Source organism: Streptomyces sp. NPDC002513 (assembly GCF_053595355.1).
Genome location: NZ_JBSFXK010000017.1, coordinates 46,837 through 103,547, shown reverse-complemented (window position 1 = coordinate 103,547; position 56,711 = coordinate 46,837). Strand labels below are relative to the sequence as shown.

50 protein-coding genes and 4 pseudogenes (1 of these 54 running past the window's edge) are annotated in these 56,711 nt (G+C 71.7%); 22 read left to right on the top strand and 32 right to left on the bottom strand.

Going from position 1 to position 56,711, the window contains the following annotated elements:
• The 5 genes and pseudogenes from ACWD5Q_RS14720 to ACWD5Q_RS14700 all read right to left on the bottom strand — a co-directional run.
• Positions 1-196: the start of a response regulator gene (locus tag ACWD5Q_RS14720; RefSeq protein ID WP_451427349.1), read on the bottom strand. Its footprint begins 473 nt before the window's first position; only the first 196 of its 669 coding nucleotides appear in the window; its start codon is at positions 194-196; its stop codon lies beyond the left edge, outside the window.
• Complete coding sequence (locus ACWD5Q_RS14715; RefSeq protein ID WP_451427367.1) at positions 193-1,476, bottom strand: sensor histidine kinase; 1,284 nt, start codon at positions 1,474-1,476, stop codon at positions 193-195. The genes ACWD5Q_RS14720 and ACWD5Q_RS14715 overlap by 4 nt, the downstream gene beginning before the upstream one ends.
• A gap of 34 nt (positions 1,477-1,510) precedes the next feature.
• A complete protein-coding gene (locus ACWD5Q_RS14710; protein WP_451427348.1) occupies positions 1,511-2,362 on the bottom strand; it encodes an ABC transporter permease in 852 nt (283 codons plus the stop codon).
• A complete protein-coding gene (locus tag ACWD5Q_RS14705; RefSeq protein ID WP_451427347.1) occupies positions 2,359-3,297 on the bottom strand; it encodes an ATP-binding cassette domain-containing protein in 939 nt (312 codons plus the stop codon). Before ACWD5Q_RS14705 ends, ACWD5Q_RS14710 begins: the two co-directional genes overlap by 4 nt.
• Positions 3,298-3,527: 230 nt before the next feature.
• Positions 3,528-3,647 (bottom strand): annotated as a pseudogene (locus ACWD5Q_RS14700) (VapC toxin family PIN domain ribonuclease); the annotation flags it as partial.
• Here ACWD5Q_RS14700 and ACWD5Q_RS14695 point away from each other — a divergent pair.
• Positions 3,648-3,975 (top strand): annotated as a pseudogene (locus tag ACWD5Q_RS14695) (AraC family transcriptional regulator); the annotation flags it as partial. It abuts the pseudogene before it with no gap.
• Between the two features lie 65 nt (positions 3,976-4,040).
• Here ACWD5Q_RS14695 and ACWD5Q_RS14690 read toward each other — a convergent pair.
• The 9 genes and pseudogenes from ACWD5Q_RS14690 to ACWD5Q_RS14650 form a co-directional block, all read right to left on the bottom strand.
• Positions 4,041-4,151, bottom strand: a pseudogene (locus ACWD5Q_RS14690) (IS6 family transposase); the annotation flags it as partial.
• A gap of 185 nt (positions 4,152-4,336) precedes the next feature.
• Positions 4,337-5,323 (bottom strand): carbohydrate kinase family protein, encoded by a 987-nt coding sequence (locus ACWD5Q_RS14685; RefSeq protein ID WP_451427346.1) that lies wholly within the window; start codon positions 5,321-5,323, stop codon positions 4,337-4,339.
• A complete protein-coding gene (locus ACWD5Q_RS14680) occupies positions 5,317-6,525 on the bottom strand; it encodes a BtpA/SgcQ family protein (RefSeq protein WP_451427345.1) in 1,209 nt (402 codons plus the stop codon). Before ACWD5Q_RS14680 ends, ACWD5Q_RS14685 begins: the two co-directional genes overlap by 7 nt.
• 101 nt (positions 6,526-6,626) lie before the next feature.
• Positions 6,627-7,364: a GntR family transcriptional regulator gene (locus ACWD5Q_RS14675; RefSeq protein WP_451427344.1), complete on the bottom strand. Its 738-nt coding sequence runs from the start codon at positions 7,362-7,364 to the stop codon at positions 6,627-6,629.
• Between the two features lie 28 nt (positions 7,365-7,392).
• Positions 7,393-8,346: an ABC transporter substrate-binding protein gene (locus ACWD5Q_RS14670; RefSeq protein ID WP_451427343.1), complete on the bottom strand. Its 954-nt coding sequence runs from the start codon at positions 8,344-8,346 to the stop codon at positions 7,393-7,395.
• A 37-nt stretch (positions 8,347-8,383) separates the two neighbouring features.
• Positions 8,384-9,163, bottom strand: a complete 780-nt coding sequence (locus ACWD5Q_RS14665) for an amino acid ABC transporter ATP-binding protein (RefSeq protein ID WP_451427342.1) — start codon at positions 9,161-9,163, stop codon at positions 8,384-8,386.
• Positions 9,160-10,032, bottom strand: coding sequence for an amino acid ABC transporter permease (locus ACWD5Q_RS14660; RefSeq protein WP_451427341.1), 873 nt, complete (start codon positions 10,030-10,032; stop codon positions 9,160-9,162). The genes ACWD5Q_RS14665 and ACWD5Q_RS14660 overlap by 4 nt, the downstream gene beginning before the upstream one ends.
• A gap of 802 nt (positions 10,033-10,834) precedes the next feature.
• Positions 10,835-11,431 carry an SMI1/KNR4 family protein gene (locus ACWD5Q_RS14655; RefSeq protein WP_451427340.1) on the bottom strand — a complete coding sequence of 199 codons (597 nt, stop codon included), beginning with the start codon at positions 11,429-11,431 and terminating at the stop codon, positions 10,835-10,837.
• Between the two features lie 83 nt (positions 11,432-11,514).
• Positions 11,515-12,204: a type 1 glutamine amidotransferase domain-containing protein gene (locus ACWD5Q_RS14650; RefSeq protein WP_451427339.1), complete on the bottom strand. Its 690-nt coding sequence runs from the start codon at positions 12,202-12,204 to the stop codon at positions 11,515-11,517.
• Between the two features lie 316 nt (positions 12,205-12,520).
• Here ACWD5Q_RS14650 and ACWD5Q_RS14645 point away from each other — a divergent pair, with 316 nt between their 5' ends.
• Together ACWD5Q_RS14645 and ACWD5Q_RS14640 are read left to right on the top strand one after the other, a co-directional pair.
• A complete protein-coding gene (locus ACWD5Q_RS14645) occupies positions 12,521-12,736 on the top strand; it encodes a type II toxin-antitoxin system VapB family antitoxin (RefSeq protein WP_359489255.1) in 216 nt (71 codons plus the stop codon).
• Complete coding sequence (locus ACWD5Q_RS14640) at positions 12,733-13,155, top strand: PIN domain-containing protein (protein WP_451427338.1); 423 nt, start codon at positions 12,733-12,735, stop codon at positions 13,153-13,155. The genes ACWD5Q_RS14645 and ACWD5Q_RS14640 overlap by 4 nt, the downstream gene beginning before the upstream one ends.
• Positions 13,156-13,390: 235 nt before the next feature.
• On the opposite strand, the gene ACWD5Q_RS14635 is transcribed toward ACWD5Q_RS14640, so the two are convergent.
• The 3 genes from ACWD5Q_RS14635 to ACWD5Q_RS14625 form a co-directional block, all read right to left on the bottom strand.
• Entirely contained in the window at positions 13,391-13,777 is a 387-nt protein-coding gene (locus ACWD5Q_RS14635) for a VOC family protein (protein ID WP_451427337.1), read from the bottom strand.
• A gap of 295 nt (positions 13,778-14,072) precedes the next feature.
• Entirely contained in the window at positions 14,073-15,197 is a 1,125-nt protein-coding gene (locus ACWD5Q_RS14630; protein ID WP_451427336.1) for a hypothetical protein, read from the bottom strand.
• Positions 15,191-15,643, bottom strand: coding sequence for a TolB family protein (locus ACWD5Q_RS14625; protein ID WP_451427335.1), 453 nt, complete (start codon positions 15,641-15,643; stop codon positions 15,191-15,193). The genes ACWD5Q_RS14630 and ACWD5Q_RS14625 overlap by 7 nt, the downstream gene beginning before the upstream one ends.
• Before the next feature lie 477 nt (positions 15,644-16,120).
• Here ACWD5Q_RS14625 and ACWD5Q_RS14620 point away from each other — a divergent pair, with 477 nt between their 5' ends.
• Positions 16,121-16,657, top strand: coding sequence for a hypothetical protein (locus ACWD5Q_RS14620; protein ID WP_451427334.1), 537 nt, complete (start codon positions 16,121-16,123; stop codon positions 16,655-16,657).
• Between the two features lie 605 nt (positions 16,658-17,262).
• Positions 17,263-17,745, top strand: a complete 483-nt coding sequence (locus tag ACWD5Q_RS14615; protein WP_451427333.1) for a hypothetical protein — start codon at positions 17,263-17,265, stop codon at positions 17,743-17,745.
• Positions 17,746-17,804: 59 nt separating this feature from the next.
• On the opposite strand, the gene ACWD5Q_RS14610 is transcribed toward ACWD5Q_RS14615, so the two are convergent.
• The 4 genes from ACWD5Q_RS14610 to ACWD5Q_RS14595 form a co-directional block, all read right to left on the bottom strand.
• Entirely contained in the window at positions 17,805-18,092 is a 288-nt protein-coding gene (locus ACWD5Q_RS14610) for a hypothetical protein (protein WP_451427332.1), read from the bottom strand.
• A gap of 256 nt (positions 18,093-18,348) precedes the next feature.
• A complete protein-coding gene (locus ACWD5Q_RS14605; RefSeq protein WP_451427331.1) occupies positions 18,349-21,447 on the bottom strand; it encodes a fibronectin type III domain-containing protein in 3,099 nt (1,032 codons plus the stop codon).
• A gap of 324 nt (positions 21,448-21,771) precedes the next feature.
• Entirely contained in the window at positions 21,772-22,284 is a 513-nt protein-coding gene (locus tag ACWD5Q_RS14600) for a hypothetical protein (protein WP_451427330.1), read from the bottom strand.
• 161 nt (positions 22,285-22,445) lie between these two features.
• Entirely contained in the window at positions 22,446-24,440 is a 1,995-nt protein-coding gene (locus tag ACWD5Q_RS14595) for an Ig-like domain repeat protein (RefSeq protein WP_451427329.1), read from the bottom strand.
• Between the two features lie 413 nt (positions 24,441-24,853).
• Here ACWD5Q_RS14595 and ACWD5Q_RS14590 point away from each other — a divergent pair, with 413 nt between their 5' ends.
• Complete coding sequence (locus tag ACWD5Q_RS14590; protein ID WP_451427328.1) at positions 24,854-25,732, top strand: SCO2400 family protein; 879 nt, start codon at positions 24,854-24,856, stop codon at positions 25,730-25,732.
• Positions 25,733-25,940: 208 nt separating this feature from the next.
• On the opposite strand, the gene ACWD5Q_RS14585 is transcribed toward ACWD5Q_RS14590, so the two are convergent.
• Positions 25,941-27,086, bottom strand: coding sequence for a sensor histidine kinase (locus ACWD5Q_RS14585; RefSeq protein ID WP_451427327.1), 1,146 nt, complete (start codon positions 27,084-27,086; stop codon positions 25,941-25,943).
• Between the two features lie 5 nt (positions 27,087-27,091).
• Complete coding sequence (locus ACWD5Q_RS14580) at positions 27,092-27,757, bottom strand: response regulator (RefSeq protein WP_451427326.1); 666 nt, start codon at positions 27,755-27,757, stop codon at positions 27,092-27,094.
• 271 nt (positions 27,758-28,028) lie between these two features.
• On the opposite strand from ACWD5Q_RS14580, the gene ACWD5Q_RS14575 reads away from it, so the two are divergent.
• From ACWD5Q_RS14575 to ACWD5Q_RS14560, 4 genes are all read left to right on the top strand, one after another.
• Positions 28,029-29,243, top strand: coding sequence for a DUF418 domain-containing protein (locus ACWD5Q_RS14575; protein ID WP_451427325.1), 1,215 nt, complete (start codon positions 28,029-28,031; stop codon positions 29,241-29,243).
• Positions 29,244-29,581: 338 nt separating this feature from the next.
• Positions 29,582-30,169, top strand: coding sequence for a hypothetical protein (locus tag ACWD5Q_RS14570; protein ID WP_451427324.1), 588 nt, complete (start codon positions 29,582-29,584; stop codon positions 30,167-30,169).
• Between the two features lie 377 nt (positions 30,170-30,546).
• Positions 30,547-31,230 (top strand): TNT domain-containing protein, encoded by a 684-nt coding sequence (locus ACWD5Q_RS14565; protein WP_451427323.1) that lies wholly within the window; start codon positions 30,547-30,549, stop codon positions 31,228-31,230.
• A gap of 80 nt (positions 31,231-31,310) precedes the next feature.
• Entirely contained in the window at positions 31,311-31,730 is a 420-nt protein-coding gene (locus tag ACWD5Q_RS14560) for a hypothetical protein (protein ID WP_451427322.1), read from the top strand.
• A gap of 23 nt (positions 31,731-31,753) precedes the next feature.
• On the opposite strand, the gene ACWD5Q_RS14555 is transcribed toward ACWD5Q_RS14560, so the two are convergent.
• The 3 genes from ACWD5Q_RS14555 to ACWD5Q_RS14545 form a co-directional block, all read right to left on the bottom strand.
• Positions 31,754-32,572: a class I SAM-dependent methyltransferase gene (locus tag ACWD5Q_RS14555; protein WP_451427321.1), complete on the bottom strand. Its 819-nt coding sequence runs from the start codon at positions 32,570-32,572 to the stop codon at positions 31,754-31,756.
• Between the two features lie 187 nt (positions 32,573-32,759).
• On the bottom strand, positions 32,760-32,960 hold the full coding sequence (locus ACWD5Q_RS14550; RefSeq protein WP_451427320.1) for a ferredoxin: 201 nt from the start codon (positions 32,958-32,960) through the stop codon (positions 32,760-32,762).
• A 60-nt stretch (positions 32,961-33,020) separates the two neighbouring features.
• Positions 33,021-34,250 carry a cytochrome P450 gene (locus tag ACWD5Q_RS14545; RefSeq protein WP_451427319.1) on the bottom strand — a complete coding sequence of 410 codons (1,230 nt, stop codon included), beginning with the start codon at positions 34,248-34,250 and terminating at the stop codon, positions 33,021-33,023.
• A 565-nt stretch (positions 34,251-34,815) separates the two neighbouring features.
• Here ACWD5Q_RS14545 and ACWD5Q_RS14540 point away from each other — a divergent pair.
• The 3 genes from ACWD5Q_RS14540 (at position 34,816) to ACWD5Q_RS14530 (ending at position 37,790) form a co-directional block, all read left to right on the top strand.
• On the top strand, positions 34,816-36,093 hold the full coding sequence (locus ACWD5Q_RS14540) for a protein kinase domain-containing protein (RefSeq protein ID WP_451427318.1): 1,278 nt from the start codon (positions 34,816-34,818) through the stop codon (positions 36,091-36,093).
• Between the two features lie 121 nt (positions 36,094-36,214).
• Positions 36,215-36,892, top strand: a complete 678-nt coding sequence (locus tag ACWD5Q_RS14535; protein WP_451427317.1) for a DUF6445 family protein — start codon at positions 36,215-36,217, stop codon at positions 36,890-36,892.
• A 136-nt stretch (positions 36,893-37,028) separates the two neighbouring features.
• Entirely contained in the window at positions 37,029-37,790 is a 762-nt protein-coding gene (locus ACWD5Q_RS14530) for a DUF4142 domain-containing protein (RefSeq protein WP_451427316.1), read from the top strand.
• Between the two features lie 7 nt (positions 37,791-37,797).
• On the opposite strand, the gene ACWD5Q_RS14525 is transcribed toward ACWD5Q_RS14530, so the two are convergent.
• Positions 37,798-38,907: a HoxN/HupN/NixA family nickel/cobalt transporter gene (locus tag ACWD5Q_RS14525; RefSeq protein ID WP_451427315.1), complete on the bottom strand. Its 1,110-nt coding sequence runs from the start codon at positions 38,905-38,907 to the stop codon at positions 37,798-37,800.
• Positions 38,908-39,219: 312 nt separating this feature from the next.
• On the opposite strand from ACWD5Q_RS14525, the gene ACWD5Q_RS14520 reads away from it, so the two are divergent.
• Entirely contained in the window at positions 39,220-40,278 is a 1,059-nt protein-coding gene (locus ACWD5Q_RS14520) for a sporulation protein (protein WP_451427314.1), read from the top strand.
• Positions 40,279-40,367: 89 nt separating this feature from the next.
• On the top strand, positions 40,368-42,212 hold the full coding sequence (locus ACWD5Q_RS14515; RefSeq protein WP_451427313.1) for an alkyl/aryl-sulfatase: 1,845 nt from the start codon (positions 40,368-40,370) through the stop codon (positions 42,210-42,212).
• Between the two features lie 75 nt (positions 42,213-42,287).
• Here ACWD5Q_RS14515 and ACWD5Q_RS14510 read toward each other — a convergent pair whose 3' ends face one another.
• Positions 42,288-43,631, bottom strand: a complete 1,344-nt coding sequence (locus ACWD5Q_RS14510) for a helix-turn-helix domain-containing protein (protein WP_451427312.1) — start codon at positions 43,629-43,631, stop codon at positions 42,288-42,290.
• A 151-nt stretch (positions 43,632-43,782) separates the two neighbouring features.
• Between ACWD5Q_RS14510 and ACWD5Q_RS14505 the strand changes: the two genes are divergently transcribed.
• Together ACWD5Q_RS14505 and ACWD5Q_RS14500 are read left to right on the top strand one after the other, a co-directional pair.
• Positions 43,783-43,989, top strand: a complete 207-nt coding sequence (locus ACWD5Q_RS14505; RefSeq protein WP_451427368.1) for a hypothetical protein — start codon at positions 43,783-43,785, stop codon at positions 43,987-43,989.
• Positions 43,990-44,026: 37 nt separating this feature from the next.
• Complete coding sequence (locus ACWD5Q_RS14500; RefSeq protein WP_451427311.1) at positions 44,027-45,268, top strand: amidohydrolase; 1,242 nt, start codon at positions 44,027-44,029, stop codon at positions 45,266-45,268.
• 78 nt (positions 45,269-45,346) lie between these two features.
• Here the strand turns inward: ACWD5Q_RS14500 and ACWD5Q_RS14495 are convergent, their stop codons facing one another.
• The 3 genes from ACWD5Q_RS14495 to ACWD5Q_RS14485 form a co-directional block, all read right to left on the bottom strand.
• Positions 45,347-46,975 carry a hypothetical protein gene (locus ACWD5Q_RS14495; protein WP_451427310.1) on the bottom strand — a complete coding sequence of 543 codons (1,629 nt, stop codon included), beginning with the start codon at positions 46,973-46,975 and terminating at the stop codon, positions 45,347-45,349.
• 123 nt (positions 46,976-47,098) lie between these two features.
• Positions 47,099-48,202, bottom strand: a complete 1,104-nt coding sequence (locus tag ACWD5Q_RS14490; protein WP_451427366.1) for a PP2C family protein-serine/threonine phosphatase — start codon at positions 48,200-48,202, stop codon at positions 47,099-47,101.
• Positions 48,203-48,421: 219 nt separating this feature from the next.
• Entirely contained in the window at positions 48,422-49,057 is a 636-nt protein-coding gene (locus ACWD5Q_RS14485) for an NAD(P)-dependent oxidoreductase (RefSeq protein ID WP_451427309.1), read from the bottom strand.
• Positions 49,058-49,164: 107 nt separating this feature from the next.
• Here ACWD5Q_RS14485 and ACWD5Q_RS14480 point away from each other — a divergent pair, with 107 nt between their 5' ends.
• The 4 genes from ACWD5Q_RS14480 (at position 49,165) to ACWD5Q_RS14465 (ending at position 53,823) form a co-directional block, all read left to right on the top strand.
• Positions 49,165-49,635 carry a hypothetical protein gene (locus ACWD5Q_RS14480; protein WP_451427308.1) on the top strand — a complete coding sequence of 157 codons (471 nt, stop codon included), beginning with the start codon at positions 49,165-49,167 and terminating at the stop codon, positions 49,633-49,635.
• A gap of 556 nt (positions 49,636-50,191) precedes the next feature.
• A complete protein-coding gene (locus ACWD5Q_RS14475) occupies positions 50,192-51,091 on the top strand; it encodes a hypothetical protein (protein ID WP_451427307.1) in 900 nt (299 codons plus the stop codon).
• 149 nt (positions 51,092-51,240) lie between these two features.
• Positions 51,241-51,693, top strand: a complete 453-nt coding sequence (locus tag ACWD5Q_RS14470) for a DUF7144 family membrane protein (protein ID WP_451427306.1) — start codon at positions 51,241-51,243, stop codon at positions 51,691-51,693.
• A 195-nt stretch (positions 51,694-51,888) separates the two neighbouring features.
• Complete coding sequence (locus ACWD5Q_RS14465) at positions 51,889-53,823, top strand: FUSC family protein (protein ID WP_451427305.1); 1,935 nt, start codon at positions 51,889-51,891, stop codon at positions 53,821-53,823.
• A gap of 105 nt (positions 53,824-53,928) precedes the next feature.
• Here ACWD5Q_RS14465 and ACWD5Q_RS14460 read toward each other — a convergent pair whose 3' ends face one another.
• Positions 53,929-56,007 (bottom strand): PhoX family protein, encoded by a 2,079-nt coding sequence (locus ACWD5Q_RS14460; protein ID WP_451427304.1) that lies wholly within the window; start codon positions 56,005-56,007, stop codon positions 53,929-53,931.
• A gap of 300 nt (positions 56,008-56,307) precedes the next feature.
• On the opposite strand from ACWD5Q_RS14460, the pseudogene ACWD5Q_RS14455 reads away from it, so the two are divergent.
• Positions 56,308-56,711 (top strand): annotated as a pseudogene (locus ACWD5Q_RS14455) (VWA domain-containing protein); the annotation flags it as partial.

The window sequence follows — 56,711 nt, the reverse complement described above, 5'->3', positions numbered from 1 at the left end:
TGGCCTCGATGCCGTCCATGCCCGGCATGCGTACGTCCATGAGGACGACATCCGGGCGGAGTTCAGCGGCCTTGCGCACGGCTTCGGCTCCGTGTGCCGCCTCCCCGACCACCTCCGTCTCGGGTACGGAGTCCAGAAGCATGCGAAAGCCGTACCGCTGAAGCGGCTGGTCGTCCACGACGAGCACGGTGGTCACCGGGCACCGCCCCGGGGAGCGAGGTCGAGAGCGGCGCGGACCGTCCATCCCGTGCCCGAGGGACCCGCGCTGACGTGTCCGCCGTAGAGAGCTGCTCGTTCTCGCATGCCCACCAGGCCATGTCCTTCCTCGTTCGCCGTACGGAGATGGTCGGCCGGTGCAGGGGGCCCGGAGTCCTGGACGGTGATGGTCAGCCGTGTGTCCTCCACGACGATCGCCAGGTTCGCACGGGCACCCGCGCCGGCGTGTTTGAGGGTGTTGGTCAGGGCCTCCTGCACGATGCGGTAGACCGTGAGCTGCACCCCGCTGTCGAGGGCGTCGACGTCACCGGCCGTACGGTAGACGACGTCCAGGCCTGCGGCGCCGACACCCTCGCACAGCGCGTCGATGTCCGCGAGACCGGGCTGCGGGCTCAGCTCGGGCTCGCCCCGCGGGCCGTCCGCCTCGCGCAGCACGCCGAGCACCCGGCGCAGTTCGCTCAGAGCCTGACGGCCGCTGTCGCCGATGAGGTGCAGGGCCTCCCTGCCCCGCTCCGGAGCGACGGCAGCGGCGTAGGCACCCGCGTCGGCGAGGGTGATGATGACGGACAGGTTGTGGCCGACGATGTCGTGCATCTCGCGAGCCACCCGCACCCGCTCGGCCGCGACGGCGAGCCTGCCCCGCTGGTCGCGTTCGATCTCCAGTCGGGCCGCGCGGTCCCGCAGCCCGGCCAGCTGGGCCCGCCGGATGCGGATCATCAGGCCGAGGGCGAGGGCCGCGGTAGCCGTGCTGAGCAGGAAGAAGAGCGCGTCCCAGACCGACACCGCCGCCGAGACGCGCGCCGCGACCAGGCCCAGCGCACCCGCCATGACGGCACAGGCCCACGGCAGCTGCCGTAGCCGCCCGTGCAGGGCCAGGCTGTACAGGGCGACGAAGAGGGCGACGTCCGCACGGAGTGCGGCGCCGAGGGACCACTGGACCATGAACACGGCCGTGATGGCGCCGAAGGCCATGGCGGGCGCCCGCCGCCGCCACAGCAGCGGCAGCACGAGCCCGGCCTGCAGGGCCAGCATCCCGACCATGGGCAGCCGGGTGAACACAAGGCGGAAGCGGCGCGGGCCGTCGCCGTCCCCATCGGCCCCGTGCAGCAGGTCCGGCAGGCAGAACATCAGGAAGACCAGCACCACCACCGCGGTGTCCAGCACCCACGGCCGGGCCTGGTCGGCGTGCCTGAGCCGCTGGCCGGCCCGGCCGAGCCGGGCGACCAGCGGCCCCATCCCGCTGAGATCATCAGTGGTCACTGCGTTCACAGGCCCATGATGCGGGTGCCGTTGCTCAGACGTCGCTGCGCAGCAGCCGGTACGCCGCCCCCGCGAGCGCCAGTGCCGTCCAGCCGAGGAAGACCAGGAGCCCGGCGGAGGGCGACAGGGTGGTGGAGTCATGCGTCAGCGCGAAGATCGACTCACCCGCGTGGCTGGGCAGGTAGGGGTCGATGTCGCCCTGCCACGAGGTGGGCAGCAGGGAGACCAGTCCCGGCACCAGCATGAGGGCGGCGACCAGGACCGAGATGCCGCCGGCGACGGACCGCAACAGCGCCCCGAGGGCGGTGCCGATCACGCCGACCAGGCCGAGGTAGAGCCCGGCACCCAGCAAGCTGCGTACGACGCCGGCGTGACCGAGGCCCATGGCAGCGGGCGTACCGGACACGATCTGGCTGCCGACGAGGAAGGCGATGAACGCGCCGACGGTCGCGATCACCAGGGCGACCAGTCCGTACACGGCTGCCTTCGACCACAGCACGGGCAGCCGGCGCGGTACGGCTGCGAGGGTGGAGCGGATCATGCCGGTGGAGTACTCGCCCGCCGTGACCAGGACACCGAGCACGCCGAGTGCGAGCTGGGCGAAGTTCGTACCGAAGAGGGACAGGCTCACCGCCGTCGCGGAGGCGAAGTCGCGGTCCATGTGCCGGCCGGAGTCGACATTGGACTTGTAGTGGCTCGCGGCGATGACACCGAAGGCCACGAGGAACAGCAGGCCCAGGCCGAGAGTGATCCAGGTGGAACGCAGGGACCAGAGCTTGGCCCACTCCGACGCCAGCACGCGCCGGCCGGTCACCTTGTACGCGGGGCGGGCCGGTGCGGCCGGGGCGGCCTCGGGAGTCTGAGGTGTGGCCGTGAGGGTGCTCATGCCGCGCTCCCGGAGGTGTCGGTGCCGGTCGTGGAACCGTGGTACTCCACGGCGTCCCTGGTCAGTTCCATGAATGCCTCCTCCAGCGACACCGCCTTCGAGGTCAGCTCGAACAGCGGGATCCCGTGCTCAGCCGCCTTCAGCCCGATCTCCCGGGCGGTCACCCCGGTGACCTGCAGTTCCTCGCTGCCGACCCGGCCGGTGATCTCCACACCCGGCCCGGCCAGCACGTCCCGCAGCCGTGCGGGATCCTGCGTGGCGACCTGCACGACGTCGCCACCCGCCTCACGGACCAGGTCCCCTACGGTCGTGTCGGCCAGCAACCGGCCCCGGCCGACGATGATCAGGTGGTCCGCCACCAGCGCCACCTCGCTCATCAGGTGCGAGGAGACGAACACCGTCCGTCCCTCGGCGGCGAGCGACGTCAGCAGATTGCGGATCCAGAGCACGCCCTCGGGGTCCAGTCCGTTCACGGGCTCGTCCAGCATCACCGTCTGCGGATCGCCCAGCAGCGCGGCCGCGATGCCGAGCCGCTGCCCCATGCCGAGAGAGAAGGCACCTGCCCGCTTCTTCGCGACACTGCCGAGACCGGCGAGCTCGATGACCTCGTCGACCCGGCGGCGCGGAATGCCGTGGGTCAGCGCGAGCGCACGGAGGTGGTTGTAGGCCGAGCGGCCCGGGTGTATCGACTTCGCCTCCAGGAGCGCCCCGACCTCCTGCAGCGGCGCCTGGTGACGGTCGTAGCGCCGGCCGTTCACCGTGACGGAGCCGCTCGTCGGCGCGTCGAGCCCGACGATCATGCGCATCGTTGTGGACTTGCCCGCTCCGTTGGGGCCGAGGAATCCCGTCACCGCACCCGGCTTCACGGTGAAGTCCAGACCGTCGACGGCCGTCTTCTCCCCGTACCTCTTGGTGAGCTGCTGTGCCTCGATCATTCGCGTTCTCTCTCTCGGACTCCGGCGCCCGGCACGCCCGACGCCTCCTCCGCCACGCTAAGACCGCGATCTCCCGGATCCGGTGGTACCAGGGACTGAACACTGCCGGGCGGGTGGTACCGGGGTACTACGGCTCCGGCGGCCTCGCCGGCCGGGGCGGCGGCGGCGGGGGCATGACCGGGCAAGCGGCAGGTCAACAGCGCTGGAAGCTCGGCAGCGGGAGGCTCGCATCAGAGCGGCAGGTCATCGGGCAGCACCCGGAACGCCTTGTGGCGGCCCAGCGGCCGTACGGCGCGGAAGTCGCGTCGGTCAAGGGTGAGGATCGCGTCGGTGTCATAGTCGGCGGCCAGATCGCCGATGACCGGCTGATCTCCAGGCTGCTGCTCGCCCGGCTGGGGTTGCTGGACGGCATACCGGCATGCACTGACAGGAAGAGCCGGCCCTTCGCCGAAGCCTGCGACGTCACCGTGCTGGACGCGCCGTTCCACGCCGAGGGGAACATCGCTACGGCGGGCGGTTGCCTCGTCCCAGTATCTCGCCACGTGGGTGATCACCCGCATGCTCGGGGAGAGTGCCGCGCGCGACGTCATCGATTACGTGGCTCCGGTCGGCGAAAACCGGGAGACCGTCGAGCGCGCACTGAGTGCCGTCCACGCGGGCGAGGTTGCGCTGCGCTGACGCCCCGCGATCAGCCGCGCCACGACGATTTTCAAGACCACCCTGGCCCGACGGCCCTGACGGCAGTCCGATACCTCGCGGAACGTCAGCGGGAAGCGGAAGCACAGCCACACGCAGTGGGAGATCACCTCGATCGGGTACCGATGCCCCTTGTGCGACGGCGACGCACTTTCCAGGGACGGCTTCCCCTCCAGCATGACCAATCCGAAGATCATCCTGCGCCATCAGTCAACGTGACAGCGTCCCCGTGCCGCGCTTCAGGGCCACGGGCGTATCCGGACCGGTACGCGACAGCGCTGCCCGCGTCGCGCCGGACCTGCGGTGGTCCGGCACGACGCGGGCAGGCGGCGTTCGGACGCCGCTACGGCGAGGTCGTACCCGCGCCGGCGGTGAAACAGGTGAACTCCGCGGGGGAGCCGAGCCGGTGCTCCACCATGAACGCCACCACCTCCTGCGCCGGTGCGACGCCCCCCTGAGGCCCCATGACGGTGACCGATCGCGTGGCCGCGGCGTTGGCGAACCGGGCGACCAGTTCCAGGTCCTCGGTGCAGCCGAGTCCGAAGACGAACGAGCTGCCGAAAGTGTCACCGGCCCCGGTGACGTCGACCGGATCCACGGCGACGCCGGGGATCCGCAGCGCCTGGGAAGCGGTGTGCACCGTGCATCCGTCCGCGCCGTGGGTCACCACGAGGATGCCGATGCCGAGCGCCAGGAACTCCGCGACGGCGTCGCTCTCGGTTCTCCCGCCTCGGTGTGCGGCGAAGCCGACGTCGTTGACGAAGACCACGTCGGCCAGGGCCAGGTATTCGCTGTCCGCCGGGTCGGTCCGGTTGACGTCCAGGTCGAAGGCGAGCCGGGTACCGTTCTGCTTCATCAGGCGGAGCACGTCGGCGGGGCCGGCCTCGCTGCCCGGCAGCCGCAGCCGCTTCACCTGGGAGACCGTGGAGTAGACGAACGAGGCCGCTTGGACATCGGCGAGCAGGCCGGGGCTGACCGCGATGGTGTACTCGCCCAGTTCGGGGATGAACACCGTGTGCTCACCGTCCACGAGGAAGATCAGAGTTCTGGAGTCCGCGAGGGAGTCGTCGGTGAGCAGGTGGGCGGTCCCGACGCCGGCCTGCTCCAGCCCGCGCCGGAGCGTGTCGCTGACCGCCCCGGAGTTGAGCACCGACACCATCTCGGCCGCCGCCCCGTAACGCGCGTACACGCACGCGGCATTGGCGATCATGCCACCGATCCGGGGCGGCAGCGCTTCGACGTCGAGCTTGTCCCGCAGCCCGGGCCATCGATCGGCCCGGAAGTACTCGTCGAGAGCGACATCACCGATGAAGACGGCACGGTTCAGCACGAGACCGCGACCGATCCGCCGGTGATCTCGACCCACGGGCTGGACACGCCGTCGATCGAGGTGGCCATCCAGTAGTAGTGCGCGGGTCCCTCCACTCCGTGGCAGGCGTCGTGCCAGGTGCCAGGTTTGAGCACCGCGACCTCGCCGGGCGACAGAATGACCGCACGCACGTCCTCGGCCGCGGGGGCGTCCGCCTCGGTGGGAGCCGCAACCGGCAGGACGACCGGCGAGGCCATGCAGAGGATCGCCTCCTCGGTGTACAGGTGCCGCTCCATGCGCCGGGTCACGAAGGGGGCGCCGGAACCGAGCGTCATGCCGAGGTGACCGGGGGCGCGCAGCAGCGGGCGCCGGGTCATCACGTCCTGCCAGCCGTCACCGCTGGACTCGACGGTGGAGGGGCCTTCGCCGGTCAGCCGGGTGATCTCGCCGTAGGGGGAGAAGTCGATCTCGGCGGCGGGAACCGCGCGGATCGCCACGAGGTCCCGTCCGGCACGGATCGCCTGGACGCTGTCCATGAGCCGGCGGATGTAAGCCGCCTCCATGACCGCGTCGTCGCGGTGGCCCTGCTTGAAGAAACTGCCCACGATGGCCCCGTCGGCGGATGCCAGCTGCGCGAACACATTGGTGTCGGTGATGCCCGCGCCGACGATCAGCGGGAAGTCCGGTCCAAGTAGTGCCCGGAACTCCTCGATCTTGTCCAGGCCGGTCTCCACTCCGGTGCCCGGGCCGGTGACGACGACCGCGTCGCAGCGGGTGACGGCGATGGCCAGATCCTCTGCCAGGGTGCGGCCGGAACGGTAGGGCTGGTACTTGAAGCGCACTCCGCCGAGCACGTGGACGCCGGTGCGCTCGCGCAGTTCCTGGAGCTCCGCGGCGAACGCCTCGTCCTCGTCCGGTGTCAGGTGGCCGGCGACCGAGTCGAGCTGCACGAACCGCGCCCCGTAGCGTCCCGCGAACTCGAAGGAGAGCCGGTGGTCGCGCAGCATGTTGACGCCGTACACCAGGTCCGGCCGCTCCGCGGCGAGGTATTTCAGCACCTCTTCCGCCACCTCGGTGGAGCCGAAGTAGTCCTCGACGACGAGTGCGTCCACGCCGCCGGCGACGAGCAGGTCGATCTCGGTGCGGGCGACCTCCAGCTTGTCCTGCGCGCTCTCGCCCCGCAGGTGGAGCATGCCCAGGACGGGCTTGCCGTCCGGGAACATGGAAAGAAATGACGAACTGCTGGTAACGCTCACAAAACCCTCTCAGTGTCCCGACCGGTCGTCGAGAAGCGTCCGGTCCGCCGCCGGCCCTGGCCAAGTGGTCAGGATTCCGGTGCGTCCTCCCGTGAATTGATACTCGCGACGATGCGCAGGGCCGCCCGGGGGGAATAGACGACGCTGGTCTGTTCGATCTTCGTTTCGCGCGAGTCGTAGATCAGTCCGTCGACCTTCATCAGGCAGTGGACGGAATCCTCGATGCCGAGAATCTCCCGGGTGGCCGCGTCAGGTGACAAGGTGCCGATCGTCATCTCACTGCGCCACGGCCAGACGTCGTACTCCTCACGCAGGATCCGGTACAGCGAGTCCGCGCCGAAGTCGTGGTTCTGCAGGCCTGGGAACATCCTGAGCGACAGCAGGGAGGTGTCCAAATGCAGACACGTCGCTGCGCCCTCACCTGCGATCCCGCGTGCCCGGACGAGCCGCAGCATCGGCTCCCCGTCCTGTTCGGTCTCCACCTGCTCCACGACGCGCGACACCGGGCGCTCGTGCCGGCTGCGCGCGTAGTCGGTGAAGCTGCCGAAGTTCCAGACGCTGTAATTCAACGGCGCGAAGCGCACGAATGTACCCTTTCCGCGCACCTGCTGCACCAAGCCGTCGTTGACCAGCAGCGCGATCGCGTTCCGCACCGTTCCCCGGGTGGTGCCGAAAATCTGCTGAAGTTCGGGCTCCGAGGGGATGGTTGCGCCGTTCTCGTACTCGCCCGCGAGAATCCTCGTTCTGAGCGACCGGTACATCTGAACGTACAGCGGCGTGGGATCATGCTTGTCGAGCGTGGCCATCGAGCGTCTCCGCGAACCTGATTGAGTGTCACTTACCCTGGTTGAGGGTGAAAGCCGGCACAGCCGAGCTCTCCAGACCATACTTCTTGAGAATGTTCACGTAAGTGCCGTCCTGCTGAAGGGCCTTCAGTGCTGCCAGCACCGCGTCCCGCAGCTGGCTCTGTCCCTTGGCGAAGCCGACGCCGTAGTACCCGGTGTTGTAGGGCTCCCCGACCTTGCCCCACTTGCCGGGCTGGGCGGCCTGGAGGTCTCCGACGCCCTCCATGCCGATCATCGACGCCTGGGCGCGGCCCTGCTGGATCTGGAGCAGTTCCTCGGACAGCGACGGCACAACGACCTGCGCGATCGGGGCCTTGCCGGCGCACTCGGCGGCGCTGACGTCCTTCACGGTCTGGATCCAGGCCGTCCCGGTCGCCACCGCCACGGTCTTTCCGCACAGGTCGGCAGGGGTCTTGATGGAGTCGGCCAGCGACTTCGGGACGAAGAACTGGTCGCCCGTCTTGAAGTAGTCGATGAAGTCGAGCGCGCTCTGGCGCTTGGTCAGGTCGCTGAAGGCGGTCCAGATCATGTTGGCGCGGTGCGTCGTGGTCGACGGCATGAGCTGCTCGAACTGCACGTTCTGGAACTCGGTCTTCACCCCGAGCTTCGCCCCGACCGCTTTGGCCAGGTCGATGTCCGCGCCCTTCAGCTCGGTCGAACCCGGGTCCGAGTACTCCATGGGCTTGTAGGCGAGACTGATCGCGACGTTCAGGGTGCCGGCCGACGCGATGTCCTTGGGGAGCATGGCGGCCAGTGCGGGGTCCTTGCTCTGGGCCGGCCCCGCATTGGCGGAGGACCCGGAGCCGCTGCCGACGGCGTCCTTGCTGCCGTCGCCGCTGCTGCCGCAGGCCGCCACGGCGGTCACGGCGAAGGCGACCAGCGCGGCCGAGGCCGCCTGGCGGCCTCGGCGTCCGGCCCACGACGGCATGGACGAGGTGCTCATTATTGCCTCCAGGGGTGGGTGATCCGGTGGGGGACCGTCAGTTCAGGACTCGGGAGAGGAAGGAGCGGACCCGCTCGTCCGCGGGATCGGTGAGGACCTCGTCAGGCCGCCCGGCCTCACGGACCTTGCCGTCGATCATGACGACGACGCGGTCGGCGACCTCCCGGGCGAAGCCGATCTCGTGCGTGACGACGACCATCGTCATGCCGTCCCGGGCCAGGTCCCGCATCACCGCCAGGACCTCGCCGACCAATTCGGGGTCGAGCGCCGACGTGGGCTCGTCGAAGAGCATCAGCCGGGGTTCCATCGCCAGTGCGCGGGCGATGGCCACCCGCTGCTGCTGCCCGCCGGACAGTTGGGCGGGGTAGGCGTCGCACTTGTCGGCCAGCCCGACCTGGGCGAGCAGCCGACGTCCGCGATCGGCCGCCCGGCTGCGCGGCTCCTTGTTGACCAGCACCGGCGCATGGATGACATTCCCCAGCACCGTCATGTGCGGGAACAGGTTGAAGTGCTGGAACACCATGCCGATCGAGCGACGCTGCCGCTGCACCTTGCCTGGCGCCAGCTCGTGGAGCCGATCGTCGGCAAGCCGGTAGCCGATGATGTCGCCGTCGACGCACACCAGGCCGTCGTCGATGCGCTCCAGGTGGTTGAGGCATCGCAGCAAGGTGCTCTTGCCGCTACCCGACGGGCCGAGCAGGCACACCACCTCGCCCTCGGCGACGTCGAGATCGACGCCGCGCAGGACCTGCTGCCCGCCGTAGGACTTGTGCACGTTGATCGCGCGTACCATCGGCGCGACGCCGGACCCTGTCATGAGGTCACCGCCTTCTTGCTGCGGAGGGCGCGGTCCAGAACGGCGGCGACCGCCCGTTCCGCGAGGGTGCGTGGCCGGCCGCGGCGGCCGCCGCGGCCGATCCGGGCCTCCAGGAAGTACTGGGCGGTGCTCAGCACCGAGGTCGCGATCATGTACCAGATCGCGCACACGATCAGCAGCTCCATGACACGGCCGTTGACGAAGTAGATCTGCTGGGCCGAGTTGAGGACCTCGGTGTAGGAGATGACTGTCGCCAGTGAGGAGGTCTTCAGCATGCCGATCGCCTCGTTGCCGATCGGCGGGACGATGAGCCGAAGGGCCTGCGGCATCACGACCGTCCGCAGCGTCTGCAGCCGGGAGAGGCCGAGCGCGGACGCCGCCTCGGTCTGCCCCTCGTCCACCGAGCGGATGCCGGCGCGCACCACCTCGGTGAGGTAGGCGCCCTCGTTCACCCCGAGACCGAGTAGCGCGGCGACGAACGGCGTCACCACATGGACGGTCTGGCCGTGGTAGATCCCGGGGATCGAGATGACCGGGAAGACCAGTGCGATGTTGAACCACATCAGCAACTGCAGGATTGCCGGCGTGCCGCGGAACAGCCACACGTACAGCCAGGCCACCGCGCTGGTGACCGGGTTGGACGACAGTCGCATCACCGCGAAGACCACGCTGATCGCCAGCCCCAGCAGCATCGCCAGCGCCGAGATGATCAAGGTATGGACGAAACCGCTCAGCACGACCTTGGCGGCGAAGAACTCCCCGACCACGTGCCAGTCGATCTGCGCGTGGGCGAAGGCCATCCCCAGCGCGGCCAGCCCTGCCATGACCAGGAACGCCGAGACCCAGCGCAACGGGTGACGCAGACGCACCACCCGATAGCTTCGCCGAGTCGCGAACGCAACCTCTGCTTGTGTCGTCACTCGCGACTCCAAGTTGTACACACGTCTGGACAGGCAGAGGTTATGGTGCGCCCGACGGGCCGGTCAAGGGGTGATCAGATCGACTTGCCCGGCCAGAATTATTCGAATGAAAAGCCCATAAATGGGTGTAGCGCCGGGAAGGCGGAAAGTCTCTACAGGGCTGACCTTGAGTCAGCAAGTCGGCTGCCGGCGGGTGGAGGGGCACCGTTCCCCACGCAGACACCCGCGCCCGCTTCCGCTTCCCCTCCGCCGCGCATCAGCGCCCCTACGATGCGCCGCTACCGCACGGACCAGCACAGCGTTCAGCGGGGCCGGCGGCGGGTTCGGGTTCGCGGCGCGGTGCACTGCGATGTAGCCGCTCGGGGCTACAGAACGGGGAAGGCGTTCAAATTCCGGGCTGAGATAGCCTCCTGACCTGCGTAAACGTGCTGGTCGAGGGCGTTTGCGGGCAGGCGCTCCGCTCTGGTCGTCCTCGATCGGCGAATGTCTGGTGGTGCATTCGCGATGCGCTTGTCACGCTGCGTGAATTGGCCGATTGTCCGTGCTATCCGGTTGCACAGGGGCATGGACAACCTGGAGCTCCGCGCCGAAGCCGATGCCGTCCTGATCCGGGGATCAGAAACACGCACTGAAGGCGACGGCAGCGAACGTCGGTGTAGGCAGCAGTATGTGACGGAGTGTCGACGTCGGCACCGACGCTACGAACACAAGGCCGAGCACTTCCTCGCGTTCGCCGGCAGTGCTGCGGCTCTCATCTGCTGCCGTCGCCTGGTTCATGGACCCAGGAGATCTCAGGTCGGACTGTCGGCAGTGCCCAGGGCTCCAGGACGCCGCTCACCAGATCAGCCAGGAACTGAACCGCCCCACCGGTGTAGTGCCACCACTCACCATTGCGCGAGGCGACGGTGACCGTCCACTCCTGCGGCCCGATGGGACTGGTGGTCCACAAGAAGTAGTCCCCCTGGTTGGAGCTGGACCAGGGAAGCAGGCCGCCCGGCGCGGGGTAAGGATGCATCGGGACGGCCAAGTCGGCGTCCTCGCACCACTCGGCGACGATGTCCAGCTCTTCGTGGGCGTCTTGGACCCAGCCCGCCTCGGCACCCGGCGCCGGGCCGCCGACCAGCATGAAGTCACTCAGCTCGAACGCCGGGTACAGCTCGCAGAGGAGCTTGTAGTCAGCGGGCAGAGCCGTCCCCAACTCGCTCTCCAGCCGTGGCCAGTCGACACCCGGCGGTGTCTGCAGACGGTGGGCCACCAGGCCGGGCAGCGCCCGCTCGAGTTCCGCCACCGACTCGGCGGGGTCGGTCAGACGACAGCCCGGCGCCTGCGTGCCAACGAGATCGTCCACGCGAGCAGACTGCCACAACGGCACACCACCATCACACGCGCCCCGGGACAGCCACCGAAGGAAACGACGTCTTGCTCGGAGCCTCAGAGAACCTTGAGCAGGCGTTCCGCCAAGACGGATGCCGAGGCGGGGTTCTGTCCGGTGAACAGGTTGCGGTCCACCACCGTGTAGGGCTTCCACATCTCGCCCTTGGTGAAGTCGACGCCCATGTCGATGAGTTCGGTCTCGACCGTCCACCTGGCCCTCTGGGCGAGTCCGACCGCTTCCTCTTCCTCGTTCGTGAACGCGGTGACCCGGTAGCCGGCGAACGGCGACGTGCCGTGGATCCTGGTCGCCAGCATCGCCGCCGGGGCATGGCAGACGATGGCGAGCGGCTTACCGGAGGCGAGGGCCGCCGTCAGCAGCCGGCCGGCATCGGCGTCGACGCACAGATCCTCCATGGGCCCGTGGCCACCCGGAAGGTAGACGGCGTCGTAGTCCTCCAGGCGGGCATCCGCCAGTTGGATCGGTCGCCGCAGCACTTCCGCGGAGCGGATGATCGCCTCCAGATCGAGGGCGATCTGGGCGTTGCCGGCCATCTCGGGGCGCAGGCTCATCATGTCCACCGTGGGTACGACCCCGCGGGGGGTGGCGACGACGATCTCGTGGCCGGCCTCGGTGAGGGCCTTGTACGGGGCCGCGAACTCCTCGGCCCAGTAGCCCGTCGCGTGCCTGGTGCCGTCCTTGAGCGTCCAGTACGCCGTTCCAGTCATCACGAACAGCAGCTTCGCCATGGGACCGTCGCCTTCCCGTCCGGATCGATCCGACATGGTTCACGCACATCCCCTAGTCACAGCATGGTGTGTGCATGAATGATCCGCGAGGTGTGCGGTGCCGCCGGATCCGAAGAATCGACCTGAGCTGTAGTTTCCTTGAAAGACGCGCCGACCCCGGACCTGGGCCTTGTTGTTTTTACGCAGCGATCAGTGGTCGCGTGCCAGGTTCGTGCCAGACCCCTGATTGTGTGAGTCGCCGGGCCGGACGCCTGCGGCTCGCATAGATGAGCGTATATAATCGATGGCGCAATATATATACATGGAGGTGTAGCCGATGAGTCGCACCGTGATCGACCTCGATGACCAGCTGGTGGCAGAGGTGGCCCAGGCGCTTGGTACGAGCACCAAGAAGGAGACGGTGAACACCGCCCTGCGTGAAGTGCTGGAGAACCGACGCCGAGCGCTGGCGCTCACCCGGCTGCGCGCCGCCGCCGCAGAGGGCGCCTTTGACCTGGACCTCTTCGAGGACAAAGGCAACTACCGCCGGTGAACGCCGCGCAATATCTGATCGATACCAGCGCGCTTGCCCGCATGCTGCGCGGCGATGCCGAGCAGTACGGATGGGACCAGGCGGCCGCAGCCGGGCTCGTCGCCACCTGCCCCATCACCGAGCTGGAGTTCTTCTACAGCGCGCGCTCCGCCACCGACCGTGCAGAGGGCATGGAGAACCTGCGCCTGGTCTTCGGCTGGATACCGGTCGACGACCGCGCCTACGATCGCGCCTGGCAGGTCCAGGGGATTCTCACCCAGCGCGGACAGCACCGCAGCGCCGGAGCCGTCGACCTCGTCGTGGCCGCCACGGCCGAATTGCAAGGCCTGACCTTGCTGCACCGCGACCGGGACTTCGAGTGCATCGCCGCTGTCACCGGCCAGGCGCTCCAGTGGTACGGCCCGGAAGCCGGCAAGTGAGACCAGGCTTCCGGGAAGTCGCGACTGCCAGCCTTGACGGGAGCACCGGCCTCTCCCGAAGGACTCTGCACGGGCGTTCGTACGCGCGTGCGGTCACGCGGGGCGCCGTGCCCGGCGAGATCGCCGCGCAGTGAGGCCGTAACTCGGGCCTGAGTTCGCGGAGTTGCGCTCCGAGCGATGTCCTGAACTCGTGGTCACCGAGGGCGCCTCCGGCTCCCGGCACCGCTCTGGGGTCTCAGTCCATTCCGCTGCCGTACGGCCTGGTCAGAATCTCCAGGTTGTGTCCGTTCGGGTCGTCGAAGTATGTCCCGCGGCCGCCGTCGTTGTGGTTGATCGCGCCGGGGCGATGGTGATGCGGGTCCGCCCAGTAGGTCAGGCCCGCCTCGCGGACACGGGCGAAGATCGCGTCGAAGTCGTCCTCGGAGACGAGGAACGCATAGTGCTGCGGGGCGATCGAATCGTCCGTTTCCATGTAGTCCAGCGTCACGCCGTTCGGCATCTGTACCGGGACGAACGGACCGTAATCCGGTGCCACCTCCAAGCCCAGCAGATCCGCGAGGAACCGTGCGGACGCCACCTTGTCGTGTGCGGCGATGATCGTGTGGTTGAGTTCGACTGCCATCGGTCGGCCTCCTTCCCCTGGGTGCCAGAACCACCTTCCACGCTAGCAAGCGCTCGGGCCGACGCCATCGGTCTGTGGTCCCGTCCTGCTCCGACCTGCGACCGGGACCGAAACCGGGACCGGGAACCAGGGGGCGAGGGCCCTTCCTGGACTCCTGTGTGATCACCGAGGTCGGCAGTGGCGGCCCGGCCGTGACACGGCCGCTGCGCCGAAGCCCGGTGGCCCACCGTGAGGCGGTGGGCCACCGGGCTTCCGTGTGTCGGTGAGCCGCAGTCCCGACCAGCTCCGTACGGAACTATCGGGCGCTGTGGCTGTCGGGTGCGGGCAGGTGCTGACCGGGCACCACCGTGGGGTCGGGCGTCGGTCGGCCGCTGCCGGCGAAGGCCAGGGCCGAGACCCGGGAGGACCGCGCTGTGGCAGCCGGCGCCGACACCGCACCGCCCGGTGCCCAGTCGGTGGACGTCCAGGCGCTGCTCGCGGCGATCGCCGAGCCGATGGCGGTGCGGTTGGCGGGCGGGTACGACGTGTTGCCGCCGAAGGTCTGCACCACCGAGATGCTCACGGCGCGCTGGCTCAGGTAGTACGAGACCGGTGCCGAGAGCGTGGACCGGCTGGACCAGAGCATCGGGCCGTACGTGGCGGTGACGGCCCCGCCCGCGACGGCGTTCTGCCAGGTCCAGGTGTCCTCGACGACGGCCTCCGTCGGCGCGGACCACCAGAACCGGGCCAGGTTGGCGGCGACGTCCTCATGGGTCTTGCCGCCGATGGCCCAGAAGTCCCAGTCCTTGTCGAGCGTCACGTGCTCCATCGCCTGGGTGGCGTTGTAGCCGACCGTCACCAGGTTCGTGGTCTTCGGGTTCAGGGCGTTCAGGTAGTTCGTGACCGAGGCGGGGACGGTCTTGCCGTTCGTCAGCAGGACCACACCCGTGCCGTGGTACCCGAGCGCGCCGGCGGCCGTGGAGGCGGCGATCGGGTCGTGGTACTCGTTGCCGTCGGCGACGAAGACCCAGCTCGGGGTCGCGCTGATCTGCCTGGCGACCCGGGCCGACAGCGCGGAGAGGTCGGAGCCGTCGAGGCGCAGCGTCTTGTAGCCGAGCGCCTGCACCTGGTCGGCCACCTTGGAGCCGAGGATGCGGGTGCCGCCGTTCAGGTAGACGGTGCTGCCCTTGGGCAGTGAGCGCTTGAGTTCCGCGGCCGCTGCGGAGTCCAGCCCGCTGCCGGAGGTCATCAGAACCGGGCCCTGCTTCTCGGCACCGAGGGCGATCGCCGGGGCCGAGTACGTGGCGTTGTTGTAGGTCCAGTTACCCAGGCTGTCGGAGCAGCCGTAGTTGGTGCGCCGTTCGAAAGCCAGCGTGCCCGGAGGGCCGGCCGTCGGGTGGATGTCGCAGACCGTCGACGGCTCCTGGGCGTCCGTCAGCAACGGCTCCGGCTCCCACGAGCGTCCGAGGGCCCGTAGGCGAGCTGGCCGCCCGTGCTGAACACCACGTACCGGCCGTCCAGCCAGAAGGTCGGGTCCTCATAGGACGCGCTGGAGCGCACCTTGGTGGCCCGGGGCAAGGCGACGAGCGAGGTGGTGCCCGTGACGCGGCCGGTGGCCAACTGGCTCCCTCCGGCCACCACCTTGCTGCCGTCCGGCGACCAGTTCGGGGTGTACCCGGAGTTCGGGATGTTGGAGACGGAACGCAGCCCCGTCCCATCGGCGTTGACGGTTTCCACGCCGGTGGATCCGCCGTACAGGCCGATCTGACCGGCCGTGACATCACCTGTCGCGGCCTGCGCGCCCGGTGCCGTCGCACCAAGCAGGCCGGCTGCCAGCGAGGCAGCCGACGCGAGCGCCGCGACATGGCGGCGCGGGCGAGAATTCAACGAGAAGCCCCCCATAAGAGTGCCTGTTTGTCTGCCGCAAGCGTCTCGGCCCGTCGCATCCCGGGGTACCGGTGTACCGGGGTACCGCCCGGGCGATCCCGGCGCCGGCCTGTATCGCGCAGCGCTCCGGCTGTCGGCGATCACTTGTGAGCAGGAGCAGGAGCAGGAGCAGGAGCAGGAGCAGGAGCAGGAGCAGGAGCAGGAGCAGGAGCAGGAGCAGGAGCAGGAGCAGGACGATATGCGATGCCGCGCGTGCCGCCGGAAAGCGCATGCGAACAATGAATGAACAATGCGCGGTGAGGCCGGCGTGGCTCATCCCGCATCCGCTTGCGGCTCCTCGTGGACGCCCCTCCGGGATCGCCGGGGCCGAGTGCCGCCGAAAGGCCCACCATCGGGATTCGCCGGACCCCCGTCCAGTCAGCGGTTACGGTACGGACATGCCGCGCTACCCGCCGCGGTCATACGAGGAGGAGTCCTGTGTCATCGCCCTGTGACCCCGAGTACGCTCCCGTCGGTGATGTCGGCGCAGCGCTCATGATGATCGACTCCCGGCTGAAAGCCGTCTACAACAGCAAGACCGAGACCGACCCCGAACAGCAGCAGATGGTCGACCAGTTCGCCGCGTCCCTGGGCCCTACGGGAGTCGATGCGCTGCTGGACGGCACGTGCACGCTCATCTACATGTTCATGACGTGGCTGCGGACGGCCTGCGAGGACCACGACAAGGACGTCATGGAGTACGTGGTGCCCACCCTGGTGGCCACGATGCGCATGATGCCCAAGACCTTCCGTCCCGAGGTCATCCCCACCATGGCCGGCCTGATCATCGCCGCAGGCACCGGCCTGAGCCCCAATTTGTGGCGCGCGCAGTACGGAGACTGGACCGAGGCCGAGATGAATCCCCTGGAAGCCACGGCCGTCCTGCTCGCGGAGCACATCAACCGGATCTCCGACGACCACGACTTCGCCACCCGCTTGATCGCCGAGGCTCTGTCCAGCTCGGACCAGGACTGACGTGCGGCGTCCTCGCGCGAACACGCGACCCGGCCCATGTGTCCCGAAGGCACGCGTGCCACACCGAAGTGCCCCTTCGGGGCAGAGCCTCTGACCGGCGCGCTCACCCCTCGCCGGCGCGAACCCGCGTCTGCTCCAGGTGTGTCCGGGCACGGGAACCTCGACGAGCTTTGAGCGTCCCGCCCAGCCCCGGACGGCGCGGGTCCGCCGACCAGTTCTCGCCCTCCCGCCCGAACAAGTGTCCACAATCCGTATGCTCCGCGCATGAGACTCTTCCGGCCGCGCGGCCGAGACGACGCTGGACGCATGGCACCCTTGGCCCACGCCACGGCCCTGCACCGCGCCGGGCGCTATGCCGAGGCGGAGGCCGAGGCCCGCGCCGTGGCTGCTGCCCGGTCCGGGCAGTACCACGACAGCGATGCACCGCTTGCGCTGAGTATCGCCGCGATGGCGACGAGCGCCCAGGGCCGCCACGCAGAGGCGCTCGCCGCATACGACGCACTGCTTCCCGTCTTCGGAAGGATCTTCGGCGCCGAACACTGGCAGACCCTGAAGCTGCGCTCGGACCGCGCCCAGACGCTCAGCATGCTCGGCCGGCACACTGAATGCGAAGCAGAGTGCGCGGCCGTCATCCGGCCGCGGCCCGCGGCTTCGGGCCGCAGATGCCGGTCGTGGAGGCGGCCGCCCGCAACGGACAGATCTACGCCCTCAACGGGCAGAGCCGCCACCCGGAGGCCGAGACGCTGGCCCGTAGGGCTCTCGCCGCCCGTCCCGTACCGGACCGGTTCACCCTGGTCCTGCGGCTCGGCCTGGCCCGCAGCCTCAACGGCCAGGCCCGCCACGAGGACGCTCTCGCCGAGGCGGAGCGCATGGGCAAGCTGCGCCGCCGCATGTCCGATGGGGAGCGCCGCCCGGAGACCGGCGCCGTCGAACTGACCATGGCCGCCGCTTACTTGGGGCTGGGCCGCGGTACCGAGGCCCGCGCCCAGGCCGTGGCCGCTCACGAAGCCTGTCTGGCCGCCTTCGGCCCGGACCACCACCGCACCACCGAGGCCCGAGCACTGCTCGCCCGCGTCAACAGCGCTTGACCAGGCACGCCGCGATGCCGCCGGCGCCGGCCGCTCGGCGTCCGTCGGCTTTCGGAGGGTCAGGCCGGGCTGTCCTGGGAGAGGGCGGCGCGGATCTGGTCCGTCGTCGGCAGGGCGCCGACGCGGCAGGACAGACTCGGTGGCCGGCCGGGCGGGGTCCAGGGGTCCGTTCCGTCGATCAGGAGGGTGGGGGAGCCGTGCATTCCCGCGGCCTCGGCCGCTTCGGGCTCCGTGATCTCGCGCCAGACGACGGTGACGTCGGACCGGTTCACGAGTGCCTGGTCCAGCCGAGCGCGCAGGACAGCCGTATGCGGGCACTCGGGGACGACCAGCACGGTCAGTTCCATGACCACCTCCCTGTGTGATGAGCCCCGGTGTGACCGGGGCGCCGGTTCGCCGACCAGCTTCGTCTCGCGGGCGGGCCGCGTCCAGACGGTGACGCGGCCGCGGGCCGGACGGCCGGCGCCCGCCCGCCCGGCTGTGCGACGGCCTACGGTGCCCCGCCGCACGCCCGGCAGTGCACAGGACGACGGCGCCCCGCCGTCCGTCGGTGTGACGGGCGGCGGGGCGGATGCGGGGCAGGGCGGTTGCGGGGGCGGGGCGTCAGGTCGAGGCGGGCACCGCCGGGCGGGTACCGGGGACGGCTCCGTAACCCATCTGTTCCGGGGTGCCGCCGTCCTGGCCGTAGACCTGGACCCGGTAGCAGGACGTGGCCCCGGCCGGCGCGGTGGTGTCCAGGTAGGACTCCGCGGTGCCGGGCAGGGTCGAGGTCAGCTCGTCCCACACCTGGGTGGCGGGGTTCCAGCGCTCGACCGTGACCGAGGACGGTGCCGGGCACCAGTCGGACTGGCAGGACCATGTCCAGGTGAGCAGCACACCGTCCGCGGAGCCACTCGCTGCCAGGGTCATGGAGGCGCCGTAGCCGTCGCCTATCCACGGCAGCACCGCGGCCTCGGAGCGCACCCCGGAGGCGTCCACGGCCACCACCGCGTAGGAGGCGCCGGAGGAGGTCCAGGGCGCGGCCGTGTCGGTCAGGGTGGTGTCCGTGACGGGCTGGTCCTGGACCCGTGTGCCGGGGTTGGCGGCGTTACCCCAGTACCGGTACACCAGGTACCCCGTGGCGCCGGGGACGGGCTGCCAGGACAGCACCGCGTCGGTGCCGTCCTGCCGCGCGGCCAGTCCCGCCGGCCGGTCGGGACGCGTGGTGCCCTCGGGGTACGGACGCACCGCGCAGTCGTCGTCGGAGAAGTCCGAGCGTTGCCCTGCCGCGTCGACGGCGATCGTCCGGTAGCAGGAGGGAATTCCGGCCGGTGCGCCGGTGTCGGTCCAGTCCGGGGAGGCCGTCGCGGGCAACTCCGCGATCTTGACGGGCACGGTGTCCGTCTCGGTGCGGCGCCAGACCTCGTAGCGGGCCGCGGTGGGGTCGTTGACGGACCAGGTCACCCGGATGCCGTCGGTGGTGCCCGTCGCGGTCGGCAGATCGGGCGCCTGCGGGGCGGGGGCGGGTTCGTCGGACACGTCGATCCAGATCGGATCGCTGTAGGTGCCCTGGAAACCGCGCACCGTGAGGCAGTAACGGGCCTTGGGCCACGGGTTGGTGTCCAGGTAGGAGGAGAGGGCGGTGTGGAAGGTGTCGGCGTTCGTGCACGGGCTGCCGTAGGTCGTGCGGTACAAGTAGTAGAGGTAGGCCTCGGACGCCGGGGAGTCGTCCCAGTCGAGGAGGAGGCCGCCGTCGACACGGGTGGCGGTCAGCCCGGTGGGAGTGGACGGCTTGGGTGCCGGCGGAGCCAGCCGCTTGAGCTGCACCACGGTGCCCGAGGAGCGGTTGCCCACCTGGTCCACCGCGACGACCCGGTAGTACGGGGCGGCGTCGGCGGCGATCGGGCCGTCGGTGAGGGTGCAGCGGACCTCGTCCTCGGTGCCGGGCACATCGGCACACTGGGGTGTGCGGAGGCTTCCGGTGTCGGTGAACGGGCCGTCGGGGCCCGCGCTGCGGGTGATCTGGTAGCCGGCGAAGTCCTGGTCGTAGCCGGGCCAGCCGTGGGTGGTCCAGGTCAGGGTGGCGGTGGTGCCGCCCTCGGGCGCGGTGACCTCCGGCGCGCCGGGCGCGGCGGGCGCGGTGGTGTCCGGCGGCAGCGGGCGGTCGACGGCGACCGGCTCGGTCCAGGCCGAGTACGCGCGCGGGGTGCCGGCGTCGATCACCTTGCCGGCGGCGCGCACCCGGTAGTAGCGGGTGCTGCCCGCGGGCAGAGCGGTGTCGGTGAACTGCGACGCGGTGAGCGGTGCGCCGGCGCGCAGGGTCCAGGGGCCGGAGGCCGAGGAGGCGGACTGCACCTGGTAGCCGTCGGTCAGTCCGTGCACGGGGCTGCCGACCGGGTTGTCGGCCCAGTCCAGCGCGGCGTTGCCCGCGCTGAGCGCGCCCGTGAGTCCGGTGGGCTGCCGCGGCGGGTACAGGCCGGTGTCGGGACGCAGCGCCGAGGCGACGGTCCTGGCGTACTCACCGGGCTCGGTGGTGGCCGGGGCGGACTCGTTGCCGGCGGTGTCGACGGCGGTCACCCGGTAGTACGCGGTGATGCCGATCGGGGCGTCCTTGTCGGCGTAGGCGTTGTCCTGGACGACCCGGGCGTCGGCCTTCCTGATCTTGGTCCAGGGGCCGCCGGGGGCGGTGGCACGGTAGACGTTGTAGCCGGCGAAGGAGTCCTTGGTGCTGTAGTCGTCGTCCCCACTCGGGCCCCAGCTCAGGTGGTTCTCGCCGAGGTCGTCCTCGGGGTCGGGCACCCCGTTGCCGTTGAGGTCGATGTCGCCGTAGCCGTCGGCGCCCAGGTTGTCCGGAGCCCGGGGCGGGGTGGTGTCGGCCGGGACGGCCGAGACGTTCGCCGAGGGGCGGGACTGGTTGCCGGAGCGGTCCACGGCGGTGACGGCGAACCAGTACGTGGTGCCGTTGCGCAGCCCGGTCGAGGTGAACGAGGTGCCGGTCAGCAGACCGGAGCCGCTGATCCGGTGCGCGGTGTCGATCGCCACGGGGGTACTGGTGGAGCGGTAGACCCGGTAACCGGCCAGGTCCGCTTCGGGGTTGCGGGCCCAGCTGACGGTGGCCCGGCCGTCACCGCGCGTCGTCTTGGCGGAGGCGGGGGCCCGGGGGGCGACCCTGTCCGGAGTGGTCGGGGCAAGGCTGACGGCGACGTTGGCCGAGCCCGTGAAAGCCACGTAGTCGACTCGCACGGTGTGCTTCCCGGCGGGCACGGTCAGCTTGACGCTCGCCTGCTGGGTGGAGGCGTAGTCGCGCCACAGACTGACGTAGCGCGTGCCGTCGACCCAGACCCGGACGCCGTCCTGGGCCGCGGTCTTCAGCAGGAAGGGGCCGCCCCCGCCGAAGTCGCGGCGCATCGTCCAGCGGGCGCCGAAGCGGTCGTTCGGCAGGGATGTCCCGGCGGGATGGCCCTTGCCCCAGCTCTCGTTGATGGATGTGTCGCACAGTGACGTGCGCGGTGTGCCGGTGAGGGTGGTGTTGGCGTAGTAGTCGGCCTTCCACACACCGTCGGCGCAGCTCAGGGATGCGACCGGCGCTGTGTCCGGACGGGACGGGGGCGGGGTCTGCACGATACTGGCGATGAGCGCGGCCCCGGCGGCGGCCGCGGTGACCGGCCACAGCAGCCGGTGCGGCACCCGGGCGCGGAATTGCGGGGGAACGGGTCTGCCCATACGGGGCGTCATCCTTCCTCAGGTCCGGCGCACCCGGAGCGGCATGACGGCTCGGGTGTGCACCGGGAGATCGCTTCTGCCGCCGGAATGATGACATGCGAACAGGTATTCGCGTGAGGGTTTGGTAAGAAACCGTGTCCATATCCGGAAACACTCCCCCGTTCCCGGGCGGCGGAACAGCCGGAACGAGGTTCACGGGAGAGGAGTACGACGTGGCCGGAGCCGGAGTCGAAGTCAGAAACGAAGCCGGCGTCGGAGTCGGAGTCGGAGTCGGCGTCGGAGTCGGAGTCGGAGTCGGAGTCGGAGTCGGCCGAGGGTCCCTCGTCAGTCCGCCATGCCCAGGTCTTCGCGCATGACCCGGCGCATGGCGGTGAGTTTGGGCTCCGCGGCCTTCAGGTCGCGCAGCGCCTGATCCGCGCTGTCACCCTCTCTCGTCAAGCCGCGATCGATGCGCTTGGCGACGGCGTCGACCGCGGCGAGGACGACGTTCACCTCACGGGACGCCGTGAGCACCGCCTCGGGAACGATCATCTGGGCCTCGGCGTACCGGTCCCGGTAGTCCCGCCGGGCCTCCTCGACCTGGCCGCGGTCCTCGTCGGTGTAGACCCCGTCGCGCAACCGGTGCAGGGCGTCCTTCAGCATGGTGTGGAAGTGACGGGAGGCCCGGTTCATCGCGGTGTACGCGGCGCGCCGCTCCTCGAAGCGCCGTTTCGCCTCCTCGGCCCGGCTCTCCTCCGCCCGCTGACGCTTCGTCGCCCAGGTCGTGACCAAGGGGGCGAAAAGTGTGCCGAGCACTCCGACGATGGCAGTGACCATGGCGGCTGTGGCGGCACCCATGCCTGCGACCTTATCGGTTGACCTCCGTCGGGCGCGCGGTCGCGCGGTGAGGGGGTGGGTGCGGGGCGCTTCGGTGTCCCGGGGCCGCACAGCGACGTGCGCGGGTCCCCTGCTGCGGACCCGCGCACGTCACGTCCGCCTTCGGCGGGACGGACCGGACGTCAGCGGGTGAAGATGAAGTACTTCCAGGTCCCGTACGTCGTCGAGTTCACGTTGTCGCCCGACGCCGTGTCGATGTAGGACGACCGGATCCGGAAGCGGACGCCCGTCGGCGGGGTGCCCGTGAGTTCGAACGTGTCCTTGCCGCCCGAGCCGAGTTCGAAGTACTCGGACTTCGTGGCGTGCCAGGCGCCCTTGTCGTAGCGCTGCACCTCCACCTTGTACGTGCGGTGCGGGTACGCCGTCATCGTCGTGCTGTAGGCGGGGTCCTTGGACTGGTGGAAGTAGCGGTACGTCTGGTTCCACGCCGTCTTGCTCGTGTAGTAACCGCTGAGCGCGGACGACAGCTTGACCCGCGCGCCGACCGTGCTGGCCGCCGTCGCGGGCGCGTACCGGGTGTCACCCGTGAACTTGGCGGTGACCTTGGTGTCACGGGTCAGGTAGAGGGTGACGGACAGGTTTCCGGAGGAGTCGACCGTGCCGGACCTGACCAGCTTCTCGGGCTTGTCGGCGCCGTAGGGGTCGGCGTAGATCCCGACGGTGCGGTTCTTGTACGTCGTCCCCAGGTGCGCCGTGAACTTCACCGCGCTGTTGTACGCGTACACCTTGCCGTTGTTGGTGAGCGTGACCGTGGTCGCCGTGCGGGCGACGTTCACCGTGCTCTTGGCGGTGGCGGCCGCGTGGTAGGTGTCGCCCGCGTAGGTGACCGTGTACGTGACCTTGCCGCCGGCCGACGGGGTGTCGGCGAAGGAGTACGAGCCGTCGGCGCCGACCGTCGCCGTGCCGAGCGCCTTGCCGGACGGGGACTCGTCGTCGGTGCGGGTGACGGAGACCGTGGTGCCGGAGGGGAACGTGGTGTCCGACGTCAGCTTGCCCGTGAGGGTGAGGGACGTGGCGCGGGCGGCGGTGGCCGGGGCGGTCGCCGTGAGGGTGGTGTCCGCCTTGGTCGGGTCGTCGAAGACGCGCAGCGCGTACACGTCCGCGTCGTTGTGCGACACCGCGAACAGCTTGCTGGCGTCCGGCGCCCAGGCGAGACCCGAGGCCGCGAGGGTGTCGGAGCCGCTGCTGGTACCGGTGTTCGGGAGGTCGTACTGCCGCACCGGCGAGGAGATGCCCGGCTCGAAGACGTGGACGTCCGGGTCGTACCAGGAGAAGGTGCCCGCGGCGACCGCGCCGTTCGGGGCGATGTCGACCGCGTTCGGGTAGGAGTTGGTCGTGTAACTCCCGTCCTGCGACAGGTCCGAGAGCTTGAACACCTCCTGACGGTAGGGGGCGCCGCTGGCCGTGACGACGTCCTTGCCGTCCGGCGTGACGGCGAGGTCGGTGAGGTTGCTGCTGTCGCCCGGGTCGAAGGCATAGGCGGTGCGGTTCGCCGCGCCCGACGACACGTCGTACACGGCGAGTTCGGCCGGGCTCTGCTCGGGGGCGCCCGCGACGATGGTGCCCGGGGCGCCGGCCGAGGAGCCGAGGATCGGCGCTTCGTTCCAGGTGCGGGTGGCGTCCTGCTGGAGCGCCACGACCGGGTCGCCGCCGCTCAGGTCGAGCGAGCCGATGTTGCCGCCGCTCTGGTCGCTGTAGCCGAACCAGAGCTTGCCGCCGGCGAGGGCCGGGTACTCGGGCTCGCTGCCGTCGCCCGTCGGGTAGCGATGGGCCTCGGTCGCGGTCGCCGTGTCGATGGCGACGATCGCGTCGGCGTACTGGACGGCCGCGTACAGGGTGCCCGAGTCGGCGGAGAGTTCCAGGCCGCGGACGCCCGGCAGTGACTCGATCGTGCCGACGACGGTACCGCTGTAGTCGGTCGCGACGACCTTTCCGCTGACCGGGTCGCTGATGAAGACCCGCTGGTGGACGCCGTCCACGACGACGTCACCGGTCGACTTGACCGGCAGGGTGGTGCTGGAGTCGGCCAGCGCGGGTGCGGCCGACGTGACCGCGAGCGCGGCCGAGCTGAAGAGGACCGCGAGTGCCGTCGCGGCCGGAAGAGTGCGTATGCGCACGGTGTTTTCAAACCCCCGGGACGGTGAAGAACCCCTGAAGGAAACGGGGAAGTTCCCGGAGCGTAGGTCACACCGGCGACGGTAGGGGCAAGCAAGAGTCAACGGTGATCAAAGAAGTGGCCGCTCAGGAACGGAGCCCGGGCGGGACACGCACCATGCTCGGTGCGGTGCGGGCCGGCGTGCGACACCGTGCTCCCCCGGCCGCGCGGGAAAGCGGGACAGCCCGACCACACCACACCACACCACACCACACCACACTCACGAACGCACAGAGAACCCACCCAGGAGTGCCACATAGGCCGCACACAGTCTCACGAAAGCCTCGTTAGCGTTGCTGGCCGCTGGAACCCGCGTGCGAACGTGGTCAGGCCGCGGCCGAGGCCGCAGGCGCAGTCGACACAGGAAGACCGCAAATGGACTACTGCTCCTCGTGCCGTCGGCATCTCAATGGCGCCCTGGTGTGTCCGGGGTGCGGCGCCTACGCCCCCGACATCGCTCCCTCCACGGCCCTGCGCGCCTCCGCACCGGGAACGGGCGCGGCGGTGACCGGAAGCCGGACGCGGGAGTCCGCCCTCTTGGGTACGTGGCACGACAGTGACCTCCCCGACAAGGCGGCGGCCCTGGCCGGTGCGGAGCAGGCTCCGCCCTTCCGGCCGTCCGGTGACGTGGACGGTCCTCCTCCCGCGTCGCAGGGCCGGGCGGCCCGGCGCCGTCAGTTGGCCCGCTGGAAGAAGAACAAGCGGCGCGCCGCGGTCGCGACCGCCGTCGCGCTCGTCGGTGGCGGTCTGACCATGACCGCGCTGGACCGGCACTCCGCCGACCGGGCCCAGGCGGCCACGGCGCCGGACGAGGGGAACATGGGCGTCGCGGGGGAACAGACCGCCGGGGAAAGCCTCCCGGAGCCGGCCCCGCCGGGTACTCACCGGTCCGCACCGTCGCCGCGGCCCGCGCACACCACGTCCCCCGCGCCCGCCCTGTCCCCCGCCCAGCCGTCCGCCGCCGGCATCCCCCGTCGGCAGAGCCTCGTCACCACGCCCCGCACCGTCCGGCCGGACTCCGCGGCCACTTCCCCTCCCGCGCAGACCCCGGTCGCGCGTCCGCGGATCACCGCGCCCGTCTCCGGTGGTACGACGGCCGCCGGCGGCACCGGTACGGCCACGCAGCAGCCGTCCACGCCGCCGCCCCCGCCCGCGACCACCGGCCAGACGGCCCCGGGAACCCCGCAGCCGGACCCCGTGGCGGCACCGACCTCGCCGTCGCATCTGTGCCTGCTCGTGGTGTGCCTCGGCTGACCGGCCATCCCGTGCCGGGAGCCGCGCCCGGCAGGAACCTGGTCGCGCCCTCGGGATCGTCCTCCTGGGCGGCGACGGCCGGCTGAGGTTCCGGTGACGGCTCCGGCGGGCGAGGGCGGGGTCGGGCGGGTCGGGTCGGGTCGGGTCAAGCAGGTCAAGCGGGTCAAGCGGGTCAAGCGGGTCAAGCGGCTCAGGCGGGTCAGACGGGTCAGTCCGCGTGGGCCGGGATCCGCATCCGTACCCGGAAGCCTCCGTCCGCCGTCGGGCCCGACTCGAAGGTGCCGTGCAGGATGTCGGCGCGTTCCTTCAGGCCCACCAGACCCTGGTGCGCGCTCGGGAGGGGAAGGGAGGGGCGGGAGGGCGCGGTGTTGCTGATCGTGACGCCGACGTCGGGGCCGTCGTGCCACAGCTCGACGGTGGCCTTGGCTCCGGGGGCGTGCTTGCGGACGTTCGTCAGTGCCTCCTGCACGGTGCGGTAGAGCGCACGCTGCGCGGGCGTACCCACGGCGGGCGAGAGTTCGCCCGCCAGCTCCGCCTCGATACCGCTGGACGCCACCAGCTTGCGCAGGTCGGCCAGGGTGGGCTGCGGGGTCAGTTCGGTGACGTCGCCGCCGGAGGCGCGCAGCAGCGTGACCATGGTGCGCAGCTCGTCCAGCGTGCCGACGCTCAGCGCGCGGATGGAGCGCGCGGCCTCCCGGGTCTCCGGGTCCTTGGCGGCGACCTGGACGGCTCCCGCCTGCACGGCGATCAGGCTGACCTGGTGGGAGACCACGTCGTGCATCTCGCGGGCCAGCTGGGCGCGTTCGCGGGCGAGGACGGCCTGCGCGTGCAGGGCGCGTTCGTGCTCCCTCGCCTCCTCGATCTCCACCAGGCGCTGCGACACGTCGTGCCGGGCCTGGACGAGCTGGCCGAGCAGGACGGGGGTCGCGGCAGTGGCCAGGGTGTAGACGAAGTCGACCAGGGTCCAGGTCCGGCCGAGCCATCCGCCGTGGTCCGGCGGCCAGGGGATCGCGGTGGCGATCGCGGACAGGGTCGCGCACACGGCGAGCACACGGCGGTCCCGGGTCCGCACGGCCAGGGTGTACAAGGCCGCGAGCGGGGCGACGAGGATGTCCTGTATCAGGGTGGCCGGCAGGGTGAGCAGGAAGACGAACAGCGGAAAACGCCGGCGCAGGGCGAGGGCGGCACAGGCGACGGCGAGGAGCGTCAGGCCGAACGGCGTGCCGTCCGAGAGATTGAGCCCCGCGTCGACGGCGGCGAGGGCGACCAGACCGGCGTCGACCACGGGCGCCGGTACGCGTTCCCAGAGCGGCTTCCCGTCGAGCCGGGTGGCGGTCCCGGTGGTACCCGTCATCTCGATCACCGCCCTTCCCGGTCGGTGTCCAGCAGCCCGGCCCGCTGGGCGAGCAGGGCGGCCTGTACCCGGCCGGCCACGCGCAGCTTGGTGAGGATGGCGCTGACATGGTCCTTGACCGTGCCGGTGCCCAGGTGCAAGCGGGCTCCGATCTCGGCGTTGGACAGGCCCTGCGCCAGCAGGACGAGCACGTTCCGCTCCCGCTCGGTCAGCAGCTCGACACGGGCCGCGTCCTCGTCGACGGGGGAGGGCTCGGTGCCGGGGTGGGTGTGCAGCAGGGTCCGGGACGCCTGCGGGGACATCACCACCCCGCCGGCGGCCAGCGTGCGTACCAGTTGGGCGAGCTGCTCGGGTTCGGTGTCCTTGAGCAGGAAGCCGGCCGCACCGGAGTGCAGGGCCGTCAGGACGTACTCGTCGGCGTCGAAGGTCGTCAGCATCGCCACGACGGGCGGATCCGGCAGGGCGCGCAGCTCCCGCAGTACCGTGAGGCCGTCCACGTCCGGCATCCGGATGTCGAGCAGGACGATGTCCGGCCGGTGCTCCCGGACCGCGTCGAGGGCGTCCGCGCCGGTCGCGGTCGCGACCACCTCGATGTCGTCCGCCGCGTTGAGGATGAGGCTGAAGCCGGACCGGACCAGTGCCTCGTCGTCGACCACCGCCACCCGGATCACGTGCGCTCCGCCCTCCGGTTCGTAGCCCCTCCCCACCGACCCTGGAGTCCGCCTCCGGCCCATGGATCGATCCGCCTCCCCCACCGATCCAAGGATCCGCCTCCCCGGCGGTCCCGGCATCCGACTCCCCACCGGCCCGGGTCCGCCGCCGCCCGCCGCGCTGTCGCAAGCCCGCTCCAGCCGGTCGGGGGGCCGGTCGCCGCCGGTCGGCGGGGATGGCGCGGACTCCTGCCGGATACCCCGCTGACCAGTACTTTTCCAGTCTGGAGGCATGACATACGACGCAGTCCTCGTCGCACCCCCGGCCCCGGTGGCCAAGAGCGCGACCGGAATACGGGAGAACGGAACACGGGAGAACGGGCGGCCCTCGACGGGACGCCTGGTCGGCGTGGACCTGGCTCGCGGCCTGGCTGTCTTCGGGATGTTCGCGGCCCATGTCGGCCCCGACCCGAGCAGGGGCGGCGTCACCGGCTTCCTGATGGAGCTGGCGCACGGCAGGTCCTCCGCCCTGTTCGCCCTCCTGGCCGGCTTCGCGGTCGTTCTCATCACCGGGCGCCGTACGCCGAAGACCGGGCAGGCCGGCCGCCAGGCCGTCGCCAAGGTGATCATCCGGGCGGTCATCCTGCTGGCCCTGGGCAGCGCCCTGACCGCGTGGGGCGCCCCGGTCGATGTGATCCTGGCCTTTTACGGGCTGTACTTCCTGCTGGTGGTGCCCCTGTACCGGCTCGGCGCGGGGACGCTCGCGGCGCTCGCCGCCGGTACGGCCCTGGTGTTCCCGCAGCTCCTCTACGTGCTGACGCCGCTGGTCGGCGGCGGGTCCGGCGCGGCCGGTGAGCCCGACGGTCTCGTCTCACTGCTGCTCACCGGCAGCTACCCGGCCCTGACCTGGCTCCCGTTCGTCCTGGCCGGTATGGCCCTCGCCCGGCTCGACCTGGCCTCGGCGGCCGTCCGCACCCGCATCGCCCTGACCGGCGTCGCGCTCGCGGTCGTCGGCTACGGCGGCTCGTGGCTGGCGCTGCACCTCGTCCCCGGTGCCCTCGACGCGATCGCGGCCTCCGGGTCCGGCACGGCGGCGGCGTCGGCCTGGTGGTCCGACACCGCGGGCTACCCGACCGGTACCACTGCGGACTGGCTGCTGGCCGCCTCCCCGCACAGCGAGACGACCCTGTCGATCCTCGCCAACACGGGTGTGGCGCTCACCGTCCTGGCCGTCTGCCTCACCGCCATGGACGTCTTCCCCCGGCTGCGCCGCCTGGCCCGGCCCGTGATCGCGGTCGGCTCCATGTCGCTGACGGCGTACGTCTCCCACATCGTCGCCATCCAACTCCTGGGCATCGACGAACTGCCGGGCCCGGCACTGCACGTGCTGCTCGGTTTCATCGTGGCGATCGCCGTCTTCGCCACCGTGTGGTCGCGCTTCTTCCAGCGCGGGCCTCTCGAATGGGCGATGAGCAAGGCGACCGGGATCGCCCGGCACATCCCCTGACGGGAGGGTGACCGTCGGGCCACCTCCGTGACCCTGTAGGTACCGTCCGCACCCGTTCGGCACCCGGCCATCGCCGGGTGCCGAACGGGTGCCGGGCTTCTTCCGTGCCGGGGCGTGCGCCGCCCCGGCACGGTCGGTCTTCGGGGCGGTCGGACTCTGCGGCGGTCGGACTCCGGGGCAGTAGGTCTACGCGGCGGTCGGCGACCGCACGCCTTCGGTGCGCCACCACACGGAGGGCACCGCCATCCGGGCGGGTTCGGGTGCGGTCCGGCCCGGTCTCAGGACAAGGACGCGACCGGTGCGCACACTGGTGCCCTCGTGAGCAGGCGGGAGAGACGGTGGACGACCTCGGCCTCCGAAGGGCCCGGAAAGACGCCGGCACGGGCGGTGGCGGCGCCGCCCCTCAGCCGGGAGTCATCGGCATCGCGCTCGCCGCTGTGCTGACAGCCGCACTCGCACAGGGTTCCTGGCAGTGGTTCGCGACCTACCTCGGCGTGACGCTTCTCGTGCTGGTCTTCTGCTTCTACCGCCTGCCGGCGTGGGCACCCGGCCTCCGCTCGTCGTACGCCGTGAACCTGACGGCGTACTCGGTGGTCGTGGGCCTGTGCGTCGCGCTCGCGCTGGCTCCGATGATGCAGCGCTGGGCATGGCTGTTCCCCATGCCGGGCACCCGCGGCGAGTGCCGTGAACTCGGCAGCTACGAGAGCATCCGCGTGGAGGCCGCACTGGCGAACCTCGCCGGACGCGACCGCGCGGCTCTGGCCCACGCACAGGACAGCCAGAGCCATGCCGTCGTGGCCGACTGCCTGGCGGCCACCACGACGCTGTGGCTGCCGGTGTACGGGCTCGGGGCGGCCGTCCTGGTGGGTCTGGGCGCCTGGTTCTTCGACCGGGCCCGGGCGCGAAGGGGAGCGGGGGGTACGTGAACCGCCGGACGGCGGAGCGTTCGTCGCGTCCGCTGTCGTACCCCGCTCGTACGTCGGGGCGCGTCCCCGTCGGTGTTTTTGAAGGACCTGGCGGACTCGGCGGACGCGACGAACCCGCGGACCCGGCGGTCGCGGGGTCGCGGTCGGAGTCCGAGTCGGCCGGCGAAGTACGGCTCGCAGCCCGGCCCTTGGGCTGTCCGAGCAAAGATGTTCATCGGATCGGGTGACCCGCTGCGGCGCCTCCGCACCCTCCGCACGCACCGCGCATGGACTGGGCCACGGGCCATGACGCGGCCGCCTGTCACCCCTCTTCGCGACCGGCTGCCCCCGCCCACACGCAGGCGCCTGCCAGGCGCCAGGGACCGAAGGGACACCGGATGCGCCTACTGCCCGCTCTCGTGCGGAGCGCCCTCGCGTCGCTCCTCCTGCTGCTCGGCATCGCCCCGGCCGCGGCCCACGCCGCCGAACCCCGTGCCGTGCAGAGCGCTCGCTGCCCCACTCAGGACCGGGACCGCGGGAAGAACATCGCACCGCCGCCGCTCCAGCCGTACTACCTGGACGACTGGCGGCTGGGACCGGCCCAGCTCCCCACATCGGGTCCGCTCGGCGCCATGCTGAGGGGGTATCACCGCACGGACGCCACCTCCGCCTACTGGTTCCTCGGATGCTACTGGCAGACCAATCCGCAGACGGGGCTGTCCGGCTGGTGGTACCCGGACGACAACGGCTTCGTACTGAAGGACGGCAAGCCGGTGGAGCGTCCGCTGACCCTCCGCAAGGGACAGTTGGTCGACCTGTTCGGCAGCGGCCTCGGCCACTTCCTCGCACCCGCGGGCACGCCGTACGCCCGGCGCGCGATCCCCCCGGGCAACCTCGACACCTTCGATCCGAGCCACCCGTACGGCTACCACCTCTACCGGGTCCTCGAGCCGATCACCGTCGAAGCCGGCCCGATCAGGCCCTGGTTCGGCCAGCCCGGCCTGGGGCTGCAGTATGTGACGACTCCGTCGATCCCGGACCTCGTCGCCTCGCAGCAACTGGAGGAACTGCCGGTAATCTGACGTGACCTGACCCGGCCCCGGGTGGCCCCTGGACCTGCCCGGTCGGGGTCCACCCGGGAGGCATGGGACGGGACGCGCGAATGGACCGAGCAGAACTCGTCGGCAGACTCCGCGAGGCGGGCGTTCCCGAGGCCTTGTACGAGATCACCGGCATCCACGACGTCCCCGTCCAGCCGGACGCCTTCTACTTCCTGCGTCCGGAGGGGACCGGCTGGGCCGTCGGTCTGCGCGAGCGTTCCCGGGACACCGCGGTACGGCACTTCGCCACCGAAGCCGAGGCCTGCGCCCACCTCTACGGCGCTCTCACCCGGGTGCCGCCGCCCGCTTCCGGGGCCGCGGAGCCCCTGGAGCGGCTGCTGGCGGACCGCGAGGAGATTCAGCGCCGGGCATGGGAGGACTTCGACCGTGCGGCACCGCACGACCGCGCCCCCGCCCCTCGTGAGGACGAGGGCGGGGCGGGAGACGAGGGCGACGACGGGGACCAGGACAAGAGCCCCTGAGCGTGCGTGCGGTGACGCGGCGGTCAGCCCGCGTGGCGGTTGCGGGCGAAGAGGCCGAAGGTGGTGGCGGGGCCGAACCGTTCCCCGAGCGACTGCAGCGCACCCGACTGGGTCGACCAGTAGCGCTGGAGCTCCACCCGGTGGAAGGCGGGTCTCAGCAGCCCCTGCAGGGCCGCCTCGTCCACTCCCTGCCGTACGACGTGGTACTCCGCCATGTCGGCCTCGTTCGTCTCGTCGTAGTGACCGCGCAGCCGACGCGCCTGGGTGGCCAGGCCGCGCCGCAGGTTCCCCTGGCCGAGCCGCCACAGCAGATACGCACCGCGATCCAGACGCATCGAGACACCCGACCGGCGCGGGTACCACAGGGGGTCCTGAATGCTGAAGAAGGCACCGCCGGGAGCGATACGGCCGACGAGGTGTTCGACGGCACCCAGATAGTCGGGGATGTGGTGCAGTACGGAAATGCACACCACGGCGTCGAGCGGCTCCGAGCGGAGGATTTCCTTTCCTTCCGGATCGTGCGTGACGGTGACGCGCGGATTGTTGCGGAAGCGATGGCGGAGAACCGCCGCGCTGGGGGCGCTCATCTCCGTCACCTCGACCCTCGCCCCGGCCGCCGCCACATGGTCGGTGAAGGTCCCGTGCCCGGCACCGACCTCCAGGACCCGGCACTGGCCGTTGCGCTCGATGACCTCGCCGACCAGGGTGTGCAGGCCCGAGATCACCCGCTCGCGAATGCGGTGGTGGCGGATGTGCGGAGAGCCCTTGGCGTAATCGTGCCCCTCGCTGTGGGCACGTTCCTGAAGCTCCCCGATGGTGGGCCCGCTGAGGATTTCCGTCATGCGGGGACACTATTGCGGCGGTCGTCTGGGCGGGCCCGCCCCCGGGCGGCCGGACCACGCGATTCATACGTCCGGCCGCAGGCCACTCGGCGGAAGCGGCACGGGGGACAGCCGGGTGCGCGGACGGCCGGACGCCGCACCGTTCCGCGCCCCGGCATCCGGGCCTCCCGCGCCCCGGCACGCGCGCTCAGTCCGTCCCGGTCAGCGTGATCGCGGCGGTCGGACACATGCTCGCCGCCTCCCGTGCGGCCGGGTGCGCTCCGGCCGGGGGTTCCGCGTCGAGGAGGAGGACGATCCCGTCCTCCTCGCGCTGGTCGAACACGTCCGGCGCCAGCAGCACGCACTGACCGGCACCGCAGCACTTCGCTTCGTCAACCGTGATCTTCACGTCCGTGCCTCCTCGGCAGCGCGGCGGTGGGGAGAGGGGAAGCGGAGGTCCGCCGCCCGGTCACCACCGCACCGGAAGCTCGTGCAGCCTGCCGACGACGAGTCCCTCCACCCGGCGCAGCTCACCGGGCTCGACGGCCAGCTCCAGGCCGGGCAGACGGCGCAGCAGCACGTCGAGCACGGTCTGCAGTTCGGTGCGGGCCAGCGGCTGGCCCAGACAGGAGTGCGCTCCGGCGCCGAACGCGATGTGCGGGTTGGGGCTGCGGCCCAGGTCCAGTTCGTCGGCGCCCTCGAACGCGCTCTCGTCGCGGTTGGCCGCGGCCATGCTGCAGATCACGGTGGTGCCGGAGGGCAGCACACCGCCCCCGACCGCGACCTCCTCGGAGAGGTAGCGCGGCACGCCGAAGCCGCCGTTGGGGTCGAAGCGGAGCACCTCCTCCACGGTGGTACGCACCAGCGACCGGTCGGCGAGCAGCCGCTCCCAGTGCCGGCGGTCGGCCAGCAGCAGGGCCACCATCTTCGTGATCGTCCCGGCCGTGGTCTCGTGCCCGGCGACCAGCAGTGCCTGGGCGGTGGCGACCAGCGCCGCGCCGGACATCGGCCGCCCCTCGGCGTCGGTCGCGTCGATGAGCCGGCTCAGCAGATCGTCGCCGGGCCGTACGCGCTTGCCCTCGACCAACTCGCCGAGGTAGGCGGTGAACTCGGCCTGGGCGGCGTCGATCTCGGCCTCGTCGAACCGGGTCAGGCTGAGGCTGGCGTCGGACCAGTACGCGAACGCCTCGCGGTCGCTCTCCGGGACGCCGAGCATGTCGCAGATCACCCACACCGGCAGCGGGAAGGCCACATGGGTGACGAGGTCGGCCGGGTGGCCGTGCTCCAGCATCTCGTCGACGAGCTGCTCCGTCCGTGCCTCGATCCCGGGCCGCAGCGCGGACATACGCTTGGCCGTGAACCATTTACCGACCATCCGGCGCCACCGCTCGTGCCCCTCGGCGGCGAGGGTCTTCGACACCGGGCTGTTGAACAGTCCCCCCGACTCGGTGTCGGTGATCCGGGCCGCTCCGGGCGCGCTCAGTTCGCGGGTGAAGCGCGGGTCGGCGAGCACACTCCTGACGTCCTCGTACCGGGTGAGCAGCGACGCCTCGTCCCCGCTGGGCAGCGTCACCCGCGCCACCGGGCACGTCTGCCGTAGCTCGGCCCACTCCGACGGCACCTGAAGCGCCGCCGGGGCGGCGAAGGGGTAGGGCAGCGGCTGCGGCCGCTCCGTCCGCTGTGTGCGTCCCTCACTCACGATGGCCTCCTGCTCTTGGGGGGAGCTCCTGCTGTCAGGCCATTCCTTCCCGCAATGCAAGTCAATCGACTGACTTACGAACGTGTCCGATCCCGAACCGTCCTCCCGCCGGTCAGGGGCCCGGGAGCCCCGCGCCGATCGGCCCGTTCCCGTCGGCTTCCGGACGCGAGACGCAGGAAGCCGGACATCGGATACGGGACATCGGATACGGGACATCGGATACGAGATACCAGATATGGGATATCGGATATGGGATGCTAGATACCGGATGTTCCGTACCCTCCGGCGGCGGCGCGGACCTGCCGCGGAGCCGCCGCGGGCAGGAAGCGGAGGGGAGGGCGGCCGGGGACACGATGCCAGGAGTGTCGGACAGGCGGGGATTGTGCGGCCGGATCGTCACCCCTCGGTCACCACATGGGGGAGACCGTGATCGCATCGGGGTGTCGTGCCGTTAGGCTGTGATCCGCTCCGGCGTCCCGCCATCACCCGTTCCGGCGGTGTCATGGCCGGCGGCGGTCGAGCGGTCTCACGGCATTCGTCTCACGGCATGAGGATGTAACAACAGGTGCTGATCGCGGGCCGGTACGAGCTGAACACCACCATCGGACGTGGCGCGATGGGAGAGGTCTGGCGGGCGTACGACCAGATGCTCGGGCGGCCGGTCGCCGTCAAGGTCCTGCTGGCCCAGAACGCCGACCCCACCGCCGACTCCCGTTTCCGGCTGGAGGCCCAGACCGCGGGGCGGCTGCACCACCCCCACGTGGTCGGCGTCCTCGACTTCGGCGAGCACGACGGCCGGCTGTTCCTGGTGATGGAACTCGTGGACGGCGACAGCCTCTCCCGGGTGCTCGCCCACGACGGTCCGCTGCCCGCGGACCGCGTCGCGCGCATCGCCGCGCAGGCCGCGGCGGGACTCGCCGTGGCGCACGAACAGGGCATCGTGCACCGGGACATCAAGCCCGGGAACCTGCTGCTCGACGCGAACGGCACGGTCAAGATCGGCGACTTCGGCATCGCCCGCTTCATGGACGACCCCTCGGCCGCGCTCACCGCGACCGGACAGATCGTCGGCACCAGCCTGTACATCGCGCCGGAACGCGCCCTCGGCAAACCCGCGGGTGCGCCCAGCGACGTCTATTCGCTGGGCTGCGTGCTCTACCAACTCCTCACCGGCAACCCGCCGTTCCGGGCCGACAGCCCGATCGCCATCCTTCACCACCACCTCGACACCGCGCCCGTGCCGCCCCGCGAGCTGGGTGTCTCGTTGCCGCCCGCTTTCGAGAACTACCTGCTGAGCCTGCTCGCCAAGCGGCCCGAGGACCGGCCGACCGCACGGCAGGCCGCCGACTGGTTCGGCAGCGGCGCCTGGCAGGGCCGCCCCGAACCGCTCCCGGCCGTCACCCCGCAGCCCCGGCACGCGCCCGTGGCCGCCATGGAACCGCCGGCGCTCCCCCGCACGGACCAGGGCCCGGCGACGACGTACAAACTCCCCTCCGCGACCCCGGCTCCGGGCCAGCGGGCGGCCCACCGCCAGCGCCCGCAGCCGGGAGGCCACCGGGACCGCCCGACCACGGCCGGGTACCGGGACCGCCCGGCCGCGGGGGGACGCCGCGACCGCCCGTCGACGACGGGGCGCCGTGACCGCCAGGCGGCCGGCGGCCGGCGCGCACAGCCCTCGCTGCGTACGTTCGTCACGCGGCGACCGCGCGCCGTGGGCCTGATCGCCGCGGCGGCGCTGTTCCTCACGGCGATGTTCGTGAGCATGGCGGTGTTCTCGCCGGACAGCAGTTCCGCGGAGACCCCTCGGCACACTCCGTCGAGCCCGGCGTCGCCGACGCCCTGACCGCGCTGCACCACGTCATCGGCCATCGCTCAACGCCCTTGTTTTTCACAGGGGTTGAGTTGACGGAAGATTGACCGTCCGAAAAGAAACGACGGCGAGCACGGACTGTAGGTTCACCCGCATGCCACCGCAGCCCCCACGCCTGCCCGTGCTCCCGTACCGCAAGCCCACCCGCGGCCGCGACTACTGGATCCTCGACGATGTACTGCCGAACGTGGACGAGGTACGGGCCCGGTGTCTCGCCAAGGGCGAGGACGACTGGACCAAGGGGTACCCGTACACGCAGGAGAGCTGGCCGGGGCTGCGGACGATGCCCGGGCTCGCACCGGACGAACTCGCGCACGTCGAACGGCTCGTGCGCAAGGAGACCGGTGCGCGGAGGCTGTGGCTGGAGACCGCGCCCGGCGGCGGCACCCTCCAGCACAACTGCATCCAGGTCGTCGGCGAGGACGAGGGCGAGCCGCGTCCGCACACCGACTCGCGGGCGTTGTGCCGGTATGCCGCGGTGCTCTATCTCAGCCCTGACATCCCCAAGGACCGCGGCACGAGTTTCTACCGCCAGAACCTGCCGGGCGGGGTGCTCGGCGGCAACATGGTGCAGGCGCCGCACACCAACCTGGTCGAGGCGCTGGGCACGCGCTATGTCTCGCCGGACGCGTTCACCGAGGACGTACGCGTGCCGCAGCGCTACAACCGGCTGCTCCTCTACAAGGCCAACATCATGCACAGCGCCACGGGTTACTGGGGAAGCGACCTGGCGGGCAAGCGCATGACGGCCGTCTTCTTCTGGATGGCCTGAGAGCTACGAAAGGCGGCGCGGGCCCCGTCCGGGTGTGACAGCCTCCACGGAGCGGGCCCGTGGATTTTGCCCGCGGAAAAGGTTCCGGACCCCGCCGCGCGCGTATCCCTGGGCGGACGGACAACCAGGAGGTGCCATGCGGATGTCTCGGAACGCGGCGGGAACCCTCTTCGTGGGGGGCGCCCTGACACTGACGCTCACGGCGCTCGTCTATCCCTCGATGCTGGGAGTGCAGACCGTCTCGAGCGCTCCGTCGCGTGTCATCGCCACCACCGCGTCGGGGCCGCTGACCGAGGCGGACCGCGATTTCGTCGTCAAGGTGCGGGCCGCCGGTCTGTGGGAGTTCCCCTCGGGTGAACTGGCCCTGAAGAAGGGCACCACACCGGCCGTGCGCACCGCCGGTGCGCATCTGGTCAACGGACACGCCAACCTCGACGACGCCTGCCGGAGGGTCGCCGCGCAGCTGGGCATCACGCTGCCGAACCAGCCGAGCCCGCAGCAGCAGGGGTTCGTGGCGACGTTGACGTCGGACCAGGGCAAGCGGTTCGACCAGGATTTCGCGAACATCCTGCGCGTGACGCACGGCCAGATCTTCCCGGTCATCGCCACCATCCGTGCCACCACGAAGAACACGCTGGTCCGCCAGTTGGCCGACCAGGCGAACGACACGGTCCTCGATCACATCACGGTGATGGAGCGGACGGGCCTGGTGAACTTCGACTCCGTCCTGTTCCAGGAGACGACCCCGCCGAAGCTCCCGAAGAGCAGCATGACCCCGCCGGCCCCCGCGCCCGGCGAGCCCACGGTGGTCCTCTCCCCGCCCGCGGGCTTCACCCCGCCGCCGTCGGCCACACCGCCGCCGCCGGCCACGCCGTCCCCGGTCCCCACGACGGGCTGATCCGGCCCTACTCGGCGCCCTGTTCCGCCGGCGGCGTCAGATGGGCCGTCCACTTCTCCTCGATACGGCCGATCTTCCACACCACCAGCGCGACCGCCCAGGTGGCGAAGAACAGGCCCACGATCACGAAGCCGACGGTGTTGAGGTCGACGCCGGCGATCCAGTCCCAGAAGGCCCCGTGCAGCCCGAGGCGCTCGGCGAGCAGGCCGAGCAGCTCGACCGTGCCGATGAGCAGGGCGACGGCGACCGACAGACCCGTGATGGTGAGGTTGTAGTAGACCTTCCTGACCGGCTTGGAGAACGCCCACTCGTAGGCGAAGTTCATGAACGACCCGTCGATCGTGTCGAGCAGCGACATCCCCGCCGCGAACAGGACGGGCAGGCAGAGGATCGCGTACCAGGGCAGCCCCGAGGCCGCACCCGAACCGGCCAGGACGAGGAGCGCGATCTCCGTCGCGGTGTCGAAACCCAGCCCGAAGAGCAGGCCCAGCGGATACATCTGCCACGGCTTGCTGATCGACTTCATCACGCGGCCGAGGAGGCGGTTCATGAAGCCGCGGTTGTCGAGCTGCTGCTCCAGGGCCGCCTCGTCGAACCGGCCCGACCGCATCTGCCGGAAGACCTTCCAGATGCCCGCCAGGATGACGAGGTTGATGGCGGCGATGATGTAGAGGAAGGTACCGGAGACCGTCGTTCCGACGATTCCCGTGACGTTGTGCAGCTCGGAGCCGTCGTCGCGGACCGGACCGGCGAGCGTTTTCACACCGAGCGAGAGCAGCAGGGCCAGCACGAAGACGACACTGGAGTGGCCGAGCGAGAACCAGAAGCCGACCGACAGCGGACGCTGCCCCTCGCCCATCAGCTTGCGGGTGGTGTTGTCGATCGCCGCGATGTGGTCGGCGTCGAAGGCGTGCCGCATCCCCAGTGTGTACGCGGTCACGCCGATACCGATGCCGAAGGAGTCGGCGCCGACCTTGTAGTGCTCGGGCGCGACGATCCCGACGAGCGTGAACCATCCGATGACGTGCAGCGTCAGGACGAAGGCGGCCATCCCGCCGAGCCGGCCCCACTCCTGCCGTGTGATGGGCATCCGCATCCGGGAGGAGGACGGGGGCATGGAGTGGGGCCTTTCTTCGCGGGTGCTGCAATCCCCTGCTTCTCCGGGTACTGCGATCCCACCTTGCTGCTTATTCCTGCTACTTGCAAGAAAGTCGCAGTAAAGGCTCGGCTCTCCGGACCGAGCCGCACACGCCCCTCGTGACCCGCAACTCATCCTCCGTACGGGTGACTTACGGACTTCACCGGGGAACTTGGGAACTTCTTTACCTCCGTGGCCGGTTCAACGGGCAGCGGGTCGGCGCACGGCACGAGCGGGCGCCGACCGGTGGGAACGGACGACGAAGGCGATCAGTGAAGGAGCGACACCGGCATGGTGTTCAAACGGCTGCTCGGGGCGATCGGTGTGGGAGGCCCCTCGGTGGACACGGTCCTGGACGGCGGCGCGGCGCTGCCCGGCGGGGCACTGTCCGGGCAGGTGCACCTGCGCGGCGGCGGTTCGGCCGTGGAGATCGAGCACATCGGGCTCGAGCTGGTCGCACGCGTGGAGCGGGAGCACGAGGAGGGCGAGAGCGAGGGTGCGGTCCCCTTCGCACGGTTCACGGTGGGCGGCGGCTTCCGCCTCGGCGAGGAGGAGCAGCGCGGCGTCCCGTTCAGCGTGCCCCTGCCCTGGGAGACACCGGTCACCGAGTTGTACGGGCAGCGGCTGGGCATCGTCCTCGGCGTGCGCACGGAGCTGGCGGTGGCCGGCGCAAGGGACAAGGGCGACCTGGACCCGCTGGCGGTGGGCCCGCTGCCGGTCCAGGAGGCGGTCCTGGAGGCTTTCGGACAGCTCGGCTTCGGCTTCCGCTCGGCCGATCTGGAGTACGGCCGCATCGGCGGCACCGGCCAGCAGCTTCCCTTCTACCAGGAGATCGAGCTGACCCCCGCCCCGCGGTACGCGCACGCGGTGAACGAGATCGAGCTGACCTTCCTCGCCTCCCCCGAGGGCGTGGAGATCGTCCTTGAGGCCGACAAGCGCGGCGGTCTCTTCTCCTCGGGCCACGACGCCCTCACCCGCTTCACGGCCGGCCATCACGAGGCCCGCACCCGCGACTGGAACGCGGAAGTCGACGCCTGGATCGGACAACTGATCGACCACCGGGCCGCGTACGGACCGGGGGCGGTGTACGGGGCCCCTGTCCCCCCTCCGTACGCCGGCGACCAGGGCGGACACGGCGGGCCCTACGGCGGCCACTACGGCGACCCTCACGCAAGCCGCTACGACGACCATCACGGCGGTCACCGTTCCGGACCCGGCATCGGCACGGCGGTCGCCGCGGGTGCGGCGGGGCTGGCCGTCGGTGTCGTCGGCGGGCTGGTCGCGGCCGAAGCGGTCGACGAGATCGGGGACTTCTTCGAAGGGGAGGAGGACGAGGGCGAGGACGAGTGACCCACCCGCTCCACGACGGGGGACGCGCGGTCGCCTCGAACGGTCCCCCACCGCTGGCCCCCGGCATCCGGCGCGCCGAAGCTGGCCCCATGGACGCCGCGCCCCGTGACGGTCTGCCGCCCTTCGAGGACCGGACCGACTTCGAGAACGCCGATCGCGGCTTCATCGCCGCCCTGGTACCGGGGGTGGTGACGGACGGGGACGGGCGGGTGGTGTGGGACGGGGACGCGTACGGGTTCCTCGACGGGGACTGTCCCGACAGTGCGCATCCCGGCCTGTGGCGGCAGTCGCAGCTGTGCGCGCGTCAGGGGCTGTACGAGGTGACCGAGGGCGTCTACCAGGTGCGCGGGCTCGACCTGGCCAACATGACCCTCGTCGAGGGCAGGGACGGCGTGGTCGTCGTCGATCCGCTGATCTCCGCCGAGTGCGCGGCGGCCGCCCTCGCCCTGTACCGGCACCATCGCGGGCGGCGGCCCGTCACCGCGCTCGTCTACACCCACTGCCACGTCGACCACTTCGGGGGCGCCCGGGGGGTGCTGCCGCGCGAGGAGGAGGCGGGGGTGCCGGTGCTCGCGCCCGCCGGGTTCCTGGAGCACGCGGTCAGCGAGAACGTGTTCGCGGGGCCCGCGATGGCCCGCCGCGCCGCCTTCATGCACGGCACCCGGCTGCCGAAGGGTCCCGCCGGGCACATCGGCACGGGTCTCGGCACCGCGCTGTCCACCGGCACGGTCACCCTCGTCCCGCCGACCCTCGACATCACGCACACCGGGCAGCGGGAGACCGTCGACGGCGTGCCGATCGTGTTCCAGCTGACCCCGGACACCGAGGCGCCCGCCGAGATGAACTTCCTCTTCCCCGAGCGGCGCGCGCTGTGCCTGGCCGAGAACGTCACGCACACCCTGCACAACATCCTGACCCCGCGCGGCGCCCCCGTCCGCGACGCCCGCGCATGGTCCCACCACCTCGACGAGGCCATCGACTTCTTCGGTGACGCCTACGACGTGGCCTTCGCCTCGCACCACTGGCCGACCTGGGGGCACGAGAACGTGGTCCGGCTGCTGGCCGAGCAGCGGGACCTGTACGCGTATCTGCACGACCAGACGCTGCGGCTGCTCAACAGCGGTCTGACGGCCGCGGAGATCGCGGAGGAGCTGCGGCTGCCGCCCGCGCTGGAGGGCGCCTGGCACGCGCGCGGCTACTACGGGTCCCTGAACCACAACGTCAAAGCCGTCTGCCAGCGGTATCTGGGCTGGTACGACGGCAACCCCGCGCACCTGTGGGAGCATCCGCCGGCCGCCCTCGCCCGGCGGTACGTCCAGGTGGCGGGCGGCCCGGAGGCGATGCGCGCGGCAGCCCGCCGCTACGCCGGCTCCGGTGACCTGCGCTTCGCCGCGACCCTCCTCAACCACCTCGTCTTCGCCGACCCGGACGACGAGGAGACGAAGGAGCTGCTGGCGGGCGTGTACGAGCGCCTCGGGCACGGGTCCGAGAACGGGCCCTGGCGCAACATCTATCTGTCCGGCGCTCTGGAACTGCGCGAGGGAACGGGCAGCGCGGGCATCGCCGCCGACACGGCCGGGATGACGTCGGCGCTCACCGTGAGCATGCTGCTCGACGCCATCGCGGTCCGCGTCGACGGGCCCCGCGCGGCGCGGGAGCCGCGGCTGATCATCGACCTGGTCGTGAGCGACGAGCAGCGCCGGCACCGCCTCAACCTGGAGCACGGCGCCCTCACCCACCGCAGCCTGCCGCTGCACCGCACACCGAAGCCGCACGCGGGACTGACCCTCACCCTGACCCGCCCCGAACTGCTGGGCCTGCTCACGGGCAGCGGCCTCGCGGGCATCGAGACGGAGGGGGACCGGGGGCTGCTGAAGCGGCTGTTCTCGTATGTGACGCGCCCGGAAGAGGAGTTCGCGATCGTGACACCGTGAGGCGGGACCGGAGCGGGCGCGGGACGGCCCCCGCCGGGAGGGTTCACAGCGGCGCCGTGACACCGTGGGGCGGGGTCAGAGCGGGGGCTGTGCCGGGGCCGGGCCGAGGGTCGTGGTGCCCGGGGCCGTGCGGTGGCCGAGGCCCGTGCGGTAGGCGTCCAGGGCCGCCTCCACCCGGCCGGTGCGCCGCAGCAGATCGCCCAGCAGACGGCACAGGTCCGCCAGGTCGCCCGCCGCGCCCGCCCGCTCCAGCAGGCTGAGCGCCCGCACATAGTGCTCCTCCGCGGCCTCCGTGTCGCGGGCGTCCTCCGCGATGATGCCGAGGAGGCGGTGCGCGGCGGCCGAGTGCACGGCGCCCCGCTCGGGGCCGATGTCGCCGAGGACGCCGTTCAGCAGCTCCGCGGCCTCCCCGGACCTCCCGCGCCGGTGCAGCACATCCGCCAGCTCCACCGCGACCTGGCTGCTGTAGAGGGCTGCCCGCTGCTCGGCGAGCATGGCCAGCGCCTCGCGCAACTCGCCCTCCGCACGCTTCAGTTCGCCGTTCTGGGCGTACAGATAGCCGCGCATCCAGTGGCAGTTGGCCAGCTCGGTGCGGATCCGCAACTGCCGGTACAGCTCGGCCGCCTTGGCGAGGTTGACGTCCGCCTCGGCGACGCGTCCCTCCGCGAGGAGCGTGCGGGCCACCGACCGGTGCATACGGGCCACCAGCGCGGGGTCCTTGACCTGCGGCGCGAGCGCCAGCGCGAACTCGGCCGCCTGGGCCGCCCGCACCTGCGCGCCCATGTCCATGTACGGGCCGATGGCGCTCGCGTAGAGCAGCAGCAGGGCGTCCGGGTCGTGCAGTCCGGAGCGGTTCAGCTCGTCGAGGGTGGACTCCAGCAGATAGCAGGCGTACCGGAGTTCACCGGCGAGATAGTGGGAGACGGCACGCCCGCGCAGCGCCGGGACCCGGCTCGGCAGCGGTGCGTCGGCCAGGCACGTCTCGGCCCGCTCGAAGTACCGCCGGCCCGTGGTGAGGTCGCCCAGCTCCAGTGCGCACTCGCCGAGCCCGAGCAGCGCGGCCGCCTGCTCGGTGTCCAGTCCGTGCGTCTCGGCCTCGGCCAGCAGCGCGCCGTACTGCTCGGCGGCGGCCTCGGCCTCCCCGTCGGCCAGGGTGCGCTGGGCGTCGGTCAGCCTGAGCCGCAGGGCGGTGGCGAGATGGGCCGGACGGCCGGTCACCAGTTCCTCGTACGCGACGCCGAGCCGCTCGGCGATGTGCCGCAGCGCCTCGTCGGAGGGGCGGACCCGGCCGGCCTCCAACGTGGAGATGTACGCGGGCGTGTAGGCGGGCTCGGCCAGCTGCCGCTGGGTCAGTCCCTGTTCGTGCCGGAGCCGCTGCACCCTGCGACCGATGGTCTCCGGGTCGTCCCGCTTCACCATGTGATCAATCATGCCAGCAGGCGCGGTTGAGGCGTCCGCTTTCTGAATTCCCGTCAACGGGCACCTACTTCCGTCTCGCGGCTGCACCCCCTAGGTTAGGAGCCACGTTAAACGTGCTTAATCCGTCGTTGTCATTGCGAGGTCGGCTGTCGTGCCCGGACACCTTCTCGTGCTCCCCGGACGCCCTTCCGTGCTCCACGGACGCACACGCGCGCGTTACCTCAGGGGATTCGGCGCGGCCGTCGTCGCCGTGGCCGCCCTGGTCACCGCGGCCAACGCGGGCCCGGCACGGGCCGCCCAGCCGAAGCCGCCCCAACAGGTCCGGCACATCCCCCCGCAGGACGCACGCACCCGGTAGCCGGGCTGCCCGGCGCGCCGCCGCTTACGCTGGCCCCGTGACCTCTCCCGCCGCACGTACCGCGCTGGACCTCACCGCCGACCTCCCCGTGCCGGACCTGGAGGACTGGTACCGGGATCTGCACCGCCATCCCGAGCTGTCCCTGCGCGAGCACCGGACCGCGGGAAGGCTCGCGCAGCGGCTGCGCACGGCCGGGTACGAGACCGCCGAGGGCGTCGGCGGCACCGGGGTCGTCGGGGTGCTGCGCAATGGCGACGGGCCCATCGTGCTGCTGCGCGCCGACATGGACGCGCTGCCGGTCGCCGAGGAGACGGGCCTTCCGTATGCCTCCGAGGTACCGGGCGTGATGCACGCCTGCGGACACGATCTGCACGTCACCTGGCTGGCGGGCGCGGCGGGGGCGCTGGCCGCCGGGCGCGACGCGTGGTCGGGCACGCTGCTGGTGGTGGGCCAGCCCGCCGAGGAGTCCGGCGAGGGCGCCCGGGCGATGGTCGCGGACGGGCTGTACGAGCGCTTCCCGCGCCCCGGTGTGCTGCTCGCCCAGCACGCGGCCCCGGGCCCGGCCGGGCTCTACGCGCACCGCCCGGGTCTGATCCTGTCCGCCTCGACGGACGTGGACATCGTCGTGCACGGCCGGGGCGGCCACGGCTCGCGCCCGGAGTCGACCGTGGACCCCGTGGTGACGGCCGCGTATCTCGTCACCCGGCTGCAGACCGTCGTCAGCCGGGAGATCGCGGCACGTGACTCCGCGGTGCTGACGGTGGGCCGGATCGAGGCGGGCACCCGGCACAACATCATTCCGTCCGAGGCGCGCATCGCCCTGAACCTGCGCACGCAGTCGGCCGAGGTGCGCGATCGCATGATCGCCGCGATCCGGCGCATCGCGGCGGGCGAGTGCCTGGCCGCGGGCTGCCCGCGCGAGCCGGAGGTGACCGTCGGCGCCGACTTCCCGGTCACGGTCAACGACTCCGCCGCCGACGGCCGGGTGGCCGCCGCGCACGGGGAGGTGTTCGGCGCGGCCACGGTCTTCGACCCGGGACCGGCGATGGGCAGCGAGGACTTCCCGCACCTGGCGGCGGACGGGATCCCGTACGCGTACTGGTTCGTGACGAGCACTCCGGCCGAGGTGTGGGAGGCGGCACCGGGCGCGGACCTCATGGAGAGGTTCGCGGCGGTCCCGAGCAACCACAGCCCTCTCTTCGCCCCCGACCTGTCCACCCTCGTCCCCGGTGTCCGCACGCTGGTGTCGGCGGCCCTGGCGCACGTGTCGGTCGCCTGACGCGGTCGTCGCCCGCACGGGGCGGGACGTACGCCGTCCTCCCGGGCCGGCGCGCCGCGCGGGCCCGCCCCGTCCCCGTCACGGCTGGGTCTGAAGCCCGGCCCTCAGACGGCGAAGGTGCTCCTGGACGTGGTGCAGGGCGCCTTCGCGGCGTCCCGGCACCCGTTCCCGCAACTCGGCGAGATCCCGGCCCAGTTCGCGGGCCCGGGCCGTGTCGCGCATACGGCCCCACTGGTGGTGGGCGCGGTCGACGGCCGCCTCCACCGCCGGGTCCTCGGGCGCCTGACCGGCCGAAAGGCGGGCGGCGGCGACCGCCAGCCAGGTCTCACAGCTGCGGCCGGGGTCGCCCGCGAGCATCGCGAGGTCGGCGCGGACCTCCATCCAGTGCAGCACCTTCTCGGAGCCGGCCCCGTGCTCCCGCAGCGCGGCCTGCTCCCACAGCGCGGCGAGCGCCGCCGCCTCCGCGTGCCTGCCGTCCTGTACGGCGGCCGTGAGCGCGGTGTGGGGGTCCGGGCCCGGGGCCGCCGGGACGGGAGCCGGGAGCGGCACCACGGCATCGGGCGCACCGGCACCGGCGGTCTGCGGCGGGACGGTGGCCCGGGGCGCACCGGCGGCCTGCGGCGGCACTCCGGCATCGGGCGCACCGGCACCCACGGCCTGCGGCAGGACGGCGGACGGCGGCGCACCGGCACCGGCGGCCTGCGGCGAGACAGTGGCCTGGGGCGGAACGGCGGCCTGCGGCAGCACTCCGGCATCGGGCGCACCGGCACCCACGGCCTGCGGCAGGACGGCGGACGGCGGCGCACCGGCACCGGCGGCCCGCGGCGGGACAGCGGCCTGGGGCGCATCGGCGGGCGGCGGCGGGACGGTGGCCTGGGGCGGAACGGCGGGCGGGGAGGTCCGGGGGGCGGGCGAGGGCTCGGCGTGCCGTGCGGCCTCGACGGTCCGAGGGGTGTCGGCGGTCTGTCCCGGGGACGGGTACCGCTCGGGGTGCGCGGGGTGCGTCGGCTGCCCGGCGGGCGGGGCGTATGCCGCGGGCGGGGTGTGCCACGGCCGGTGCGGGGCCGGGGAGTTCACGACCGGGGCCAGGACGAGGTCCCCCTCCGCGCCCGTCTCCGCGAGCGCCCGGGTGAGGGCCTGGTGGTGGAGGGTCGCCGGGTCCGGACGGTGGCCGCTGCGCAGGAGCGTCGCCATGGCCTTCATGTACGCCGGCGTGGCCAGCGCACGGCGCGGGGGCGGCGGCGCGACCCGGCCGTAGAGAAGAACCGCCGGGCCGCAGTCCAGCGGCCGGGTCCGCAGGTGCCGCCAGGTCTCCGCGTCGGCGTGCAGATCCGCGAACACCGTCGTCGTACCGGGCGGCCGCAGCCGCAGCTCCTCGCGGAACCAGTGCCAGGGGAACCCCGTGTAGCGCACGGTCGCCGGGGTGGTGCGGGCGAGCGCCAGGTGGGGCAGGTGCTCGCGGCGGTCGAGCTGGAGCTGCCCGACGAGGAACACCGTCAGCGGACCGGGCACGGCCGCGGCGGCCCGTAGCCGGGTGAGGACCGCCTGCGGCTCCAGCGGGTCCGCGAGTTCGACCACGTTCGCCGTGTCCGTGCCGGACAGCACCGGCGGGGCGACGGCCGCGAGCACCGGGAGCACGGAGGCCGCGTCCACCAGGCATCCCTTGCCCGCCGGTGAGGCCGCGAGCAGCAGCACGGTTCCGGGCATCGTTCCCTCCCCGATCGTTCACGTACGTCAGCACGGTAACCGCTGCGCCTGCAAAGCTGCGACGGAGGAACAACAAACGCCCGCCTATGGCCCGGGTTGTGCGGCACGGGGGTGAGGCGGCGCTCACGCACCGCCGGGCGCGCCCGGTCGTCGTAGCGCGAAGATCGTCGTGTCGTCGTCGAGGCGGCCCGCGCAGTGGCGCAGCGTGCCGTCGCGGACCAGGCCCACCAGCCGGACGGGCTCGGCGGCACGCGGGTCCTCGGCCACCGCGCGCGCCACCTGGTCGCGCAGCGGGTAGAAACACCCGGTGGTGTCCCGGGCCTGGGACACCCCGTCCGTGACCAGCAGCAGCGTCTCGCCGGGGGTGAACGGTACGCGCAGCGGGCCGGCCGGCGGGCCGTCCAGGTCGCCGAAGCCCAGCGGCAGCCGCCCGCCGCACGGCAGGGACCGTATCCCGCCGGGCGTGACCACCAGCGCCGGCTCGTGCCCGAAGTTGAGGAACTCCACGTGCGAGGGGTCGGCCGGCGGGAAGCCGAACAGCACGGCGGTCGCGAAGCGGTCGCCCTCGTCCCGGCCGATCGCCGCGCCGTAGCGGACGTGCCGCAGCATCCGGGCCTCCAGCCGGTCGGCGACCGTGCCGAGGAGCGGCTCGTGGTAGGCCGCCTCGCGGAAGGTGCCGAGGAGCGCCGCCGCGGCCTCGACCGCGCCGAGGCCCTTGCCCTGGACGTCACCGAGCAGAACACGGGTGCCCCAGGGGCCGGGCTGGATGTCGTAGAAGTCGCCGCCGACGCGGGCGACGCTGTCGGCGGCGAGGTAGACCGCCGCGTGGTCGAGGCCGCCCCAGCCGGCCGGCAGCGGGCGCAGCACCGCGCGCCGGGTGGTCTCGGCGATGTCCTCCATGTGCAGCATGCGCCGCTCGCCGCGCAGCCGCACCGCGCAGGCCAGCACGGCCAGCAGCCCGCCCAGGACGACGAGGATGAGGTCGGGCAGTCCCGTCCGGAACTGATGCGGCCAGGCGTGGTCCTCCAGCTCGTAGGTGACGACGGCGAGGACCGCGGCGGCGACGGTGCCCCCCAGTCCGCAGATCGCGGCCGCGACGCCGGGCACCAGCACGACCCAGGAGATGGTGCGGAAGTCACCGGCGGTGGCCCAGTCGAGCGCGGCGATGGCGAGCAGCAGGACGAGGGGCGGCAGCCAGGCGACACTGCGTCCGCGCACGCGCAGCAGCTGCGCATGCCCGTGCACCAGGGCGCCGGCCCCGGAGGGCCGCGCAAACCGCGCACGGAGGAGTCCGGCGGGGGCGTGGGAGACAGCGGCGCCCGGAGCAAGGGCGGCGGGGAGCGGGCCGCTGGGGTGCTCCTGCGGGGGCGGCGGCCCGGCCCCGGAGGCCGGCGCACCGTCGTGGGGTGGTCGCCTGGTGGGCACCGGCACCGCCCTTCCGCGTGGTCAGTACGCGACCGACATACGGGCGCGCGGGTGCGCGCCCCGCTCCAGTTCGTCGACGAACGCGACCGCGTAGTCCTCGGCACTGATCCGGCTCATGCCGTCCGCGTCGGTGAGCAGCGTGTCACCGCCCACCCGGAAACGGCCCGTGCGCTCGCCGGGCGCGATCTCGGCGGCGGGCGAGACATACGTCCAGTCCAGGTCGTCGAGGGTGCGGAAGTACTCCAGGGCCGCGCGGTGGGCGAGCGCCTCGGGCCGGACCGCCTCGGGGAAGTCCGGCTGGTCGCAGAGTTCCTCTCCGGGGGCGACCTCCAGGCTGCCGGCGCCGCCGACCACGACGAACCGCCGCACCCCGGCGTCCCGTAGGCCCCGCACGAGGGCGCGGTTCAGGGCGAGGAACGGTTCCAGGGGCTCCGGACCGTCCCGCGGCGGGGCGCACGCGCTGGCCACCGCGTCCGCCCCGGCCACCAGGGACGCCACCTTCCCCGGGTCCGAGGCGTCCGCCGCGGCGGCGGTCACGCCCGGCACGGGCGACTGGCCGGAACGGCTCACGGCCGTGACCCGGTGCCCGCGCTGCGTCGCCTCCGTGGCGATCCGGCCGCCCACCATGCCCGTGGCGCCGAACAGCACGATCCTCATGAGCCCCAGCGAAACACGGCCCGGGGGCCCGCGCATCCCGACTTGCCCGGCGCGCGGGCCAGGTGTGCCCTGGAGTACGGGGGCCAGGAGAAGAGAGGAGTGCTCCCATGACTCACGCGACACCCGCGTCAGGGACCTCGCGCGTACCTGTCACCCCGTCTCGCGGGCCGGTCATGCGGTACCGCCCGCCGGACCTCTTCGACCACCGCGCGCACACGGTGGCGAGAGTGGCGGTGCCCGTCGTCCTCGGGCTCCTCTACGGCTACTGGGCCGCCGCCAACCGCCGTGCCGCCGGCCCCATCACCGGCTGGAACATCCTGTTCGGCTTCGTGTGCGCGATCGTGTTCGCGGCGGTGTGCGTGGGGATGCTGATGGTGGCGTCCCGGCTGCGGCGTGAACTGCACGCGGTGCTGTGGGCGGCGTTCGCCGGCATCGCGTTCGGCTTCCTGTACAGCCAGACCGGCGACAGCGTGCTGCGCTCGACGGGCGTCTCTCTCGCGGTCGCCGTGGCCTTCTTCGCGTTCAATTTCTACCGCTACTACACGCACGAGGACGCGGCGGGCCACAGAGTCTCCTGACGGCTGACGGCTGACGGCTGACGGCCGTCAGGCGGCAGGTGGCAGGCGACAGTTGACGGGCGACGGCCGACAGGCGACGGGCCACGGACCGCCTGGCTACGGCCCTCTCCCCGCCCGGTGAGCCGGGGGCCTCCGGCTCACCCGCTCCCGCCCGACGGGCTCCAGCCACCCGCCGGGCGGGAGCGAACACGCGGGTGGCCGCCCTCGCTTGGCGCACGAGACCCCGGTGAAGTGGCCCGCGCCGGGCGCCGGGGCCTCATGCGTCTCCCTCACTCACCCGTCACCCGGGACGGATTCCGCTCCCGGGCGCCGGTCGAGGAGCCCTGGAAACGGGAGAGGACCCGGCGGGCCGGCCCACGGACTTCTCCCCTGCCGGATGCCGGACCGTTCCTCTCCCCACCCACCAGATAACACCCGTTCGGGCGAACCCTCCACCGGAGCGGATGCGGCCCGGGCAGGGCGCCCCGCCCCCACCAGCCACCCATCGGTTTGTCATATCCACCCATTTGCAGGCATATCGCTCGCACAGCGTGCCCGGGCACGGTTCGCTGGTGACGTGCCTCGACGTGTCCGGAGCCTTCTCTCCGCCGTGCTGGTCGGCCTCGCGTGCCTGCTCGTGCCGCTCGGCGTCCTCGCCATGTGGGCGAAGTACGGCATCGAGGACAGCGCCCGCTATGCCGCCACCACCGCCCCGCTCGCCTCCGACGCCCAGGTGCGGGACGCCATCGCCAGCGCCGTCACCGACGGCATCATGCGCGAGGTGCACGTCGGAGCGCCCCTCCAGGGATCCGTGCACGCCTTCGTCCACGAGGCGGTCCGTTCGTTCACCGCCACCGAGGCCTTCCGCTCCGCCTGGGACACCGCGAACCTCAGCGCCCACGACGCCGTGATACGCGCCCTGCGCGAGGACGACGACAGCCCCGTCACCCTTGACCTGGCCCCCGCCACCGAGCGGATGAAACGGCAACTCGCCGACGAACACGTCCCGTTCGCGGGCCGCATCCCGGTCTCCCACACGGAGATCACCCTGCTGCAGTCGAAGGACCTGACGACGTTCCGGAAGGGGTTCCACGTGCTCGAAGTCGCCGGTTTCTGGCTTCCCGTCGCCTCGGCCTGCTTCGCCCTGACCGGCATCCTCGTCTCCGTCTCGCGCCGCCGGGCCGTGCTCGCGACCGGACTCGGCACGGCCCTGGGCGCCGCACTGCTCGCCGTGGCGATCGCGGTGGGCCGCCGGATGACACTGGCCGACCTCCCGCCGGACGTCTCGCACCCGGCGGCCGGCGCGGTCTACGACGCGCTCACCGAGACCCTCCGCCTGGTCTCCTGGGTGCTGATGGGCGTCGGCCTCGCGGTCGCGCTGGGCGCCTGGCTCACGGGTCTGTACGTGCGACGCCGGCGAGCGTCCGCAGCGCCCGCGTCAGTTCCGACCGAGGAGCCGCCGCGCGTGAGAGCCTGACGCGGTCCGCCGCCGGGCGTGCGGGGGCGTTCACGGCTGTCGCCCCGGATCAGCGCGACCACCCGTTCGGCCTACACCACCCTGCGCGACGCCGGCGTACGGGCGAACCTGCGGGTGAAGGTCCCGAGGTCCCGAGGAGGCGGCCCCCCATGGTCCAGCACCCCGCACGCACCACCCCGCACGCGAAGCACACGGCCTGGGCCACCGGCGGCCTGGCGTTCGCCGGTGTCCTGATGCTGGTCAGCGGCATCCTGGGCGTGCTGAACGGCATCGCCGGCATCGCCACGAACGACGTCTACGCCCGTGTCGGCAACTATGTGTACGGGTTCACCCTCACCACCTGGGGCTGGACCCACGTGGTCATCGGCGCCCTCTTCGCGGTCACGGGCTGGGGCGTGCTCCAGGGCCGGGAGTGGGCGCGCTGGATCGGTGTGGGCCTGGCGGCCCTGTACATGGTCGAGTACTTCATGTTCCTGCCGTACGCCCCGGTCTGGTCGGTCATCGCCATCGCCATCGGGGCCTTCGTGATCTGGTCCCTGGTCGCGGTGGAGCGCGCGGAACGCACGCCGCAGCCCCCCGGCGGCACCCGCGACACCTTGTGACGACGGCCGCGTGGACGCCCCTTCCCCCGGGGCTCCCTCACTGAGGGAGCCCCGGCATGAGGAGGGATTCCGGCATCCAGCCCATCGAGGACCACGCCGCTTTCCGCACCCTCCGCCGGCACACCTGAGGGGCTGCCCGGTCGGCCCCTGGGCCCATCCGAACAAATGCCCGTGGTGAACGACCATAATGAGGGCATGTCTCGCGAGTTCCCCATCGGCCTCACGCCTCCCGACTGGCTGGTCAGGAACCTCCAACCGCAGCGGGCACCGGTCAACCGGCCCGCCGTCGCCCGCGCCGCGATCGCGGTAGCCCTCCCCCTGGCGCTGGGACTCGCGACGGGCCGGCCCGCCTATGGAGCGCTCGCGTCCATCGGCTCCCTGTCCGCCATCCTCGCGGACACCGCGGACGCCTACCGCATGCGTATCCTCAACATCGCGGTCCCCCAGCTCTTCGGCGCCGTCGGTATCACCGTGGGCACGCTGGTGTTCGGCCAGGGCTGGCTCGCGGTCACCGCCCTGACCGTGGTCGCGCTGATCTCCGGAATGATCTCCACGATCGGCGCGGTCGCCTCCGCCTCCGGGCTGGTGCTGCTCCTCGACACCGTGATCGGCGCGGGGCTCCCGCTGCCGGGCCACTGGTGGCTCCCGCCCCTGCTCATAAACGGCGGCGGGCTGCTCGTCCTCGCCCTCGGCCTGCTCTCCTGGCCGCTGCGCTCACGCGTACCGGAGCGGACCTCGGTCGCCGCCGCCTACCGCTCGGTGGCCGAACTGCTCGCCGCGTGCGGGACGGACACGTACGACACCGCCCGCTTCGACGTCACCCGGGCCCTCAACCAGGCGTACGACCTCATCCTCGCCCGGCGCACCCGCGAGCACGGTCGCAGCCCCGACCTGGTGCGTCTGCTCGCCCAGTTGAACGCGCTCACCCCGATCGTGGAGGCCGCCCCGGCCGCCCACCGGTACGGCAAGCCGCTGCCGGACGAGGCGCGCGACGCCGTACGCCGCCTCGCCGACGCCGTAGACACCGATCAGCGGGGACCCTTCCCCCTCGAACTGCCCGATCCGGTCGGGGAGACGGGACGCGCGATCGACCAGGCGCTGCGCCACGCGGCCGAGGTCGTCACGGCCCGAAACGTCGACCCGCGCAGCATCGTCGACCGCCTCGGCCGACCCGCCTCCCTCCGCGTCCGCGCCTACCGCGCGGCCCGCAACCTCCTCCTCTCCGGCGCCTCCTGGCGCTACGGTCTGCGCCTCGCCCTGTGCATCGGCCTCGCCCAGACCCTGGTGTCCCTGGTTGCGGTCCCGCGCTCGTACTGGGTCGCCCTCACCGTCACCCTCGTCCTGAAACCCGACTTCGGTTCGGTCTTCTCCCGGGCAATGCTGCGCGCGGTGGGCACCGTGGCGGGCCTGGTGGTGGCCGCCGTGGTGCTGGCCGCGTTCCCGCCCGGCTGGTGGACCGTGGCGGCCCTCGCTGTCCTCGCCCCGCTCATCCCGGCGCTCAGTCCACGCGGGTTCGGCCACCAGACCGCCGCGATGACGCCGGTGATCCTGGTGCAGTCGGACTTCCTGAACCACCTGGGCACCGCGCTGCTGGTGCCCCGGCTGGTCGACTCGCTCATCGGCAGTGCGATCGCACTCCTCGCCGGCTATCTGCTGTGGCCGGAGAGCTGGCACACCCGGGTCGGCGCCCGACTCGCGAACGCGGTCGCCGACACCGCGCAGTACGTGGAGAACGCGTTCGGCGAGACCGCCGACCCGGCGGCACGCGCCCGCATGCGGCGCCGCCTGTACCGCGACCTGTCCGCCATCCGTACGGAGTTCCAGCGGGCACTGACCGAGCCGCCGCCGACCGGGCGCCGGGCCGCCGCCTGGTGGCCGCTGGTCGTCGCCGTGGAACGGATCGTGGACGCGACGACGGCGGCACGGGTGCGGGTGAGACACGGTGCGCCACCGCCGTCCCCGGCCGAGATCGCGCAGGTCGCCCTGCAACTGCGGGAGTTGTCGGAGAGCCTGCGGGAGACGGAGGTCCTGGTCGCGGTCCGCACGGACCTCACCGGCCCGGCGGACAGCATCCTGGAACCGCTGCGGCAGGAGGTGGCGGCGGCCCGGGCGATCGCGTCGCCGCACTGATCCCCCTGCCCGAACCGGCTCCCCCTGCCGGACGGTTCCCCTTGTCCGACGGCTCCCCGGGTGCCCGTCGGCCTCCCGGGGAGCCTGTCGGACTCCCGCGGTCGGTCAGACTCCGATGTCACTGCCGTCCGCCCGCCACACCGCGACCACGGCGGGGCGGACGATCTTGCCGGAGCCGTCGGGCCAAGTGCTGGCCGGCGTCTCGACGGTCGCGCCGTCGATCTCTCCCGGGTGCTGCACGGCCACGAGCACACGCCGGTCCTGGACGATCGGACCACAGGTCTCCGCGCCGGTGGGCACGGTCAGGAACTGCTTCAGCTCACCCCGCCGGTCGCCGCGCGTGGCGACGCCGAACAGGCCGTCGTGGGAGCCGAGCTGGTTGCCGTCGGTGGCGATCCACAGGTTGCCGTGCGGGTCGAAGGCGACGTTGTCCGGGCAGGAGATGGGGCTGACCCGGTCCTTGGGGTACCCGGCGAAGTAGGTGGCGGGATCGGCCGGGTCACCGGCGACGAGGAAGAGCGACCAGGCGAACGTGGTGCTCTCGGGCCGGCTGTGGCGCTCGGTGAGTTCCAGGATGTGCCCGTGCTTGTTGGCGTTGCGCGGGTTGGCCTCGTCCGCCGGCGCGTTGCCGGCCTTGCCGCGGTTGGTGTTGTTGGTGAGGACGACGTACACCTTGCCGGTGTGCGGGGAGGGCTCGATGTCCTCGGGCCGGTCCATCTTGGTGGCACCCACCTTGTCGCCCGCCAGCCGGGTGAAGACGAAGACCTCTTCGGCGGTCATGCCCTCGACGTGCGAGACGGCCCCGTGCGCGGTCGCGGTGGCCAGCGGGATCCAGACCCCGGAACCGTCGAACTCGCCGTCACCGGGCAGCTTGCCGCTGCCGTCGATGTCGGAGGCCGGGGAGTCGCCGGTGAGCTTGGCGACGTACAGCGTCCCCTCGTCGAGGAGCGAGAGGTTGTGCTCGCGCACGGCCCGGGAGTTCCCGTGCCGCATGGGCTTGCTGCCGACGAACTTGTAGAAGTAGTCGAACCGCTCGTCGTCCCCGGAGTAGACGACCGGCCGCCCGTCCTCGCTGAGCCTGACCGTCGCGGCCTCGTGCTTGAAGCGGCCGAGCGCGGTGCGCTTGCGGGGCGTGGAGGACGGATCGTACGGGTCGAACTCGACGACGTAGCCGAAGCGGTGGACCTCGTTGGGCTCCTGGGCGACGTCGAAGCGGCGGTCGAACCGCTCCCACTTGCGCTCGGTGGCGCCGGTGCCGATGCCGTACCGCTTGTCGGTGGCGCGGCCGGCGTTGGCGAAGTACTGGTTGAAGTTCTCCTCGCCGTGCAGCGTGGTGCCCCACGGGGTGGTGCCGCCGGAGCAGTTGTTGAGGGTGCCGAGGACCGTGCGGCCGGTCGGGTCGGCGGAGGTCTTCAGCAGGTCCGAACCGGCGGCGGGCCCGGTGAGGCGGAACTCGGTGGTGGCGGTGACACGCCGGTTGAGGGGGTGGCGGGGCACGGCGGTCAGACGCCCCGTCTTGTGGTCCTCCTCGACGACGACGGCGCCCAGACCGTGCGCGGCCCAGGCCACCTCGACCTGCTGCCGGGTGGGGTTCTGGGGGTCGTACCCCCGGAACATGATCACCTCGTCGGTGTACTCGTGGTTGGCGACGAGGAGCTGCCGGTGGTGCTCGCCGGGGACCGGCAGGAGCGCGAGGAAGTCGTTGTTGTACCCGAACTGCCCGGCCTGTGCGGCGGCGGTCTGGTTCTCGGGGTCGAAGGCGGGCGCGCCGCGCAGGATGGGGTCGCCCCAGCGGATGACGACGTTCTGGCGGTAGCCGTCGGGGACGGTGACGATGTCGTCGGTGTTGGGGGCGACCGGCGTGAAGCGAAGGCCGCGGGCGGCCTGGGTGCGGGAGGGGGGCGCGGTGGGGGTCGCGGTGGGGGTGGCAGCCTGGGCCTGCGGGGCCGCGGCCGAGACGGCGGCCGTACCGGCGGCGGTCGCCACGGTCACGACGGCGGCGGCGCGGAGGGCGGAACGGCGGCTGAGGGCACCGGCGATGACATCGCCGACGTACTCGTTGGAGCTGGTGTTGGGAACCTCGTGGAAACAGGCGTCGCCGCACCGGTAGCGGCAGGTCAGGGCGGACCGGCCGCCGGGATGTGAGCCGGACGGCGTTCCGATCAGCGGCAGCAGTTTGCGCACTTTACTCTCCCCATACGATCCCTTGGTGTAGGCGTGACGCTAGGGGGAGGGATGTGCGGGAGCGGGGCAGGCAGATGAACGGTCGGCGAACCAGAGGAATCTGTACGGCGTTTGGTGTACGGGGAGGGGTACGCGGACGGGGCGGGGTCCACGGAGGCCGGTTACGGCGAGATAGCGGTATTGACAACGGCGCTTCCGATGGCTGGACCCTGCCCAAGATCGGCGCCTTCGGCGGCTAACCTTACGTGTCCGTCCTGGCCAGGGATTTTCGGGCATCAACTCACGCGAAGGGTTGCGCACATGGGCATTCTCACTCTCCTACGGAACGCGTTCGGCCGCTCACGCAAGGGTCGTACCGCCGAGGGGGAGCCCTCGCGGGAGACGGCGACGGCCACGGAATCGGCACCGGCCGCCACGGTCACGGTCACGGCCGAGCCTCCGGCGTCGGCGGAGGTCCCGGCCCAGCCGACGGGCCGAGACGACGCACACGAGCTGGTGTTGGCGGCGTTCGACAACGTGACGGTGCCGAAGCAGGCGACTCCGACGGAGGAACGACACCCGACGACCACGGAACCGAAATCGGAACCGGTGGCGGAGGAGACGACGGAGCCGACGGCGGAAGAGAAGCCCGAAGAGCAGGCTGCCGCCGAGACGACCACCGAGACCACGGAACCGGAAGCCACCGCAGAGCCGGAACCGGCCAC

Excerpts from the sequence above, each read along its gene's own strand:
- ACWD5Q_RS14710 (WP_451427348.1), bottom strand. The coding sequence starts at position 2,362 with ATGAGCACCCTCACGGCCACACCTCAGACTCCCGAGGCCGCCCCGGCC.
- ACWD5Q_RS14705 (WP_451427347.1), bottom strand. The coding sequence starts at position 3,297 with ATGATCGAGGCACAGCAGCTCACCAAGAGGTACGGGGAGAAGACGGCC.
- ACWD5Q_RS14680 (WP_451427345.1), bottom strand. The coding sequence starts at position 6,525 with ATGTTCCCGGACGGCAAGCCCGTCCTGGGCATGCTCCACCTGCGGGGC.
- ACWD5Q_RS14675 (WP_451427344.1), bottom strand. The coding sequence starts at position 7,364 with ATGGCCACGCTCGACAAGCATGATCCCACGCCGCTGTACGTTCAGATG.
- ACWD5Q_RS14670 (WP_451427343.1), bottom strand. The coding sequence starts at position 8,346 with ATGAGCACCTCGTCCATGCCGTCGTGGGCCGGACGCCGAGGCCGCCAG.
- ACWD5Q_RS14665 (WP_451427342.1), bottom strand. The coding sequence starts at position 9,163 with ATGACAGGGTCCGGCGTCGCGCCGATGGTACGCGCGATCAACGTGCAC.
- ACWD5Q_RS14650 (WP_451427339.1), bottom strand. The coding sequence starts at position 12,204 with ATGGCGAAGCTGCTGTTCGTGATGACTGGAACGGCGTACTGGACGCTC.
- ACWD5Q_RS14645 (WP_359489255.1), top strand. The coding sequence starts at position 12,521 with ATGAGTCGCACCGTGATCGACCTCGATGACCAGCTGGTGGCAGAGGTG.
- ACWD5Q_RS14635 (WP_451427337.1), bottom strand. The coding sequence starts at position 13,777 with ATGGCAGTCGAACTCAACCACACGATCATCGCCGCACACGACAAGGTG.
- ACWD5Q_RS14615 (WP_451427333.1), top strand. The coding sequence starts at position 17,263 with ATGCGAAGCAGAGTGCGCGGCCGTCATCCGGCCGCGGCCCGCGGCTTC.
- ACWD5Q_RS14610 (WP_451427332.1), bottom strand. The coding sequence starts at position 18,092 with ATGGAACTGACCGTGCTGGTCGTCCCCGAGTGCCCGCATACGGCTGTC.
- ACWD5Q_RS14605 (WP_451427331.1), bottom strand. The coding sequence starts at position 21,447 with ATGGGCAGACCCGTTCCCCCGCAATTCCGCGCCCGGGTGCCGCACCGG.
- ACWD5Q_RS14600 (WP_451427330.1), bottom strand. The coding sequence starts at position 22,284 with ATGGGTGCCGCCACAGCCGCCATGGTCACTGCCATCGTCGGAGTGCTC.
- ACWD5Q_RS14590 (WP_451427328.1), top strand. The coding sequence starts at position 24,854 with ATGGACTACTGCTCCTCGTGCCGTCGGCATCTCAATGGCGCCCTGGTG.
- ACWD5Q_RS14585 (WP_451427327.1), bottom strand. The coding sequence starts at position 27,086 with ATGACGGGTACCACCGGGACCGCCACCCGGCTCGACGGGAAGCCGCTC.
- ACWD5Q_RS14575 (WP_451427325.1), top strand. The coding sequence starts at position 28,029 with ATGACATACGACGCAGTCCTCGTCGCACCCCCGGCCCCGGTGGCCAAG.
- ACWD5Q_RS14565 (WP_451427323.1), top strand. The coding sequence starts at position 30,547 with ATGCGCCTACTGCCCGCTCTCGTGCGGAGCGCCCTCGCGTCGCTCCTC.
- ACWD5Q_RS14560 (WP_451427322.1), top strand. The coding sequence starts at position 31,311 with ATGGACCGAGCAGAACTCGTCGGCAGACTCCGCGAGGCGGGCGTTCCC.
- ACWD5Q_RS14555 (WP_451427321.1), bottom strand. The coding sequence starts at position 32,572 with ATGACGGAAATCCTCAGCGGGCCCACCATCGGGGAGCTTCAGGAACGT.
- ACWD5Q_RS14535 (WP_451427317.1), top strand. The coding sequence starts at position 36,215 with ATGCCACCGCAGCCCCCACGCCTGCCCGTGCTCCCGTACCGCAAGCCC.
- ACWD5Q_RS14530 (WP_451427316.1), top strand. The coding sequence starts at position 37,029 with ATGCGGATGTCTCGGAACGCGGCGGGAACCCTCTTCGTGGGGGGCGCC.
- ACWD5Q_RS14525 (WP_451427315.1), bottom strand. The coding sequence starts at position 38,907 with ATGCCCCCGTCCTCCTCCCGGATGCGGATGCCCATCACACGGCAGGAG.
- ACWD5Q_RS14520 (WP_451427314.1), top strand. The coding sequence starts at position 39,220 with ATGGTGTTCAAACGGCTGCTCGGGGCGATCGGTGTGGGAGGCCCCTCG.
- ACWD5Q_RS14515 (WP_451427313.1), top strand. The coding sequence starts at position 40,368 with ATGGACGCCGCGCCCCGTGACGGTCTGCCGCCCTTCGAGGACCGGACC.
- ACWD5Q_RS14510 (WP_451427312.1), bottom strand. The coding sequence starts at position 43,631 with ATGGTGAAGCGGGACGACCCGGAGACCATCGGTCGCAGGGTGCAGCGG.
- ACWD5Q_RS14495 (WP_451427310.1), bottom strand. The coding sequence starts at position 46,975 with ATGCCCGGAACCGTGCTGCTGCTCGCGGCCTCACCGGCGGGCAAGGGA.
- ACWD5Q_RS14485 (WP_451427309.1), bottom strand. The coding sequence starts at position 49,057 with ATGAGGATCGTGCTGTTCGGCGCCACGGGCATGGTGGGCGGCCGGATC.
- ACWD5Q_RS14480 (WP_451427308.1), top strand. The coding sequence starts at position 49,165 with ATGACTCACGCGACACCCGCGTCAGGGACCTCGCGCGTACCTGTCACC.
- ACWD5Q_RS14470 (WP_451427306.1), top strand. The coding sequence starts at position 51,241 with ATGGTCCAGCACCCCGCACGCACCACCCCGCACGCGAAGCACACGGCC.
- ACWD5Q_RS14465 (WP_451427305.1), top strand. The coding sequence starts at position 51,889 with ATGTCTCGCGAGTTCCCCATCGGCCTCACGCCTCCCGACTGGCTGGTC.